Source organism: Pseudomonas bananamidigenes (assembly GCF_001679645.1).
Lineage (GTDB): Bacteria > Pseudomonadota > Gammaproteobacteria > Pseudomonadales > Pseudomonadaceae > Aquipseudomonas > Aquipseudomonas bananamidigenes.
Genome location: NZ_LRUN01000023.1, coordinates 1 through 57,671, shown reverse-complemented (window position 1 = coordinate 57,671; position 57,671 = coordinate 1). Strand labels below are relative to the sequence as shown.

At 61.6% G+C, this 57,671-nt stretch carries 44 protein-coding genes, 3 pseudogenes and 1 riboswitch (1 of these 48 running past the window's edge); of the genes and pseudogenes, 13 read left to right on the top strand and 34 right to left on the bottom strand.

Translation table 11 applies throughout. From position 1 onward, the window contains the following. The 9 genes from BBF94_RS09305 to BBF94_RS09265 all read right to left on the bottom strand — a co-directional run. Window positions 1-186, bottom strand: partial view of a PqiC family protein gene (locus BBF94_RS09305; protein ID WP_065258753.1) — the beginning only. The gene continues 525 nt to the left of window position 1, outside the view; the window shows 186 of its 711 coding nt (coding positions 1-186); the start codon lies at window positions 184-186; its stop codon lies beyond the left edge, outside the window. A gap of 230 nt (window positions 187-416) precedes the next feature. Next, a complete protein-coding gene (gene parC / locus BBF94_RS09300; RefSeq protein ID WP_065258752.1) occupies window positions 417-2,681 on the bottom strand; it encodes a DNA topoisomerase IV subunit A in 2,265 nt (754 codons plus the stop codon). A 7-nt stretch (window positions 2,682-2,688) separates the two neighbouring features. After that, window positions 2,689-3,213, bottom strand: a complete 525-nt coding sequence (locus tag BBF94_RS09295; RefSeq protein ID WP_065258751.1) for a retropepsin-like aspartic protease family protein — start codon at window positions 3,211-3,213, stop codon at window positions 2,689-2,691. Then, on the bottom strand, window positions 3,210-4,199 hold the full coding sequence (locus BBF94_RS09290; RefSeq protein WP_065258750.1) for an esterase-like activity of phytase family protein: 990 nt from the start codon (window positions 4,197-4,199) through the stop codon (window positions 3,210-3,212). The genes BBF94_RS09295 and BBF94_RS09290 overlap by 4 nt, the downstream gene beginning before the upstream one ends. After that, a complete protein-coding gene (parE, locus tag BBF94_RS09285; protein ID WP_065258749.1) occupies window positions 4,199-6,106 on the bottom strand; it encodes a DNA topoisomerase IV subunit B in 1,908 nt (635 codons plus the stop codon). The genes BBF94_RS09290 and parE overlap by 1 nt, the downstream gene beginning before the upstream one ends. A 42-nt stretch (window positions 6,107-6,148) precedes the next feature. Further along, on the bottom strand, window positions 6,149-6,757 hold the full coding sequence (locus tag BBF94_RS09280) for a YqiA/YcfP family alpha/beta fold hydrolase (protein ID WP_065258748.1): 609 nt from the start codon (window positions 6,755-6,757) through the stop codon (window positions 6,149-6,151). Window positions 6,758-6,853: 96 nt separating this feature from the next. Continuing rightward, window positions 6,854-7,669 (bottom strand): 3',5'-cyclic-AMP phosphodiesterase, encoded by an 816-nt coding sequence (gene cpdA, locus BBF94_RS09275; protein WP_065258747.1) that lies wholly within the window; start codon window positions 7,667-7,669, stop codon window positions 6,854-6,856. Between the two features lie 126 nt (window positions 7,670-7,795). Then, a complete protein-coding gene (locus BBF94_RS09270) occupies window positions 7,796-8,248 on the bottom strand; it encodes a DUF1249 domain-containing protein (protein WP_065258746.1) in 453 nt (150 codons plus the stop codon). Further along, entirely contained in the window at window positions 8,239-8,856 is a 618-nt protein-coding gene (locus BBF94_RS09265; protein ID WP_065258745.1) for an NUDIX domain-containing protein, read from the bottom strand. The genes BBF94_RS09270 and BBF94_RS09265 overlap by 10 nt, the downstream gene beginning before the upstream one ends. Window positions 8,857-9,085: 229 nt before the next feature. On the opposite strand from BBF94_RS09265, the gene BBF94_RS09260 reads away from it, so the two are divergent. After that, complete coding sequence (locus BBF94_RS09260) at window positions 9,086-9,832, top strand: RsiV family protein (protein ID WP_065258744.1); 747 nt, start codon at window positions 9,086-9,088, stop codon at window positions 9,830-9,832. Here the strand turns inward: BBF94_RS09260 and cytX are convergent. After that, complete coding sequence (gene cytX / locus BBF94_RS09255; protein WP_065258743.1) at window positions 9,801-11,093, bottom strand: putative hydroxymethylpyrimidine transporter CytX; 1,293 nt, start codon at window positions 11,091-11,093, stop codon at window positions 9,801-9,803. The two genes, BBF94_RS09260 and cytX, sit on opposite strands and share 32 nt — an antisense overlap. A 140-nt stretch (window positions 11,094-11,233) precedes the next feature. Beyond that, on the bottom strand, window positions 11,234-13,123 hold the full coding sequence (thiC, locus tag BBF94_RS09250; RefSeq protein ID WP_065258742.1) for a phosphomethylpyrimidine synthase ThiC: 1,890 nt from the start codon (window positions 13,121-13,123) through the stop codon (window positions 11,234-11,236). 146 nt (window positions 13,124-13,269) lie between these two features. Continuing rightward, window positions 13,270-13,375: riboswitch (TPP riboswitch) on the bottom strand. Between the two features lie 219 nt (window positions 13,376-13,594). On the opposite strand from thiC, the gene BBF94_RS09245 reads away from it, so the two are divergent. Continuing rightward, window positions 13,595-15,028, top strand: a complete 1,434-nt coding sequence (locus BBF94_RS09245) for a TolC family outer membrane protein (RefSeq protein ID WP_065258741.1) — start codon at window positions 13,595-13,597, stop codon at window positions 15,026-15,028. Window positions 15,029-15,059: 31 nt separating this feature from the next. Here BBF94_RS09245 and waaA read toward each other — a convergent pair whose 3' ends face one another. Beyond that, on the bottom strand, window positions 15,060-16,340 hold the full coding sequence (gene waaA / locus BBF94_RS09240) for a lipid IV(A) 3-deoxy-D-manno-octulosonic acid transferase (protein ID WP_065258740.1): 1,281 nt from the start codon (window positions 16,338-16,340) through the stop codon (window positions 15,060-15,062). An 11-nt stretch (window positions 16,341-16,351) separates the two neighbouring features. Beyond that, on the bottom strand, window positions 16,352-17,254 hold the full coding sequence (locus BBF94_RS09235) for a LysR family transcriptional regulator (protein WP_065258739.1): 903 nt from the start codon (window positions 17,252-17,254) through the stop codon (window positions 16,352-16,354). A 102-nt stretch (window positions 17,255-17,356) separates the two neighbouring features. On the opposite strand from BBF94_RS09235, the gene BBF94_RS09230 reads away from it, so the two are divergent. The 4 genes from BBF94_RS09230 to BBF94_RS09215 all read left to right on the top strand — a co-directional run bounded on the left by BBF94_RS09230 (window position 17,357) and on the right by BBF94_RS09215 (window position 20,868). After that, window positions 17,357-17,689: a DMT family transporter gene (locus BBF94_RS09230; protein ID WP_065258738.1), complete on the top strand. Its 333-nt coding sequence runs from the start codon at window positions 17,357-17,359 to the stop codon at window positions 17,687-17,689. Between the two features lie 200 nt (window positions 17,690-17,889). Continuing rightward, a complete protein-coding gene (locus tag BBF94_RS09225) occupies window positions 17,890-19,065 on the top strand; it encodes an NAD(P)/FAD-dependent oxidoreductase (protein WP_065258737.1) in 1,176 nt (391 codons plus the stop codon). Continuing rightward, window positions 19,062-19,874, top strand: coding sequence for an aldo/keto reductase (locus tag BBF94_RS09220; protein ID WP_065258736.1), 813 nt, complete (start codon window positions 19,062-19,064; stop codon window positions 19,872-19,874). The genes BBF94_RS09225 and BBF94_RS09220 overlap by 4 nt, the downstream gene beginning before the upstream one ends. A gap of 31 nt (window positions 19,875-19,905) precedes the next feature. After that, window positions 19,906-20,868, top strand: coding sequence for a metal ABC transporter ATPase (locus BBF94_RS09215; protein ID WP_065258735.1), 963 nt, complete (start codon window positions 19,906-19,908; stop codon window positions 20,866-20,868). 60 nt (window positions 20,869-20,928) lie between these two features. On the opposite strand, the gene hldE is transcribed toward BBF94_RS09215, so the two are convergent. From hldE to msbA, 3 genes are all read right to left on the bottom strand, one after another. Beyond that, entirely contained in the window at window positions 20,929-22,350 is a 1,422-nt protein-coding gene (gene hldE / locus BBF94_RS09210) for a bifunctional D-glycero-beta-D-manno-heptose-7-phosphate kinase/D-glycero-beta-D-manno-heptose 1-phosphate adenylyltransferase HldE (RefSeq protein ID WP_065258734.1), read from the bottom strand. 208 nt (window positions 22,351-22,558) lie between these two features. Further along, a complete protein-coding gene (locus BBF94_RS09205) occupies window positions 22,559-23,263 on the bottom strand; it encodes a sulfotransferase family 2 domain-containing protein (protein ID WP_065258733.1) in 705 nt (234 codons plus the stop codon). A 164-nt stretch (window positions 23,264-23,427) separates the two neighbouring features. Beyond that, window positions 23,428-25,230 carry a lipid A export permease/ATP-binding protein MsbA gene (gene msbA / locus BBF94_RS09200; protein ID WP_065258732.1) on the bottom strand — a complete coding sequence of 601 codons (1,803 nt, stop codon included), beginning with the start codon at window positions 25,228-25,230 and terminating at the stop codon, window positions 23,428-23,430. Between the two features lie 155 nt (window positions 25,231-25,385). On the opposite strand from msbA, the pseudogene BBF94_RS09195 reads away from it, so the two are divergent. Further along, window positions 25,386-27,250, top strand: a pseudogene (locus BBF94_RS09195) (O-antigen ligase family protein). A gap of 2 nt (window positions 27,251-27,252) precedes the next feature. Continuing rightward, a complete protein-coding gene (locus BBF94_RS09190) occupies window positions 27,253-28,473 on the top strand; it encodes an acyltransferase family protein (protein ID WP_065258731.1) in 1,221 nt (406 codons plus the stop codon). A gap of 4 nt (window positions 28,474-28,477) precedes the next feature. On the opposite strand, the gene BBF94_RS09185 is transcribed toward BBF94_RS09190, so the two are convergent. The 17 genes and pseudogenes from BBF94_RS09185 to BBF94_RS28235 all read right to left on the bottom strand — a co-directional run bounded on the left by BBF94_RS09185 (window position 28,478) and on the right by BBF94_RS28235 (window position 47,182). Continuing rightward, window positions 28,478-29,101, bottom strand: a complete 624-nt coding sequence (locus tag BBF94_RS09185; RefSeq protein WP_065258730.1) for a CatB-related O-acetyltransferase — start codon at window positions 29,099-29,101, stop codon at window positions 28,478-28,480. A 3-nt stretch (window positions 29,102-29,104) separates the two neighbouring features. Then, window positions 29,105-30,007: a glycosyltransferase gene (locus BBF94_RS09180; protein WP_065258835.1), complete on the bottom strand. Its 903-nt coding sequence runs from the start codon at window positions 30,005-30,007 to the stop codon at window positions 29,105-29,107. Window positions 30,008-30,021: 14 nt separating this feature from the next. Then, window positions 30,022-31,175: pseudogene (locus BBF94_RS09175) on the bottom strand (glycosyltransferase family 4 protein). Continuing rightward, window positions 31,172-32,617: a PIG-L deacetylase family protein gene (locus tag BBF94_RS09170; RefSeq protein WP_065258834.1), complete on the bottom strand. Its 1,446-nt coding sequence runs from the start codon at window positions 32,615-32,617 to the stop codon at window positions 31,172-31,174. The pseudogene BBF94_RS09175 and the gene BBF94_RS09170 overlap by 4 nt, the downstream one beginning before the upstream one ends. An 8-nt stretch (window positions 32,618-32,625) precedes the next feature. After that, complete coding sequence (locus tag BBF94_RS09165) at window positions 32,626-33,522, bottom strand: antimicrobial resistance protein Mig-14 (RefSeq protein WP_065258729.1); 897 nt, start codon at window positions 33,520-33,522, stop codon at window positions 32,626-32,628. Beyond that, window positions 33,522-34,652 (bottom strand): glycosyltransferase, encoded by a 1,131-nt coding sequence (locus tag BBF94_RS09160; RefSeq protein WP_065258728.1) that lies wholly within the window; start codon window positions 34,650-34,652, stop codon window positions 33,522-33,524. Before BBF94_RS09160 ends, BBF94_RS09165 begins: the two co-directional genes overlap by 1 nt. After that, a complete protein-coding gene (locus BBF94_RS09155) occupies window positions 34,636-36,393 on the bottom strand; it encodes a carbamoyltransferase family protein (RefSeq protein WP_065258727.1) in 1,758 nt (585 codons plus the stop codon). Before BBF94_RS09155 ends, BBF94_RS09160 begins: the two co-directional genes overlap by 17 nt. Before the next feature lie 225 nt (window positions 36,394-36,618). Continuing rightward, window positions 36,619-36,792, bottom strand: a pseudogene (locus BBF94_RS28145) (DUF3800 domain-containing protein); the annotation flags it as partial. Window positions 36,793-37,109: 317 nt separating this feature from the next. Beyond that, complete coding sequence (locus BBF94_RS09150; protein ID WP_065258726.1) at window positions 37,110-38,561, bottom strand: lipopolysaccharide kinase InaA family protein; 1,452 nt, start codon at window positions 38,559-38,561, stop codon at window positions 37,110-37,112. Continuing rightward, entirely contained in the window at window positions 38,561-39,313 is a 753-nt protein-coding gene (locus tag BBF94_RS09145; protein ID WP_065258725.1) for a lipopolysaccharide kinase InaA family protein, read from the bottom strand. Before BBF94_RS09145 ends, BBF94_RS09150 begins: the two co-directional genes overlap by 1 nt. After that, window positions 39,310-40,044: a lipopolysaccharide kinase InaA family protein gene (locus BBF94_RS09140; protein ID WP_065258724.1), complete on the bottom strand. Its 735-nt coding sequence runs from the start codon at window positions 40,042-40,044 to the stop codon at window positions 39,310-39,312. Before BBF94_RS09140 ends, BBF94_RS09145 begins: the two co-directional genes overlap by 4 nt. After that, the gene (gene rfaP, locus BBF94_RS09135; protein WP_065258723.1) at window positions 40,044-40,850 is read right to left on the bottom strand and encodes a lipopolysaccharide core heptose(I) kinase RfaP; all 807 of its coding nucleotides are present in this window, start codon (window positions 40,848-40,850) and stop codon (window positions 40,044-40,046) included. The genes BBF94_RS09140 and rfaP overlap by 1 nt, the downstream gene beginning before the upstream one ends. After that, window positions 40,851-41,972 (bottom strand): glycosyltransferase family 4 protein, encoded by a 1,122-nt coding sequence (locus BBF94_RS09130; RefSeq protein WP_065258722.1) that lies wholly within the window; start codon window positions 41,970-41,972, stop codon window positions 40,851-40,853. Continuing rightward, the gene (gene waaC, locus BBF94_RS09125) at window positions 41,972-43,033 is read right to left on the bottom strand and encodes a lipopolysaccharide heptosyltransferase I (protein WP_065258721.1); all 1,062 of its coding nucleotides are present in this window, start codon (window positions 43,031-43,033) and stop codon (window positions 41,972-41,974) included. The genes BBF94_RS09130 and waaC overlap by 1 nt, the downstream gene beginning before the upstream one ends. A gap of 1 nt (window position 43,034) precedes the next feature. Continuing rightward, on the bottom strand, window positions 43,035-44,069 hold the full coding sequence (gene waaF, locus BBF94_RS09120; protein ID WP_065258720.1) for a lipopolysaccharide heptosyltransferase II: 1,035 nt from the start codon (window positions 44,067-44,069) through the stop codon (window positions 43,035-43,037). Between the two features lie 51 nt (window positions 44,070-44,120). Next, window positions 44,121-47,060: a bifunctional [glutamate--ammonia ligase]-adenylyl-L-tyrosine phosphorylase/[glutamate--ammonia-ligase] adenylyltransferase gene (gene glnE / locus BBF94_RS09115; RefSeq protein ID WP_065258719.1), complete on the bottom strand. Its 2,940-nt coding sequence runs from the start codon at window positions 47,058-47,060 to the stop codon at window positions 44,121-44,123. Continuing rightward, the gene (locus tag BBF94_RS28235) at window positions 47,057-47,182 is read right to left on the bottom strand and encodes a hypothetical protein (RefSeq protein WP_256574488.1); all 126 of its coding nucleotides are present in this window, start codon (window positions 47,180-47,182) and stop codon (window positions 47,057-47,059) included. Before BBF94_RS28235 ends, glnE begins: the two co-directional genes overlap by 4 nt. 262 nt (window positions 47,183-47,444) lie before the next feature. On the opposite strand from BBF94_RS28235, the gene aceE reads away from it, so the two are divergent. From aceE to msrA, 5 genes are all read left to right on the top strand, one after another. Continuing rightward, window positions 47,445-50,090: a pyruvate dehydrogenase (acetyl-transferring), homodimeric type gene (aceE, locus tag BBF94_RS09110; RefSeq protein ID WP_065258718.1), complete on the top strand. Its 2,646-nt coding sequence runs from the start codon at window positions 47,445-47,447 to the stop codon at window positions 50,088-50,090. Between the two features lie 11 nt (window positions 50,091-50,101). Then, on the top strand, window positions 50,102-52,051 hold the full coding sequence (gene aceF, locus BBF94_RS09105) for a dihydrolipoyllysine-residue acetyltransferase (RefSeq protein WP_065258717.1): 1,950 nt from the start codon (window positions 50,102-50,104) through the stop codon (window positions 52,049-52,051). 275 nt (window positions 52,052-52,326) lie between these two features. After that, window positions 52,327-53,724 (top strand): alkaline phosphatase D family protein, encoded by a 1,398-nt coding sequence (locus BBF94_RS09100; protein WP_065258716.1) that lies wholly within the window; start codon window positions 52,327-52,329, stop codon window positions 53,722-53,724. Between the two features lie 238 nt (window positions 53,725-53,962). Further along, window positions 53,963-56,659, top strand: a complete 2,697-nt coding sequence (locus tag BBF94_RS09095; protein WP_065258715.1) for a sensor domain-containing phosphodiesterase — start codon at window positions 53,963-53,965, stop codon at window positions 56,657-56,659. Window positions 56,660-56,763: 104 nt separating this feature from the next. Beyond that, window positions 56,764-57,429: a peptide-methionine (S)-S-oxide reductase MsrA gene (gene msrA / locus BBF94_RS09090; RefSeq protein ID WP_065258714.1), complete on the top strand. Its 666-nt coding sequence runs from the start codon at window positions 56,764-56,766 to the stop codon at window positions 57,427-57,429. Between the two features lie 133 nt (window positions 57,430-57,562). Here the strand turns inward: msrA and rlmJ are convergent. After that, window positions 57,563-57,671, bottom strand: a 109-nt coding sequence (rlmJ, locus tag BBF94_RS27545; protein WP_141676566.1) for a 23S rRNA (adenine(2030)-N(6))-methyltransferase RlmJ, incomplete at its 5' end; no start/stop codon positions are given.

The following is a 57,671-nucleotide window of genomic DNA, read 5'->3' as shown; positions in this document are numbered from 1 at the left end:
GGTTTCACGTTGCAGGTAGTCGGCAACGATTACAGGGCCCAGCAAAACCGCCATGCCCGCGCTTTGCGCAGGCTGAGCCGGACTTCCGCTGTCCAGCTGATACAGCGACACCGGCTGGTGTACGCTGCAACCCGCCAGGCCAAGCACGCCGGCGAGCAGGAAAATAAGGGGGCGCAGAGAAGTCATCATCCCGTCCAGGTGGTCGCCGCAAGGCTGACCACAGTGAAAATACTCAATAAATATGAAGATCGCTCGGCCACGCCGGCGTTTGGAAAGGCCATATCATCCGTGAATATGCGCTCCGACTCCAGCGCCAAAGCGCCGATCTACGGGTTAAATCGTAGATCGGGCGCTCTAGAGAGGCGTTCTCACTTGTTTTTCCTGCATTGAGGTCAGTGCGAACGCCCGTTGGTCGCTTAATTGAGATTTTCGACGAGCAGCGCGTCCACCCGCTGGAAGCCTCGCGGCAACTTGTTGCCACGACGACCACGCTCACCCTTGTAGTGTTCGAGGTCATCGGCCTTCAGCGACAAGGTACGTTTTCCGGCCTGCAGCACCAGTGTGGCGCCTTCAGGAAGAACGGCGATGTCCGTGACGTATTCTTCGCGACTGGCCACACGCTCACCGGAGATGCCGATGATCTTGTTGCCTTTGCCCTTTCCTAATTGTGGCAGATCGCTGATTTTGAAGATCAACAGGCGACCCTCGGTCGTCACCGAAGCCAGCCAGTTCTGATCACGGTCGGGCACCGGACGCGGGGCGATGACCCTGGCGTTGTTCGGCAGGCTCAACAACGCCTTGCCCGCCTTGTTCTTGGCTTGCAGATCTTCACCCTTGACCACGAAACCGTAACCGGCGTCGGATGCGATCACGTACAACGCATCGTCTTCAGGCATCAGTACGCATTCGAAGGTGGCGCCAGGCGGCGGTGTCAGACGGCCGGTCAGCGGCTCGCCCTGGCCCCGCGCAGAAGGCAGGGTGTGCGCGGCCACCGAATAACTGCGTCCCGTAGAGTCGATGACCACGGCGGACTGGTTGGAGCGCCCCGCCGCCGACGTCTTGAAGCCGTCGCCAGCCTTGTACGACAGACCGGTGGCGTCGATCTCGTGGCCCTTGGCCGAACGAATCCAGCCCTTTTCCGACAGCACGACGGTGACTTTCTCGTTAGGCAGCAGATCGTGTTCGGTCAGCGCCTTGGCTTCTGCGCGCTCGACGATTGGCGAGCGACGGTCGTCGCCGTAGGTTTCAGCGTCCTTGAGCAGTTCGCTGCGAACCAGTTTTTTCAGTTTGGCTTCGCTGCTCAGCAGCGCTTGCAGTTTGGCCTGCTCCTTGAGCAGTTCGTCCTGTTCGTCGCGCAGCTTCATCTCTTCCAGTCGCGCCAACTGACGCAGACGGGTGTCGAGGATGTAGTCGGCCTGGATTTCGCTCAGAGCAAAGCGCTCGATCAGTTTGGCTTTCGGCTGATCCTCGGTGCGGATGATGTGGATCACTTCATCAAGGTTGAGGTAAGCGATCAGCAAACCGTCCAACAGGTGCAGGCGACGCTCGACCTTGTCGAGACGGAATTGCAGGCGGCGACGCACGGTCAGCACGCGGAATTCCAGCCATTCCACCAGCAAGGCACGGAGGTTTTTCAGCTGCGGCTTGCCGTCCAGACCGATGATGTTGACGTTGACCCGGTAGGTCGACTCCAGCTCGGTGCTGGCGAACAGGTGCTGCATCAGCGCTTCGTGATCGACACGGCTGTTGACCGGAATGATCACGATGCGGCATGGGTTCTCGTGGTCGGATTCGTCACGCAGGTCGGCGATCTGCGGCGCCTTCGACGGCTTGGCCTGCATCAGCGCGGCGATCTGCTCCAGCACCTTGGCCCCGGAGACCTGATGCGGCAGTGCGGTGATGATGATGTCGCCGTCCTCGACGTGGTAGACGGCGCGCATGCGCACCGAGCCCTTGCCGGTTTCGTACATTTTCAGCAGGTCGGCGCGCGGGGTGATGATTTCCGCTTCGGTCGGATAATCCGGGCCCTGGATGTGTTCGCAGAGCTGTTCGACCGTGGCTTTCGGCTCATCGAGCAGGCGCACGCAGGCCGTGGCGACTTCGCGCAGGTTGTGCGGCGGCACGTCGGTGGCCATGCCCACGGCAATACCGGTGGTGCCGTTGAGCAGGATGTTCGGCAACCGGGCCGGCAACACCAGCGGCTCCTGAAGGGTGCCGTCGAAGTTCGGGCCCCAGTCCGCAGTGCCCTGGCCCAGCTCGCTGAGCAGCACTTCGGAATAACGCGACAACCGTGCCTCGGTGTAACGCATGGCGGCGAAGGATTTCGGATCGTCCGGCGCACCCCAGTTACCCTGGCCGTCCACCAAGGTGTAGCGATAGCTGAACGGCTGGGCCATCAGCACCATCGCTTCGTAACACGCCGAGTCGCCGTGGGGGTGGAATTTGCCGAGCACGTCGCCGACGGTGCGCGCCGACTTCTTGTGCTTGGAATCGGCGTCCAGCCCCAGCTCGCTCATGGCGTAGACGATACGCCGCTGTACCGGTTTCAGACCGTCGCCGATATGCGGCAGGGCACGGTCCATGATCACGTACATGGAGTAGTTGAGGTAGGCATTTTCGGTGAAGTCAGCCAGCGACCGGCGTTCCACACCGTCCAGGCTGAGATCAAGGGAGTCGCTCATGCGGGCCTCATCGGTTCGTTGTCTGGCGCAGCAGCATGGTGCCACCGCGCTGGGTAAATTCAAGTTTGTTCAGGGCGCTCATGCCGAGCAGCACCTGATCGCCATGCAGACCGGGCGCCACCAGTGCGCGGACATCCCGCAGCATGATGTCGCCCAGTTGCAGGCGGTCGATACGGGTGCGATAGCCCTGGCTCAGGCCGTTGGCCGTGCTCAGGGTCACACCGAAACCTTCTTCCAGTCGCAGGTCTTTAGCCACCTCGGCCGGAATTGCCACGTCGGTCGCGCCGGTGTCGAGCATGAACTCCACCGGCCGGCCGTTGATCAGTCCGCTGGCGACGAAATGTCCCTGGGCGTTACCCGCCAGTTTCACTTCGATCACGCCGCCCACCTGCTGCGAACTGACCACCACATTGGGATTGCGCTGGCGGTCTTCCCACTGGCCAAAAAAACGTGTGGCCAGAAACAGGGCCGCGCACCAGGCCAGAATCATCAACACCCGACCGGCGCGCTTGCCCGGTGGCTGCTGACTCAAGGTCTGGCACTCCAGCCACCCTCGGGAGCGGCGAAACGCCAGACGATCGGGCGGACCTCGCCATCGGCACGGGGGCCGAAATTATTGTCGACGCCGACCCATGCGCCATCGGCATCGATGACCAATGCCTCTTCCAGTCCGAAATTCTGTGCGTAACGGCGATTGCTCTGCAGCAGCTCGGCCGCGTACGACCAGCAAAGCTCGACCTTGGCCGTCTGCGGATCGCGGCGGCAGATCTGGTAAGCGTTGCGTTCAAGGGTGAACAGTTTGCCGTTGAACAAGGACAGGTCGGAAAAGTCCCGATTGACCGGTCTGGCCTTGGGAAACTGCGGCGGCTGCATTTCCATGCCACCCTCGCTGAGCAACACGCAGCGGCCATCGCAGTCCCACACCGTCTGCTGACGTTTGATCATCAGCAGGCCACGGTTTTGCCGTTCGGCGGCCAGCCACATCTGATCCCCCGCCGGGTTGATCGCCAGACCTTCGAAGATCGCATTGAACTGCAGCAGCATGCCGCTGGCCCGCGCCTCGCGGACCATCATCGGCGAGATTTTCATCCACGATGACGGCCCCTGCGGCGGCACTTGCAATACGGCGGCGTGGCCTTCGCTGACTACGTAGCGATTGCCGGCACTGTCGCAGGTGATCCCTTCGAAATCCAGGTCACCGCCGCGAACGAACGACGCCGCCCAGGTCCGCGATTTGATGCCCCACGGCAAACCGCTGTCAGGCACCGGCGGCGGATCGATGCGCACGGCCGTGGCCTGCCAGACCGGGTTGCGGGTGTCGAGGCGATAGATCTGATCGTCGTCCCGGTCCGAAACCGTCCACAGTTCGTTGCCGCACGAGGCCAGCCCCGAGAGGTTGCCGCCACGCATGCCTTCGACCGGATGCTCGGAGAGCACGCGCAGTTCCTGCACGGGCTCCGCCGATACGGTCATCGAGCCCAGCAGCAACGCACCCGCCAGGACCCGGCCGAAGCGCATCAGACCAGGACCTCGGCCAGGTTGCCCTTGGATTCGAGCCAGGATTTGCGGTCACCGGCGCGTTTCTTCGCCAGCAGCATGTCCATGATCTCCGAGGTCTGAGTGAAGTCTTCGCCGAGGGTCAACTGCACCAGACGCCGAGTGTTGGGGTCCATGGTGGTCTCACGCAGTTGCGGCGGATTCATTTCACCCAGGCCCTTGAATCGGGTGACCTGTGGTTTGCCACGTTTCTTCTCGGCCACCAGACGGTCGAGAATCCCGTCACGCTCGGCTTCGTCGAGGGCGTAGTAGATTTCCTTGCCCAGGTCGATGCGATACAGCGGCGGCATCGCCACGTAGACGTGACCGGCCTCCACCAGCGGACGGAAATGCTGGACGAACAAGGCACACAGCAAGGTGGCGATGTGCAGGCCGTCGGAGTCGGCGTCGGCGAGGATGCAGATCTTGCCGTAGCGCAACTGGCTCATGTCCTCGGCGCCCGGATCGACACCGATGGCCACCGCGATGTTGTGCACTTCCTGGCTGGCCAGCACTTCACTGCCGTCGACTTCCCAGGTGTTGAGGATCTTGCCGCGCAACGGCAGGATCGCCTGGAATTCCTTGTCCCGCGCCTGCTTGGCCGAACCGCCGGCGGAATCACCTTCCACCAGGAACAGCTCGGAACGCATCGGATCCTGCCCGGCACAGTCCGCCAGTTTGCCCGGCAGCGCCGGCCCTTGGGTGATGCGTTTGCGCTCGACTTTCTTGCTCGCTTTCAGACGCCGGCCAGCGTTGCTGATCGCCAGCTCCGCCAGCGCCAGACCGGTTTCCGGGTTGGCGTTGAGCCACAGGCTGAACGCATCCTTGACCACACCGGAGACAAACGCCGCCGCCTCGCGTGACGACAGACGCTCCTTGGTCTGACCGGAGAATTGCGGCTCCTGCATTTTCATCGACAGAACGAAGGCGATGCGTTCCCAGACGTCCTCCGGCGCCAGTTTGACGCCACGCGGCAGCAGACTGCGGAATTCGCAGAACTCGCGCATCGCGTCGAGCAGACCCTGACGCAGACCGTTGACGTGGGTGCCGCCCTGCTCCGTCGGAATCAGGTTGACGTAGCTTTCGGTGACCGAGGTGCCACCTTCAGGCAGCCACAGCAGGGCCCACTCGACCGCTTCCTTGGCGCCGGCCAGGTTGCCGCAGAATGGCGCGTCCGGCAGGCGTTCGAATTCGCTGACCGCGTCGACCAGATAGGAACGCAGGCCATCTTCGTAATGCCACTCGACCTTTTCGCCGGTGCCTTTGTCTTCGAAGCTGATCAACAGACCCGGGCACAGCACAGCCTTGGCCTTGAGCACGTGCTTGAGGCGGCTGATGGAGAATTTTGGTGAGTCGAAGTATTTCGGGTCCGGCGCGAAGTACACGCTGGTGCCGGTGTTGCGCTTGCCGACGGTGCCGATCACTTGCAGGTCGGTGGCCTTGAAGCCGTCGGCGAAGGTCATTTCATATTCGTTGCCGTCACGCTTGACCCGCACCCGAACCTGGGTGGACAAGGCGTTGACCACGGAGATGCCCACCCCGTGCAGACCGCCGGAGAACTGGTAGTTCTTGTTGGAAAACTTGCCGCCCGCATGGAGCTTGGTGAGGATCAGCTCAACGCCCGACACACCCTCTTCCGGGTGGATGTCGACCGGCATGCCGCGGCCGTCGTCGCAGACTTCCAGCGAGTGATCGGCGTGGAGGATGACCTGGATCGATTTGGCGTGGCCGGCCAGGGCTTCGTCGACGCTGTTGTCGATGACTTCCTGGGCAAGGTGGTTCGGCCGACTGGTGTCGGTGTACATGCCGGGGCGCTTGCGCACCGGGTCGAGGCCCGAGAGGACTTCGATGGCGTCGGCGTTATAGGAGCTAGCGCTGGGAGTGGCCATAAGGTCTCGTCGTCAGTGATTCAATGAAAATGGGGCAAGGCTTCACAGTGTGTTGAAGTCGATTGCCTGATAGGTATCGGCGCCAATCCCGGCAAAGCTGAGCAATGCCGGCAATTGTGTAACAAATCCCTGAAAACTGTGGTCGCCACCGGCCTGAATGCGCAAGGCACAGGCGCGGTAATACTGCTGGGCAAGGCGATAATCCAGCGTTTCATCCCCGGTCTGCAACCATACCTGATAACGCTGCGGATCCTGCGGCGCCGGCACTTCCAGTTCGGCCAGGGCCGTCACATGGTCGTGGGTCAACTCCCAGGTTTCGTCGGTGTACAGGTTTTTCTGGGTGCCCAGGTATCCGTCGAACATCCGGTGCGGACTGACGGCCGGGTTGACCAGCAGGGCTTTCAGGCCATGGCGCTCGGCCAGGTGAGTCGCATAGTAGCCGCCGAGCGAGCTTCCCACCAGCAACGGCCGGCCCAGTTCGGCGATTGCCTGCTCCAGCTGACCGATGGCTTCCCGCGGGTGATGATGCAATGCCGGGACACGCAGTCGATCGCTCAGACCCAGCCGTTCCATCACCTCGACCAGCTGACAGGCCTTCCTGGAAGCCGGTGCGCTGTTGAAACCGTGGATATAGAGGATCGAACCGGACATTTGAGCTCCCTGGATGTCGGCTAAAGAAAGCGGAGTTTACAGGGAGTCGAGGGTCGTTGGGCCAGCACCCGAGGAAATCAGCGCTGCGCCCCGGAGTCAGTAACCGTTGGAGCCGTAATCGACCGTGAACCGGAAATCGGTGACACGTTCCACACCCGTTTCGATCCGCCCGTCCGGCAGCAGTCGCAACCAGCGATAGCCCGGCGCCTGTTCGCCGACCTTGAAGTCCTCACTGCCCGGCTCGAACTGAATGCAGGTCGATGGCGAGGCGATCAGCCGCACGCCGTTGCGCTCGCGATCGATCTCCTGATGCACATGTCCCCAGAGCACGGCACGAGCTTGCGGGAAACGGTCGAGCACGTCGAAAAAGGCTTCCGGATTGCGCAAGCCGATCGGCTCCATCCAGGCGCAATCGATCGACACCGGATGATGGTGGAAACACACCAGATGATGCCGCTCCGGCGCTTCGCTCAAGGCGCGGGCCAGCAATTGCAGCTGGTCATCCTGCAAGTACCCCGGCACCGAGCCCGGCACCGCCGAATCGAGCAGGGTCACGCGCCAGTTGCCGATGTCCACCACCGGTTCCAGCAGCGCACTCTGCACCGCGGCCATTTGCATGATCTGCGGTTCATCGTGATTGCCGGGGATCCAGCGGGCCGGTGCCTGGATCTGCGCAGTCAACTGGCGAAAATGCTGATAGGACTCCAGCGTACCGTCCTGGGACAGATCGCCCGTGGCGATCATCAGATCGATTCGCGGCTGTTGCTCAAGCACCAGCTCGATGACCTTTTGCAGGCTCTCGCGAGTCTTCATGCCCAGCAGTGCACCGTCCGCCTCGGCGAACAGATGACTGTCGGACAGTTGCACCAGCAACGCCGCATCGGCGGTGGTCAGAGTCGATACGCTCGGCAAGGCGTTCTCCCAAGGCGGAATCGCCGGATCGGACAGGTTCGCAATTATGCTGGGGGATGCCCCCGGGAAGAAACCGCCGAACCGGACGCAGTTCACAACTTGCCGCAGTTATCGAAGCGATCGACGCTAGCGAACGGCGGCGTACTCGTGACCGCAGGCCAGGCAATGGCTCAGCCATTCGCCGAGGAACAGATTGAGCTGGGATTTTTCATCCGGCTGGTGCATGGCCGCGTTCGGGTAAGGATAGATGCCGCGAAAGCGTCGTGCATGTTCGGCACTGATCACTTCGGCCATCCGCGCGTCGTGGTAGACCTGCACTTCCAGCTGCGGCACCGGCAGCCACGGCAGGCTGTGCTCCTGCCGCACTTGCAGGGTCGTGGTGTACGGGCAGGTCTGCAACACTTCGATGGCCAGCACGCCCAGCATCTGGTCGCCCTGGGTCACGGCGATGCGCCGCGCTTCAGGATGGCGGCGCATGTCCGGCAACAGTCGCATCAGGCGCGCGTAGTTGGCCTCGCAGGCGGCCTGCAGGCCCGCGAGGTCGACACGATAGCGATCGCGCAGTTTGTTTACGACCATAGCCCCCTCACTTCGGCGCGATTGAGCGCCAGCCACTGCAAGGCGATGATGCTCGCCGCATTGGCAATCCGACCGTCGCGCACGGCCTGCAGGGCATCTTCGAAGGCCCAGACCGTGACACGGATATCTTCCGCTTCTTCCGCCAGCCCATGCAGGCCGCCCACGCCTTCGGTGCTGCAGCGCCCCAGAAACAGATGCACGAACTCGTTGCTGCCCCCCGGCGACGGGAAATACTGCATCATCGGCCACAACGCCTTGATGTCGAGCCCAGCTTCCTCCTGCGCTTCACGGCGAGCAACTTCTTCCGGCACTTCTTCCTTGTCGATCAGACCGGCGACCAGCTCCACCAGCCACGGGTTGGCGGTCTTGCCCATGGCGCCGACGCGAAACTGTTCGATCAGCACCACCTCGTCGCGTTGCGCGTCGTAAGGCAACAGGCATACGGCGTCATGGCGCACGAACACTTCACGATTGATCTCGCGGCTCATGCCGCCGGCGAACAGTTCGTGGCGCAAATGCACACGGTCGAGCTTGTAGAAGCCCTTGTAACATTGCTCGCGCCGCACGATGTCGATGGCGGCTGGAGTGGCTTTGGCAAGATCGGTCATGGGCATCCTCGTTTACTGCAGATCCAATACGAGGTTCCTTTTTTGTGACGGGCCACCTCGACTTCGCGCCATCCTAACGCGCCCGCGACATTTGATGCAGCCCCTTTACCGTCAGCGGGATGGACGGTGGAGGCGAAACCCACTCTAATTAGCTTAGTGGCGAACTGACCGCTTCGTTGAGAGTCGAAGCGGTAACTTTTTGCCTTCCCCTGCTTCAGAAAGGACGCCCATGTCGCTTTTCAAAATCGCCTCCGTGGCGGCCATCGCCCTGACCCTGGGCGCCTGCGCCAGCCTGTTCCAGCCCAACTACCGCACGCCGCTGGAAACCACCCGCGACGCCTCGGAAACCCTGAAACCCGGTTGTTCCAACCCTGACTGCCCGCTGGTGAATATCGATACCCTGCACTTCCCGGCCGAACCTGCGCTGGACGGCATCATCGAAAAACGCCTGCTGCAATTTACCCGCACCGAGCCGAACGCACCGGTGGCGCCGACTCTGGCGGCTTACCGCGAGCAATTCCTGCGCACTGCGGGGCCGCGCAACAGCAGCTATTTGCAGGCGAAAGTACGCGAGCAGCATGACGGTCTGGTGATTATCGAAGTCTCGAGCTACCTCGACACCGGTGGCGCGCACGGCACGCCGGGGCGCGGTTTCATCAACTATTCGCGCCAGCAGCACAAGGTGCTGAGCCTCTCGGACATGTTGGTGCCAGGCCAGGAAGACGCCTTCTGGAAGGCTGCGCAAGTGGCGCATAACAGCTGGCTGATCAGCACCAAACTCGATCAGGAACCGGAGTACGTGAAGAACTGGCCGTTCGTCAAAACCCCGCATGTGGCACTGACCTACGGCGGCGTGATCCTCAAGTACGACGTGACCACCATCGCGCCTTATGCGCTGGGCCACGTCGAACTGAAGATCCCTTATCCGCGCCTGAACGGCATCATCAAGCCCGAGCTGTTTCCCGGCCGTAACTGAAAGCCCGGCCCAGCACCAGTTGCAGCAGCCCTGCCAGGACCAGCGCCGGCAGGGTTGCGCCGACATCCGGATACAGATTGGCCAGCAGGTGATAGGTGCTGATGCCACCCAGCCAGGCCAACAGCGCCGGCCAGCGCAATGCGGCCGAGGCCACCTGAGCGCTGCGCTTGCGCAGGATGAAGTGATCCACCAGCACCACGCCGAACAGCGGCGCGAACACCGAGCCGATCAGCAGCAGGAAATTCTGGTATTGCGCCAACGGCGCGAGCAACGCGATCAAGGTGCAGATCACGCCTATGACCAGCGCCAGATGCTCGACCTTCAAACGCAACAGAATCCCGCTGGAAACCGCCGCCGAATGAATGTCGGCAAAGGCGTTTTCCGACTCGTCCAGCAGAATCAGCAACAGTGGAATTCCAAGGCCGGCACCGGCCAGTGCCAACAACAGCGCGTTGACTTCGCCGCTCGGCGCGAACGCCAGCGTATAGACGACGCCCAGGCTCATCAGCCAGAAATTGCCAATGAAGAAACCGACGGCCGTACCGCCGAATACGTTCTTCGCCCGCTTGCCGAAACGCGAGTAGTCGGCAATCAGGGGCAACCACGACAACGGCATCGCAATGGCGATGTCGAAGCCCACGGCGAACGGCATCGAACCATCCCCGGCCCGTGCCCACAAGGCAGCCAGATCGGCCTTGGCGAACAGGTTCCAGGTCAGCCAGATGCACGCGGCCAGAATCAGCCAGATACCCCATTTGCGCAGGATCTTGCGCACGAATGTCAGCGGACCACTGACGGCGAGCAACGTCGCCAGCACACCGAAGCACAACGTCCACAGCATCGGGCTGGCCCACAGCGAACCTTCGCTGAACGCTCGGGTGCCGAGGAGGCTGGCGGCGTCACGCATGACGATGATTTCGAACGAACCCCAGCCGATCAGTTGCAGCAGATTGAGCAGCGCCGGCAGGCTCGCCCCCTTGCTGCCCAGGCTGAGCTTCAGCGCCGCCATGGATGACAGGCCGGTGTCACTGCCGATCACGCCGACGGCGGCCAGCAACAGCACGCCGACCAGCGTGCCCAGAAAGATCGCCTGCAACGATCCCGACAGGCCCAGCCCCGGCGCCAGCAGCGCACCGGTCTGCAACACCATCAGGCCGATGCCGAGGGAAAACCACAGGGAAAACAGGTCGCGACCGCCGAAGACACGCCTGTCGGCGGGCACGGCGAGGTCGGGGGAATAAGTACCGGGTTGAATGCTCAAGGATGTTATCTCAGAGGGACATTTGTTGTTGTGTCGACCGTATTCGCGAGCAAGCTCGCTCCCACTTTGGAATGCATTCAAATGTGGGAGCGAGCTTGCTCGCGAAGGGGCCATTACAGGCCCCACTCTTTCAGGTCCGATCAAACCTTCCTGTACAGCTGACTGCCTTCCTTCTTGAACCGCTCGGCCTGTTCCGCCAGGCCCTGGGCGACGTCCACGTCAACCGTGTCGATCCGCTGGTTGGCCGCGTATTCGCGAACTTCCTGGGTGATCTTCATCGAGCAGAATTTCGGCCCGCACATCGAACAGAAATGCGCGACCTTCGCCGAGTCCTTCGGCAGGGTTTCATCGTGATACGAACGGGCGGTGTCGGGGTCCAGGCCGAGGTTGAACTGGTCTTCCCAACGGAACTCGAACCGCGCCTTGCTCAGGGCGTTGTCGCGGATCTGCGCGCCCGGGTGACCCTTGGCAAGGTCGGCGGCGTGCGCCGCGATCTTGTAGGTGATGATCCCGGTCTTCACGTCATCCTTGTTCGGCAGACCCAGGTGCTCCTTCGGCGTCACGTAGCAGAGCATCGCGCAACCGAACCAGCCGATCATCGCCGCACCGATACCCGAAGTGATGTGGTCATAACCCGGTGCAATGTCGGTGGTCAGCGGGCCGAGGGTGTAGAACGGCGCCTCGTCGCAGCACTCCAGCTGCTTGTCCATGTTCTCCTTGATCAGTTGCATCGGCACGTGACCCGGGCCTTCGATCATGCATTGCACGTCGTGCTTCCAGGCGATCTTGGTCAGCTCGCCCAGGGTCTCCAGTTCGCCGAACTGCGCTTCGTCATTGGCGTCGGCAATCGAGCCCGGACGCAGGCCGTCGCCCAGCGAGAAGCTGACGTCGTAGGCCTTCATGATTTCGCAGATTTCCTCGAAGTGGGTGTAGAGGAAGTTTTCCTTGTGATGCGCCAGGCACCACTTGGCCATGATCGAACCGCCACGGGACACGATGCCGGTCACACGCTTGGCGGTCAGCGGCACGTAGCGCAACAACACGCCGGCGTGGATGGTGAAGTAGTCGACGCCCTGCTCGGCCTGCTCGATCAACGTGTCGCGAAACAGCTCCCAGGTCAGGTCCTCGGCCACGCCGTTGACCTTTTCCAGCGCCTGATAGATCGGCACGGTGCCGATCGGAACCGGCGAGTTGCGGATGATCCATTCACGGGTTTCGTGAATGTGTTTGCCGGTGGACAGGTCCATGACGGTGTCCGAACCCCAGCGGATGCCCCAGGTCAGTTTCGCCACCTCTTCTTCGATGGACGAACCCAATGCACTGTTGCCGATATTGCCGTTGATCTTCACCAGGAAGTTGCGACCGATGATCATCGGTTCCAGTTCGACGTGGTTGATGTTCGCGGGAATGATCGCGCGGCCACGGGCGATTTCCTCGCGCACGAACTCAGGGGTGATTTCTTTCGGAATGCTCGCGCCGAAACTGTGGCCGGCGTGCTGCTGGTTCAGCAGGCCGGCAGCGCGGGCTTCTTGCAGCTTCATGTTTTCGCGGATGGCGACGTATTCCATCTCGGCAGTGATGATGCCTTTGCGCGCGTAGTGCATCTGGCTGACGTTGGCCCCGGCCCTGGCCCGGCGCGGGTTGTTGACGTGGGCGAAACGCAGTTTGGTCAGCTCCGGATCGGCCAGGCGCTCCTGACCGAACTTCGAGCTCAGGCCCGGCAGGCGCTCGGTATCGCCACGGTCATCGATCCACGCCGAACGCACGTCGCCCAGACCTTTGCGGACATCGATCACCACATTCGGATCGGTATACGGGCCCGAGGTGTCGTAGACGGTGACCGGCGCGTTGATTTCGCCGCCGAAGTCGGTCGGAGTCACATCGAGGGTGATTTCGCGCATCGGCACGCGGATGTCCGGGCGGGAGCCCTGAACGTAGACCTTCTGCGAACGGGTGAACGGTTGAACCGACTGCTCGTCGACCTTGGCCGAGTCACTCAGGTTGATCGCGTTTTTAGATTTTGTAGTCATCACGGGCTCTCCAGACAGCATCCAGGCAGTGGATTGTCGGAGCAGAACCTGAAAGGCACGGACGCACCGGGACTGGTGCTGTGCATCGTCGTCGAGCGTTCGATTGTCGAACAATTTCCCGGACGAAGCACAAGAGGACTCGCCGGGTGACGAGAAATCTTGTTCCCTACGCAGGCGCTAACCTGATCAGGTTCAACGGGATCCGAAATTATTCGATCTCAGCCTCATAGCAAGGCACCCCGACAAGAACCCGGCCAGTCTAGACACAACCGGCAAAGAACGCCAACACCGCGGCAAACACCATGATGAATGGCGCAATTGCGGGCGCCGACAGGATTGTGAGCGCCTCAATGCACAACTACACTCGCTTTGCCCTGCTGCGCCCTGGCGCCAAGCCTTGACGATGCAGTGCCCGCGCCCTACCTTTGGCGCCCGGATTATTTCCATAATATTCATGCTAGGGATCGCCTCATGCTGCGCAAACTCTCACTGGCTGTTGCCGTGTCTTGTGCGTCCAACGCAATGGTCTGGGCAGCGGAAGCGCCGTTGTCGACCCGGACCGATCTGGTCAGCGTCTATCAGGAAGCGGTCGACAACAACGCCGATCTGGCCGCCGCCCGCGCCCAGTACGGTGCCCAGAAAGAAGTCGTGCCACAGGCCCGCGCCGGGCTGCTGCCGAACCTCTCCGGCGGTGCCGAAACCGCCGCCGTGCGCACCTCGATCGACCAGCCATCGGCCATTGCCAACCGCAGCGCACATTCCTATCAGGCGACGCTGGCGCAGCCATTGTTCCGCGCCGATCGCTGGTTCCAGTACCAGGCCGCCAAGGACGTCAACGAGCAGGCCGCGCTGCAACTGTCGGCCACCGAACAGAACCTGATCCTGCAATCGGCCGAAAGCTACTTCAACGTCCTGCGCAGCCAGGACAACCTGGCCTCGACCAAGGCTGAAGAAGCCGCGTTCAAGCGCCAGCTCGACCAGTCCAACGAGCGCTTCGACGTGGGCCTGTCGGACAAGACCGACGTGCTGCAGTCGCAGGCCAGTTACGACACCGCACGGGCCAACCGGATCGTCGCGCAGCGTCAGGTCGAAGATGCGTTCGAAGCGCTGATTACCCTGACCAACCGTCAGTACAACTCGATCCAGGGCATCGTCCACACCCTGCCGATCCTGCCGCCGGCGCCGAACGACGCCAAGGCCTGGGTCGACACCGCCGCCAAGCAGAACCTCAATCTGCTGGCCAGCAACTATGCGGTGAGCTCCGCCGAGCAAACACTGAAACAACGCAAGGCCGGTCACCTGCCGACCCTCGACGCCGTGGCCAAATACGAAAAAGGCGACAACGACGCCCTCGGTTTCTCCAACCCGAACGCCTTCGGCACGCCTTATCACGGCAACGTCGAGCAAAGCACCGTGGGCCTGCAACTGAACATCCCGATCTACAGCGGTGGGCTGACCAGCTCTCAGGTGCGCCAGTCCTATGCACAACTGGATCAGAGCGAGCAGCAGCGCGAAAGCCTGCGCCGGCAGATCGTTGAAAACACCCGCAACCTGCACCGTGCGGTGAATACCGACGTCGAACAGGTGCAGGCGCGTCGCCAGTCGATCATCTCCAACCAGAGCGCGGTGGAAGCCACGGAAATCGGTTATCAGGTGGGGACGCGCAACATCGTCGACGTGCTCGACGCCCAGCGCCAGCTCTATACCTCGGTGCGCAACTACAACAACACCCGCTACGACTACATTCTCGACAACCTGCGCCTGAAGCAGGCGGCGGGGACGTTGAACCCCGGTGACTTGCAGGATCTGACCCGCTACCTGAAGGCCGACTACAACCCGGACAAGGATTTCCTGCCGCCGGATCTGGCCAAGGCTGCCGAAGAACAGCTCAAGGCCCGGCCTTGAACAAAAAACGCAGCCTTGGGGCTGCGTTTTTTTATGGGCGGTCGATCAATCGTCCCAGGCCATCGAGCAAGCGCTGCAACGCGCCCTGATTGCGGCGCATCACCTTCAGCCCGGCCTCGGCCATGCGCTGAGCATCACGCGGCAACTCGAACAGGCGCTGCACTTGCGTCGCCAGACCTTCGGCGTCATCCACCTCGGCCAACGCGCCGGCATCACGCAGCTGTGCGGCGATGTCGAGAAAGTTGAACAGGTGCGGGCCGCTGATCACCGGTTTCGCCAGAGCCGCCGGCTCCAGCAGGTTGTGGCCGCCATTGGCCACCAGGCTGCCGCCGACAAACGCGCTGTCGGCCAGGGCGTAGAGAAACAACAATTCGCCCATGGTGTCGCCCAACAGCACCGAGGTGGCGGCATCGACGTTTGCACCGGTCGAACGACGCACCGTGGCGAAACCTTCGCGCTGGCACAATTCGAACACCGAGTTGAAACGTTCCGGGTGACGCGGCACCAGAATCAGCAGCGCATCGGGATGGTTGGCCAGCAGGCGACGATGGGCATCGAGCACCACTTCGTCCTCGCCCTCATGGGTGCTGGCAGCGATCCACACGGGACGCTCCTGCGCCTGCCATTGGCCCCGCAGTTCAGCGGCGCGTTGCAGCAATTGCGGGTCGATGGTCAGATCGAACTTGATCGAGCCGGTGACCTCGACCGTCTCCGGGCGTGCGCCCAAATCACGAAAGCGCCGGGCTTCGGCTTCGGTCTGCACGGCGAACAGGCTCATCTCGGCCAGCATCGGTGCGATCAGTTTGCTGAACCGGCCATAGCCTTTGGCCGAACGCTCGGACAGGCGTCCGTTGGCCAGCGCCACCGGGATCCCGCGCTTGGCACACTGATGGATGTGATTGGGCCACAGTTCGGTTTCCATGATTACGGCAAGCCGGGGCTGCACGCGATCAAGAAAACGCGCCGCCGCGCAGGGCAAATCGTACGGCAGGTAGCAATGCCGGATGCGCGGTTCATTGGCGAACATCGCCTGAATGCGTTCCGAGCCGGTCGGTGTCATGCAGGTCACGGTGATCGGCAGGTGTGGATAACGTTGCAGCAGCGCACGGATCATCGGCGCGGCCGCGATGCTTTCGCCCACCGACACGGCGTGAACCCAGATGCCACCGGGTTGCAATGTCGGCATGCCATAGGAGAAGCGTTCGCCAATCCGTCTGGCATACGCCGGCGCCTTGCGCGAACGCAGCCACAGCCGAATCGCCACCAATGGCAGCCCCAGGTAAAACAGCGCGGTGTACAGAGTTCTATTCATGGCGGCGGAGTTTATCGACTTTTGCCGCCGATCGCCCGCAGGTGTATGGCAAATCGCTCCGCCAGCCAGCGCGCCGCCGGCCCCAGCGGTTCGTCACGGCGCCAGACCAGTTCCACCACCAGCGCCGGCGGCGTCCATTCGCTGTCCAGTTCCACCATCAGCCCCTGATACGCCGAATACTGCACCACATGGCGCGGCAGCCAGGCCCAGCCGAGGTCGCGCACCAGCCATTCAGCCATGACGTAGAAACTGTCGGCGCGCCAGACCTGCGGACTGGCCGGTTCGTTGCCGGGGTAGACACTGGTCTGTGTCGACATCAGCAGTTGGCGATGTTGCGCCAGTTGCTGGCAAGTGACGTAAGACTGCACGGCCAGCGGATGGTTGACGCCACAGACCGTGACCATTTCCACACTGCCCAACACCCGGCGCTCCAGCGCTTCGGGGATTTCATCGTGATAGAACAGCAACCCGAGATCGGCCCGGCGCTCCACCAGTTTGCGCGACACCTCGCCCTGGGCGGCGCTGGTCAGTTGTACCTCCAGGCTCGGAAACTGTTCGGCCAGCGCCCCGAAGCTTTCAACCAGCGCCTGATAAGGCATCGCTTCATCCTGGGCGACCCGCAACTGTGCTTCCTGACCGCGCACCATGGCCATGGCCCGGCCATTCAGGCGCTCGCATTGACGCAGCACTTCCCGCGCCTCTTCAAGCAAGGCTTCGCCCGCTTCGGTCAGAGTCGGCTGACGCCCGCTGCTACGTTCGAACAGGCTGACGCCGAGGTCGTCCTCCAGCATCGCAATGGCGCTGCTGATCGCCGATTGCGCCTTGTGTTGCCGGCGCGCCACGGCGGAGAACGACCGCTGTTCGGCCACCGCCACAAACAGGCGCAATTGATCCAGATTCCATTGCATGTCCATCAGGCAACCCATCTCCAGAACAGATAGGTAATGACTTTACCCCATCTGGGGACTCACTAGAATGCCGCCTCAGAAAGCAACACTTCGCACGAGGATTTGAACATGAACGCTTACGTCTATCTGGCTATTGCCATTTGCGCCGAAGTGATCGCCACCGTTTCGATGAAGGCCGTCAAAGGTTTCAGCACGCCATTGCCCCTCGTGCTGGTCATCGTCGGCTACGCCATCGCCTTCTGGATGCTGACGCTGGTAGTGCGCAGCGTGCCGGTGGGCGTGGCGTATGCGGTGTGGGCCGGCATGGGCATCGTGATGGTCAGCGTTGCGGCGCTGTTCCTCTACGGTCAGAAGCTGGATATTCCGGCGATGCTCGGGATGGGCTTGATCGTGCTCGGTGTGGTGGTCATCCAGCTCTTCTCGAAAACCGCTGGCCATTGACCTGTATTACACAGATCCCGGTGGGAGCGAGCCTGCTCGCGAAAGCGTAGTGTCAGATATGTCACCGGCAACTGATACGCCCTCTTCGCGAGCAGGCTCGTTCTCACATCCGGATTGCATCAGCCTTGTTGATCATCGACAAATCCCCTTTTCCCCGAGTCTGTATACTGCGCCCTCGTCTTGAACACTGAGGTCGTTGCATGCCATCTCCCATTTCCACCGACGTGCTGATTGTCGGCGCTGGTATCGCCGGCCTCTGGCTGAACGCGCGCCTGCGACGCCAGGGTTTCTCGACCGTGCTGGTGGAAAGCGCCAGCCTTGGCGGCGGACAGAGCGTGAAATCCCAGGGCATCATCCACGGTGGCGCCAAGTACGCATTGCACGGCGCGCTGACCGGCGCCTCGGAAGCCATCGCCGACATGCCGCGCCGCTGGCGCGAAGCCCTGGCCGGCGATGGTGAACTCGACCTTTCCGGTGTGCGTCTGCTGTCCGAAGCCCATTACCTGTGGTCGCCGGGTACACTTGCCGGCAACCTCACCAGTTTCTTCGCCAGTAAAGCGGTGCGCGGCCGGGTCGATCAGGTCAAGGGTGATCAATTGCCACCGGCGCTGCAGGACAAGCGTTTCAAGGGCAAGGTCTACCGCCTCGCCGAACTGGTGGTCGATGTACCCAGCGTGATTCAGCGCCTGGCCGACCTCGCCGGTGACGGCCTGCTCGCCGGCCAGAACATCGAGCCTTTGCTGGACAGCGGCGTGCTGGTCGGCCTGAAGGTCGACGGTCGCGAAATCCACGCCCAGCGCATCGTCCTCAGCGCCGGAGCCGGTACTGCGGCGCTGCTGGAAACTCTCGGCCTGACCCAACCGGCCATGCAACGCCGGCCGCTGCACATGATCATCGCCAAGGGCCCGGGCCTGAAGCCGCTGTACGCCCATTGCCTGGGTGGCGGCACCAAGCCGCGCATCACCGTGACCACGCACCCGGCCGCCGACGGCCAATGGGTCTGGTACATGGGTGGCGACATTGCCGAGTCCGAAGGCGTGGCCCGTGAGCCCGCCGAACAGATCGCCACCGCACAAAAGGAAATCGCACAGTTGTTGCCCTGGATCGACCTGAGCAACGTGCAATGGGCGACCTTGCGCGTCGACCGCGCCGAACCGCTGCAAACCGGCCTGACTCGTCCGGACAACGCGTTTCTCGCCGAAGAGGGTCGCCTGCTGGTTGGCTGGCCGACCAAACTGGCCCTGGCCCCGGACTTCGCTGACCGGGTGATCGCCTCTCTGGAGCGCGACGGCATCCAGCCGGGCCATCCGGCGCCGTTGCCGGAATTGCCGAAACCGCCAATGGGCGTTCCTGCATGGGAGCAACTGCTGCCATGAGCCTGCCGACCCTGCACGATCTGCATCGCCCGCTGGGCAGTACCGGCCTGCTGGTTTCACCGCTGGGCCTGGGCACCGTCAAACTTGGCCGCGACCAGGGCGTGAAATACCCCAACGGCTTCCAGATCCCCGATGACGACGCCGCACGCATGCTGCTCAAACAGGCGCGGGAACTGGGCATCAACCTGATCGACACCGCCCCGGCCTATGGCCGCAGCGAAGAGCGCCTCGGCCCGCTGCTGCGTGGCGAACGCAAGGACTGGGTGATCGTCAGCAAGGTCGGCGAAGAATTTACCGATGGCCAGTCGACCCACGACTTCAGCGCCGCCCACACCCGGATGTCGGTCGAGCGCAGCCTGAAGCGCCTGGAAACCGACTTCATCGATCTGGTGCTGGTGCACTCGGATGGCAATGACATGGCTATTCTTGACGACAGCGAAGTCTACGCAACCCTCGCGGCACTGAAGGCCGAGGGCAAGATTCGCGGTTTCGGTTTCTCCGGCAAAACCGTCGAAGGTGGCCTCAAGGCACTGGAGCAAGGCGACTGCGCGATGGTCACCTACAATCTGAACGAACAAAACGAGAAGGCAGTCATTGACTATGCTGCTGACCACGGCAAAGCCATTCTGGTGAAGAAAGCCCTGGCCAGCGGTCACGTGTGCCTGAGTCCCGGCGTGGATCCGGTGCGCGCCAGCTTCGAGTTGCTGTTCGCCCAGCCCGGCGTGGCCAGTGCCATTGTCGGGACAATCAATCCGCTGCACCTCGCCCACAACGTTGCGACCGTTGCCCGGGTCCTTCGTGGTCACTGACGCCGCCCCGCGGCCTTAAGCAGGAGCCGACATGCCGCGTACGCTCATCAGAAAGAATCCGAGCAACTTCAAGACGCTGCCGCTGTTCGTCGAAGCGACGCCCGAGGGCCTGACCTACCAGAGCGTAGGCAGGCCGCTGAATTTCGCCCAGACCCTGCAACGGCGCAAACCGGTCAGCGTGGCCGACGCCGAGCGCTTTGCGCTGGAACTGGCCAACCTCGGCGTTTCGGTGCGCCTGACCCTGCACTGGCAGAACCGCGATTACTGGGTGCTGGTGCGCCAGCGCCGGCAGGATCGCGGCGACGTGGTGCTCAAACTGATTTCCGGCTACGTGCCGGCTCACGAACTGAATATCCCGTTGCACACGGCGATCCAGGAGATTGCCGAAGAATGTCTGCTGGAAACCCCGGAAGGCTGGCTCGGCGGGCGCTTCAACGACACCTGGCTGCCGGCGCCCTATGCCTCGGCATTGCACTACCGCGAGGCCCTGCCCTTTCGCCTGACGCCGCTGTCCGGTTCGGCGCGCCCGGTGCGCTGCGCCAACCTGCAACTGGTCGAACGGCCACGGGCGTACGTTCACCTGCCGACCGCTTCCCTGCAATTGATCTACGACCTGCGGCTCGATGTGCCGAAGGAAGCCAAGAACCTGAGCCTGTTCCATGTCGACGAACGACTGGAAGGCGATCAACTGGTCGCCCGGCTCGACCGCAAACGCCCCGACCTGTACCTGATGCCGTTGCAGGACGGCGAACCACTGCCCGAGCTGTATACGCTGAAGAAGGGTCAACTATCCCCGGCAGGCACTCGCGGCCTGTATCTGGCGGAGAGTTTCGCCCGGCAGGACGGCTGGCTGGTGCGCGATGAGCGGATTCGCTGGAAGGACTGGCTGCGCCAGCAAGGTTTGACGCCTCCGACCAAGGACTCTGGCCTGGCGCGGCTACGCGGCAAAGCGAAGCAACTGCTGAAGAAGATCGTGCCGCGCAAGGCGGGCTGAAAGCCAAGCGGCAGGCCTGTGTGGCGAGGGAGCAAGCTCCCTCGCCACAATTGGCTTGAATCAATTACCGCGGATCTTTTCCACAATCGCCGTGGTCGAGCTGTTTTCCACCAGCCCCAGCACTTTCACGGTGCCACCGTAAGCCTTGACGATATCGGCGCCGACAACCTGGTCGATGCCATAGTCACCGCCCTTCACCAGCACATCCGGCTTGACCTCGCGCAGCAGGTTTTCCGGGGTGCCTTCAGGAAAGCTGATCACCCAGTCCACCGCGCCCAGTCCGGCGAGTACCGCCATGCGCCGGTCGACGCTGTTGATCGGTCGGCCCGGGCCTTTCAGGCGACTGACGGACGCGTCGTCGTTGATCGCGACGATCAGGCGATCGCCTTGCGCTCGCGCCTGCTCGAGGTAGGTCACATGGCCCGCGTGCAGAATGTCGAAGCAGCCGTTGGTGAACACGATCTTCTCGTTGTGCGCCCGGGCATCGGCGACTGCCAGCAGCAGTTGTTCCAGACCCAGCACACCGCGCTCGGAACCTTCTTCACGCTGAATCGCACGGCGCAGTTCCGGGGCGCTGATCGCCGCCGTACCCAGCTTGCCGACCACGATGCCCGCCGCCAGGTTGGCCAGTGCCACCGCGTGCGGCAGTTCTTCGCCTGCTGCAATCGCCGCCGCCAGGGTAGAAATCACCGTGTCCCCGGCACCGGTCACGTCGAACACTTCACGGGCCCGGGCCGGCAGGTGCAGCGCCGGATGATCCGGACGCAGCAGTGTCATGCCGTGCTCGCCACGGGTGACCAGCAGAGCGCCGAGTTCAAGGTCGTGCATCAGTTTCGCGCCCTTGCTCACCAGTTCGTGTTCGTCGGCGCAACCACCGACGATGGCTTCGAACTCGCTGAGGTTCGGGGTGATCAGGCTCGCACCCCGGTAGATCGAGAAATCCTTGCCCTTCGGGTCGGCCAGCACCGGAATGCCTTTGCCCCGGGCGGCCTGGATCAGCGCCTGATGGTTTTTCAGAGCGCCTTTGCCGTAGTCGGAAAGCACCAGCACCTTGATGCCTTCCAGCAGGTCGTCGACCTGGGAAGCGAGCGCGAGCGCGTCGGTGGCGAACGGTTCTTCGAAATCGATACGCAGCAATTGCTGGTGCCGGCTCATGACCCGCAGCTTGACGATGGTCGGCTGGTGCGCAATGCGCTGGAACAAGGCGCGCACGCCCGCCCCCTTGAGGCTGTTGCTCAGGCTGTCGGCGGCTTCGTCGTCACCGGTCACACCGACCAGCGACGCCGGCGCACCCAGCGCGGCAATGTTCAGGGCAACGTTGGCGGCACCGCCCGGGCGGTCTTCGATTTGCTCGACTTTGACAACCGGTACCGGCGCCTCAGGGGAAATCCGTGAGGTACCACCATGCCAGTAACGGTCGAGCATGACATCGCCGACCACCAAGACAGGGGCTTGATCGAATCGCGGCATGGACAACTTCATGGAGCAACCCACATACAAAATGAACAGGGGCGCGATATTAACACAGGGTGGGCGAAGGCTTGTGCGGCGGCTGCAACTGGATGAAACGAGAGGCTTTTCTGCTCATTTGTTGAGCAACAGGACCGCCAGTCGATGGCAGGCGTCGGCCAGTTCGACCTCATCGGTATCGATCCGGCACTCGGTCGCCAGCGAGACTTCATAAGGTGCCTCACTCATAGCCAAGCATCTCGTAATCTCGCGCATAGACTCGCCGTACCAGGCGCCGGGTGCGTTGCGTACAGAAGTCACGCGCCGGCTGCGGGCGACGCTGCCTGGAACCATTGAAGTGTTGCAGCTGGCTTGTCAGCCCGAGACGCTCGCACACCAGTTGGAAATCCCGCGCCAGATGCTCCTGATACCCGATGAAGTCCATGGCGAGCCGGCCCAGCGAATCAGTGAGAAAGTCGGTTTGCGCGACGAAGTGCAATTGTCGCCCGATCGTGTCGGCATGCAGCCAGCGCGCAACGAAATCGTCGAAGTCGCGGTAGTGCCTGACCAACTGCTGCGCGGCGTGATCGCGCCCGCTCAGTTCGTTGCCGTGCAGGAAAGCATAGGCCGAATAGGCACGCTCCAGCGGATCACGCACGAAGGCAAATTTGAAGGCGGCGGCGAACTCCGCAGGAAACTGCTCTTCATACCAGTACAACGGCAGATGACCGGGACGCCAGCCATTGAACATCGCCTCGCACACACTGCTGCCGGCGCACTTGGGAACATGAATGAACAGACAGGATCGCCGGTCGAAGGCTTCGGGAAAGCGCAGGTTCGCCGACATGGATTTGTTTACCGCCTGTCGATCGACCACGGACAGGCGCCCCAGCAGAAAAGCTCGCTGCGGTTTGGGCAGCAGCTTCCACAGATAGCGTTGCAGCATGAAAGTACCCGTGCGACGGGGATGGCCCCTTCGATGGAAGTCAGAGTTCTTCCGGGAACCTTAACAAGCGCGGTGTCGGGTTTTATGCAGGTTTGGTCAAGAAGGGTAAGCCATTTGATACAAAGCATCGGGTGCATGGCGCACCCGATGACTTCATGGCCGGATCAGGCGATGTCTTCGGCCGGGGCATCGAGGCCCATGGCATTCAGGCGCGCGTAATAGCCATTCTGTGCCAACAGTTCATCGTGAGTGCCACGCTCGACGATCTGTCCCTGGTCCATGACCAGAATCAGGTCGGCCTTCTCGATGGTCGACAGGCGGTGGGCAATCACCAGTGTGGTGCGGCCCTTCATCACCTGATCCAGGGCGGCCTGGATATGGCGCTCGGATTCGGTATCGAGGGCGGAAGTAGCCTCGTCGAGAATCAATACCGGCGCATTCTTGAGCAAGGCACGGGCGATCGCCAGGCGCTGGCGTTGACCGCCGGACAACAGCACGCCGTTCTCGCCCACCTGGGTATCGAGCCCCTGCGGCAACTGCGCGATGAAGTCCATGGCAAAGGCATCACGCGCGGCTTTTTCGATGTCTTCACGCGGCGCCCCGGCCAGATCGCCATAGGCGATGTTGTTGGCCACGGTGTCGCTGAACAGCGTGACATGCTGGGTGACCTGGGCGATGTGGCGACGCAGGTTCAGCAGTTTGTACTGCTCGATCTCCACACCGTCGATCAGGATTTCGCCCTTGTCGTGGTGATAGAAGCGCGGAATCAGGTTGGCCAGCGTCGACTTGCCGCTGCCGGAGCGACCGACCAGCGCGACCATCTGCCCTGGCTCCACCGAGAAACTGATGTTGTCGAGCACCTGACGCTCGGTGCCTGGGTAGGTAAAGCTGAGGTTGCGTACCTCCAGACGACCGGTGACCGAGTCGCGCTCGACCGTACCGGTATCGATTTCCGGCTCGACGTCGAGCTGCTCGAAAATGCTTTCGGCACCCGCGACACCCTTCTGGATGGTCGAGCTGACTTCGGACAACTGACGGATCGGCTTGGGCAGCAGGCCCGCCAGGGTGATGTAGGCCACCATGTCGCCCGCCGAGGCATCACCGCGCAGGAACAGCACCAGGAACATCAAGACCGCCATGGCGGTGTAGATCACCAGTTGCAGCATCGGCGTGTAGATCGCGCCGGTGCGGGTCATGCGCAGTTGTTTGTCGGTGTTGCTCTGGCTGGCATTGAAGAAGCGTTTTTCTTCGTAGGCTTCGCCACCGAAACTGCGTACCACGCGGTAGCCCTGGATGGTTTCCGATGCAACGTGGGTCACATCGCCCATGGCCAACTGGATTTTCTTGCTCTGCTTGCGGAATTTCTTGCTCGCGGTACGCACCATCACGGCGATGAGCGGCAGGATCGCAACCATCACCAGTGTCAGCTTCCAGTTCATGAACAGCAGGGAGGCGAACAGGAAGACCACGGTCATCCCCTCACGGATTACGACCTTGATCGCATCCGTTGCCGCCCCCGTGACCATGGTGACGTTGAAGGTGATGCGTGAAATCAGGTGACCGGAGTTATGCTTGTCGAAATACCGGTTCGGCAGTACCAGCAGGTTGTTGAACAGTTGCACCCGCAGATCATGCACCAGCCCCAGGGAAACCTTGGCCAGGAAATAGTTGCCCAGATAGGAGCCGAAACCCTGCCATGCCGCGATCAGGATGATCAGCAACGGTACGGCCTGCAGCAGTTGCAGGTCACGCAGGTAAGGGACGGTGGGGAACAGCGCGGCCTCCGGGTTGGAAAGCCCGTCGACGAAATACTTGAGAATGTAACCGAGCATTGGCTGGGTCGATGCGAAAATCAGGAATCCGACGATGCTGATCAGGAACAGACTGATATACGGCCGGACGTAGCCGAGCAGTCGGAAGTAGATTTTCAAGCTCGAAGGGCTTGCGGCGGGACTGGAGTCGGTCATATCACGGGAAAGTCGATAAAAAGGACGCTGACTTTAGCACAGCTTCTTCAGGGTTCTGGCAATCGCACAAAGGCTGTTATTGTTATGCGTCTTTTTTCAGTGTCGAACTGCCATCAACGAAATGGCCGATCAATTTCAGGAACGAATCTCACAGCATGCAACTTCGCGGCTTCAGCAGTACGTCCAGTCGAATCTTCGACTTCATCAGCCTGTGGATACTTCCAGCCGGCTATTTCCTGCTTCTGTGCGCATTGTTCTTTCTGCCTGGGCGCAGCCTGCATCACAAGCTGTTCTATGGCCTGTTCAGCATCCCGGCACTGATCGCCCTTTGCCTGCGACCGCAGGCGTTCAAGGAACTGTTGCGCGAACCGATGATCGTCGCACTGCTTGTGTTCATCGCCTGGGCAATGCTCAGCCTGAACTGGGGCCCGTCGACGGCGAATCGTTCGGCGGCATGTTCAAGCCACCGCTGCACACACTGTTGCTGTTTGTCGGTTGCTATCTGCTCGTGCGTTACCGCAGTGAGATTCTTGCGCCAATACTGTTCGTCGCCGCTCTGGTTGCACTGGTCGCCACCACCTGTTTCCTGATCCCTTTTATCCAGCATTACCAACCCGGAATGCGCCTGGTCGGCGGAGGCGCTTTCGACAATCCACTGCTCAGTTCCCACCTGTTCGGCTTCTTCTGCGCCTATTGGCTCAGCGTCAGCATGTGCTGCAAGCATGGTCGCCTGCTCTGGTTCAGCCTGCCGGCGATGCTGATCATGTTTAGCGCCGTGATCGCCACCGGCTCGAGAACTCCTCTGGTCGCACTGACCCTGGCTGCCCTGTGGCTGAGCTTCATTTGCTGGAACCGTCGCTCACTGTTGATGCTCGGAGCACTGGCGGCCGTCGGTATCACGGTCGTCGGCGTGTTTTCCAGAATGATCACCGAACGGGGCGATTCCTACCGTTTCGAAATCTGGCAGATCGCCTTGCAGAAAATTGCCGATCACCCATGGATCGGCCACGGCTTCAACGCCGATCTGGCGATCGATCCGGGCGTCGGGTACAACTTTCAGGAACCCCACAGCTTTGCCCTGGGCGTCCTTTATTACGTCGGGGTTCTGGGTTTGTTGCCCTGGCTGTTTCTCCAGGCGTGGGGTTTGCTGAGCAGTTGGCGTCAACGGGTTCAGCCGTTGCTGATCATCGCGTCCACCTGGCTGGTCTTCGGCATCGGTGCCGGATTGACCGAAGGCGGAGGCATCATCTCGCGCCCGAAAGAGCACTGGTTTCTGCTGTGGATTCCACTGGCGCTGATCGCGGCACTGAGCATCAATCAGCGCGCCCGGCGCCTGTTGACCGTACCGGTGCAGAAACTGTCGGCCAGCGGTCTGCAACCATTGGCGGTCAATGCCCAGGTGATCGAAGAAGACGGCCTCGGCCCCAAGGTCCTGCGCCTGACCGATGGCAGCTTCCTCAAGCTGTTCCGCCGCCGTCGCTGGTACACCTCCGGTAACTTCAACCCGTATTCCGAACGTTTTGCCATCAACAGCGAACAATTGCGCCGCATGGGCATTCCGACCCCGCAGGTGCTGAACCTGTATCGTCTCGACGACGGCAGCAGCGCGGTGCATTACGCGCCGTTGCCGGGGCACACCTTGCGCCAGGTACTTCAGGGCATCACCGCACCGGCCGTGCGGCAGGCTCTGGTCGAGCGTTTCGGCAAGTTCATGGCGCGCCTGCATGAACAGGGTGTGTATTTCCGTTCGCTGCATCTGGGCAACGTACTGGTGCTGGAAGACGGTGAGTTCGGATTGATCGACCTGGCGGATCTGCGCATCTACCCGTCCCCTTTGAGCCTTTCCCTGCGTCAACGTAACCTGCGCCACATGCAGCGCTACACGGAAGACAAGCGCTGGCTGTTCGAGGACCACTTCGATGCCCTGCTCCAGGGTTATTCGACGACAGCTTCCCAGGCGGCTGTCGATAATCTGCACAGGCAAGTGCAACAGGGAGGTCGCCCTGCCCGGGCCCACTGACCATGATGGATACCAATCCTGTCTTCGCCGCGGTCGCGTATCTGCTCGCCATCGCGACTTCGGTAATGTTCCTGCGCCTGGTTCCCAAGGCCGCCCTGCACCTGCAGCACAATGGTGAAAATCGCTACGGCACCATTGACGGTTTGCGTGGCTACCTGGCCTTTGGCGTTTTCATACACCACGCGATCATTACCTGGTTCTACCTGCACACCGGCGTGATCGACTTTCCGCCGAGCAACTTCTATTCGCAACTGGGTCAGGCCAGCGTCGCGCTGTTTTTCATGATCACCGGTTTCCTGTTCTGGAGCCGCCTGCTCAAACAGGGGCGCGAGCATGACTGGCTGGCATTTGCGGTATCACGGGTGTTTCGGCTTTATCCCCTTTACCTGCCGCTGATGCTGATCGTGTTTGTCACCGTGTTCAATCTGCAGGACTGGGAACTGAAGGACTCTCCCGTGGAACTGGTCGGGCAGGTATTGGGCTGGCTGACTTTCGACCGTCCGGATATCAATCAATACCACCAGAGCGGCATGTTGATCTCCAACGTGACCTGGACGCTGGCCTACGAGGTGTTCTTCTACCTGGCACTGCCACTGCTTGGCCTGGTGTTCATCTACCGCGGCCCATGGCTGCAGGTCGTTCTGTGCCTGATCGGAGTCTATGCCCTGTACCAGGTCATCGGCTGGGAGCATTCACTGAAAAAGCATTTTCTGGCGAGTTTTCTTGGCGGTATCGCAGCGGCCTATTGGGTACGACGCCCGCATCTGGTCGCATGGGGGCGGACACACGCCGCCACGGCGGTTGCCCTGCTGGCCCTGATTCTGGCGATGACCCTGTTCAAGCGCGCCTTCAGCCTGATGCCGCTCCTGCTGCTGGGCATGTTTTTCGTCGTCGTGGCATCGGGCAACCCGCTTTGGGGCGCCCTGCGTATGCGCAGCATCCGCTGGCTGGGAGAGATCAGCTACAGCACCTATCTGCTGCACGGTTATGTACTCTGGATCATGGTGCAGCAACTGCCGCACCTGATGTCCTTCAACCCACAGAACCCGGTCTTCTACCTGCTGTTGATGGCAGTCTGCAGTTGCCTGCTGATCGTCATCGCCAGCCTGACATTCCTGTACATCGAGAAGCCTGGAATCGAAGCCGGAAAGACATTCCTGCACTGGCTACGCCAGAAGCAGCGGCCGAAAAAACTGGCCGAGGAAGCCGCCCGGGAACGTTGAGCGGCTATGAGGTCTGGCGCTGGCGGGCATAAGTGAGGAATCCCTCGATGTCGTCACTGCACAGCGTTTGCGCCAGGCTGTGCAGTTCGGCTTCCGGCCAGTCCCACCACGCACTTTGCAACAGTTGCCGGCGCTGCTCTTCGGGAAAGCGCCAGCGCAGGAATTTCGCGGGATTGCCCCCCATGACCGCATAAGGTTCAACATCCCGCGTGACCAGTGCGCCGGCCGCGATGATCGCGCCACTCCCGATCGTCACGCCTGACAGGATGGTGCAGTTGGAGCACAGCCAGACATCGTTGCCGATCGTCACATCCCCATGAGTGCCGCTGTAATCACGAATGTGCGCGGCCTGCGGCAGCATCGCCGGAAACGGGAAGGTGGTCACCCAGTCCGCCCGATGATGTCCGCCGAGAAAGATCTGCACGCCTTCGGCAATCGAACAGTAGGCGCCGATCTTCAGCGTCGAGCCTTCCTTCCAGTCATGAACGATCGGCAGGCCATAGCTGCCCCGGCCAAAGCTGTAATCAGGATAAGCCTGGGCGAACCGTGCAGCGCCGCGCTCGATCTTCGGCAACTTGCGAATCGCCCGTTTGACGCGTCGCTCACGCCAGCGCTGAAGCCAGCCCATGATTCAGTCCTTTTCCAGCGGCGAAAACAGCAACCGGCCCAGGCCGCGCCAGGTTTTCTTGTTCCAGGCCTTGAACGGGATCTGCGCCAGCAGTTCCCGAGCCAGTTTGCGGTTGCGGTTGGCGGTTTTCAGGAACATCGAATTGAGCGATTTGTAGCGCACCTCGTCGTACAGCGGATGATCGCTGAACAGCGCGTAGGTACGCAGAATGTTTTCGATCATGAAGCGGTGGTTCTTGTAGGAGTTGGTGGCGTGCTTGCGATAGCGCGCCATCACGACGTTCAGACCGTCGATGAAATACCCGGCGCGGGTGATTTTCAGCTCGATGTACAGATCCTCGAGACGAATCGTCGGATCGAATCCGCCCACCTTCTCCAGGGCCTCACGGCGGATCATCAGGGTCGGTGCCGGCGGATACGGTTTGCGCTCCAGGAACATGTCATCGAAGTCCAGACGCCGGAACGGCACGTCCCGGCGCTGACGCTTCTCCGGGTAGAGGTTGCCGTCGGCGTCCATCAATTCGATGTTGCCGGCGCAGATGCCGACTTCCGGTTTGCCGTCCATGTAGGCGACCTGGGTGGCGATACGATCCGGGTACATGATGTCGTCGGAACCGAACGGCACGATCAGACTGCCCCTGGCCCGTGCGATCGCGCCGTTGAGCGTGTTGGTCAGGCCCTGGTTCTGCTGCACGCGGAAATCGAACCCATGTTTTTCCTGCAAGGCCTTGATGCGCTCGACACTGTCATCCTTCGAACCGTCGTCGACCACCAGCAGCTCAATATTCTTGTAGCTCTGGTTGATGACGCTGAGGATGCTTTCCTCGATGTACGGTCCGTGGTTGTAAGACGCGATGATGACGGTGACGAGGGGTTGGGCATCGCTTCGGGCTGCTGACTCACTCACGGCTCTTTCTTCACTCACGGCTGCTCCTTGCGGGCCTGCTCAAGGCCGGAGTCGATGAGGTTCAGGTATTCCTGGCGGAAGACCTCGATATCGTGCTGTTCCTGCAAATAGCGGTAGGCCTGTTCGCCCTTGGCCTTGAGCTCGTCATCCGACAGCCCGAGATAGGTATCCAGCGCCGCGACCAGGCTCGATACATCCTTGGGAGTGATCGCCAGGCCACCGGCACCTTCGATCAGCGGCAACATGGCCGGTACGTTCGACGCGATCACCGGCAAGTGCCCGCTCATGCCTTCCAGCAGGGCCAGGCCCAGACCTTCGGCCAGCGACGGCATGGTCCAGATATCGAAGGCTCGCACGTATTGCAGGGCGTTTTCCTTGAAACCCAGCAAGTGGGCGCGACCGCTCAGGCCGAGCTGCTCGATCTCGGCGGCCAACGGCGCTTGCAGCGTCCGGCACCGATGATTGCCAGTTGGGTGTTCGGGTATTTGTCTTTCAGCTGGGCGAAAGCCTGCAACAAATAAGTGTGGCCCTTCACCGACACCAGCCGCCCCAGCGCACCGATCAGGCGCACATTCGGGTCGATGCCCAGCAGCTCGCGGGCACGCTCGCGGCTGTGCTGCAAGCCTTCGGCCTGTTCGATGTCGATGGCGTTGGTGATCGCACAGGTATTGCGGTCAGTAAAACCGCAATCGCAGTCCAGCAGGTACTGTTTGACCGCCGGCGACACGCCGACGAAACGCCAGTGGCGGTCGATCAGGCGTTGAGTCTGACGACGGCGATAGAAGCGGTCGTACTCGCCGAAACCGTGGGAAATACCGATGCACAACGGCACTTTCAACCAGCGGTTGAGGGTCAGCATCATGTTCACCGGCTTGAAGCGGTTGCAGATCACCACATCGAACTTTTCCCGGCGGCAGAACTTGTACAGCTGCCACATCGCCCGCAGGCGCATGCCTTTGAGGGACTTGTCGGAAAACTCGAAATACACCGAACGATCCGCCCGGCTGACCGCTTCACCCGGCCCGGGTTTGCCGCGCAGGAATGCCGCTGTTACCTCGTAACGATCCGTCGGCAGGGCTTTGACGATCTGTTCGGCGAGGTCGGCGAAGTCATGGGATTTGACGTTGTAGTCGGGTTGCAGCTGCAGAACCTTGGCACGTTGACTCATGACTCTCCCCGTTGCGCACCCGTCGCGCCTGTTTCACTCTGCTTCAGCGCCCAGAACAACTCCTGGCGCCTGACCGCTTTGCGGAAAAATTCGTTCTCGCCGTAGACCGACGGCCTGCGCCCGGCCAACAGCCGTTGAATCAGCCGGCGCAGGCGCCGCTTGAACGGTGCCGGCGGCTGCAGGTCATGCATCATGCCCAGCGCCATGGCCTTGTCCCGTTGCAACTCGATCGGCAGCGGCAGGCACAACGGCTGCATCGCGACTGCCCCATCGAATGTCGGTGGCAAGGCAATGCCCTGCCCGCTGTCGCCCATCGGCCAGCGGTCGTTGTCGTGCAGGTGGTTGGCGTAACCGAGCAGCGTCGGTTGCCAGTCCAGACCGCGCAGGGCTTCCAGAACGGCTTCCTGGGCGCAGATATGGTCGGGATGCGGATCCAGCGTCGGGTGTGGCAACACGATCACGTCCGGGCGCGCACGATTCAGGACCTCACGCAGGTCGGCCAGCAGATTGTTCCAGGTCGGCGCGCCGTCGGCATCGCCGGGCAATGTAAACGGATTCAGCTGGCGGAACAGGCGCGTATCGCTCAGATCGGCTTCCCGCGAGCCCACCGGTCGATTCGGCGCAGCCTGCATCGCCGCCAGTTGCAGACAGAAGTAACCGAGCTGCACGCAGTGGTCCTGCGGCACGCCGGCCCAACGCGGCACGGCGAGGCTGTCCCAGGCCCGCAGACGGCCCTTGAGTCGCGCCGCCTCGACCTTGTTCAGGCCCATTTGTTGATAATGTCCGGCTTCGATCTCGCCGGCGGTCAGGGTCACGATCCAGGCTTCTTTGGCCTGACTGTACAGACCGTAAGCGGCCAGTTCGGCATCGTCGGCGTGAGGCGCGATGACCATCACCCGCTGCTGGCGGTAGTCCGGTTGTTCGAGCGCCCACAGCAGCGGCTCACCGGACACCCGGCAAAAACGCCCGCGCAGACGCAACTGGCCTTGCGACAAGGCTTGCGCCTGACCGCTGAGGTTCAGATAACGCAGACCGTTGACACCACGTTCGAACGTCTGCGCATCCGGATTGGCACCACCGGCCAACTCGACCCGAGGATCGAAGAAGCGTCCCAAAAAGCTGCTTTTGACCTTCACGGCGAGGATCAGCGTGGCATCCTCCACCAGCATCACGCCCTCGTCGAGACGCAATTGCTCGCCGTTCAAATGCACTTTCGGCTGCGCAGTGAACGGCGGAAAGCTGTATTGGTAATCGTCTTTCGGCGAATAGAACAAATGATCGGCAAACCACGCTTCGTGAGCGATCCAGCCAATCACCGCCAGCACCGGCGGCAGCCACCAGGCCACCAGCACGCCAAGGGCGATCAACACGATCAGTGCGATCAACAGGCCGATCCGTTTATTGCGCCGATGACGCTTGAGCAGTTGCTGTTTTCGGCTCATGGGCTGACTCATACGGTGAAGACCGGCACAGGATTGCACCAGCGATCCTTGTATTCACGGTCGGCACGACCGAAGGAAAAACGCAGCGGCTTGTCCAGTGCCCGGGCATGTTCCCAGGCACTTTGCGTGTTGAGGAAACTCAGCACGCTGCCGGGGCTGAATTCACGGGTTTCGGGATCGACGCCGCCATTGATGTATTCGACGCTGATCCACTCCGGCGCTTCGACGCGATACACCAGCTGGATCGCAATCGGTGCATCGTTGAGGAAGATCACCGAACCGATCAACAGTTCGCGCAACAGCTCGATGACTTCGGCCATGCGTGCCGCACCCGTGGCCGGAAAACCCCAGCGGCGCTGGAACAGATCGCAGTAGATCGCGGCCAGTTCGGCACTGGAGAACTCATCGACCGACCGCACCACACCGCCCGCCTCTTCCAGCAGGCGCAGTTCGCGGCGCTGGTTGTAGCGAAACTTCTTCGACAGTTCTTCAGGGGTGCGGGCCATGGCCAGTTGTTCGGTCTGCAACTTGAGGCCGCTGAAGCGACTTTCGTTGAGCGCCGACAGGTAGCGCCCGCGATGACGCAGCGGGGCTTGGGCATCGGCGGCAGCCGGCAGGATCAGCTCGGCGTTGCCGAGGTCGAACAGGCCTTTCTTGCCACTGCGCTTGAGCACGTCCTTGGACAAGGCCAGATCGCGGCCCCAGGTCGGGATCGCCGCCTTGACTTCGCCTTGCTGCTCCCAGGCCAGATAACGCACCGGAATGCCGGCCAGATTGGCCAGCCGTTCGACGACCATGGGATGGGTCGCGACGCTGCCGCCAAATCGCTGCCAGGCCTGTGCATAGGTTGAGGCGTCAACGGGCGACCAGCCACGCTCGCGCCAGCCTTGAAATCGGTTGAGCATCAGCCCCTCGGTGCCAGATCGGTAACTTGCGGCAAATGCCAGAAGGTGTCGCGTACGGCGCGGTCGGAGAAACGTTCGCGCAGGCGGTCGAACATCAGCTCGGCGCACTGGCGACGCTGCTGCTCGTCCATGCCGGCCAGGTGTTTCAGGCCCTGGGCCAGATGCTCGGCATCACCCAGCGGGAACAGAATGCCCACGCCCTCAACCACTTCCTTCGCCCCGCCACACGCCGTGGCCAGCAACGGCACGCCGGCGGCCATGGCCTCCAGCAGCACCATGCCGAACGGCTCATGGTCGGAGCTCAAGGCGAACACATCGAATGCGCGGAAGTAATTGCGCGCGTCCGGCACCTGACCGAGAAACAGCACACGATCACCGACACCCAGCTCGCGAGCCAGGGCCTTGAGCTCGTCCTCAAGACGGCCCTTGCCGAGAATCACCAGTTGGCTGTTGGCCGGCAGACCGGGCAGTGCCGCGGCAAAACCGTGCAGCAGCGTGGCCTGATCCTTGTCCGGGTGCAGGCGACCGACGTTGCCGACAATGAATGCATCGGCAGAAAGCCCCAGGGTCTCGCGGGCTTCACGGGCGGACACCTGACTCATCTGCAACGCCGAAACATCGATGCGGTTATAGAGGGTCTGGATGCGGGTCGTCGGCCATTTCGGCAGGCAGCGGCGGATGTCGTCGCGCACCGCATCGGACACGCCGAGCAGGCTCAGGCGCTTGCGGAAAATATGCGCGAACAGTTTGCGCGAACCACGTTTGTAATCGCCAAACGCGTGGTGCACGCCAATCACCGGCAGCGAAGTGCCGAGCAAGGCGATGTAGATCGGCTTGAAGCGATGGGCGATGCAGAAACTGAAATTGCGTGAAGCGGCGATCTTGCGCAGATCGCCGATGGCGCCCAGCTTCAGGCCACGAATGGCTTTGGAGCTGTATTCCATGAACAACACTTCGTCGGAGGCGCAGGCCGCGGCCACCTCGCTATCGGCCGCCCCGGTCAGAAAGACCGTGGTGACCCGATAACCGGTGCCCGCGAACAGGCTGGCGTACTGCCGCGCGCAGTCCAGGAACGGCCCGTCATAGCCGTGGCAGAACTGCAGCACATGGCGTTCAGCCGAGCGTGTCATAAGCGTTTGCGCCTTCTTTGACCACCAGGATGTCTTCCATGATCAGGTACTGCAGATCCGAGCCGAAGAACATGTTCAGGGCGTCGGTCGGCGAGCAGATCATCGGTTCGCCACGGCGGTTGAGCGAGGTGTTCAGGGACACGCCGTTGCCGGTCAGCACTTCCAGCGCCTTCATCATGTCGTAGTAGCGCGGGTTGTATTCGCGCTTGAGCACCTGGGCCCGGGACGTGCCGTCTTCGTGGACGACTTCCGGCACGCGGGTCTTCCACTCCTCCGCCACTTCGAAGGTGAAGGTCATGAACGGCGCCGGGTGATCGATCTTGATCATCTGTGGCGCCACGGTGTCGAGCATCGACGGGCAGAAAGGCCTCCAGCGCTCGCGGAACTTGATCTGATGGTTGATGCGGTCAGCCACGCCGGTCACGCTCGGGCAACCGATGATCGAACGACCACCCAGCGCACGCGGACCGAACTCCATGCGGCCCTGGAACCAGGCCACCGGGTTGCCGTCGACCATGATTTTGGCGATCTGCTCCGGCATGTTGTCGAGCTTGCGCCAGGTCGGCTTGTTCTCGTGACGGGCGCAGGCGGCGATCACGTCTTCGTTGCTGTACGACGGGCCGAGGTAGACGTGTTCCATCTTCTCGACCGGTACGCCACGGGCGTTGGACACATAGGCCGCTGCGCCGACCGCGGTGCCGGCATCGCCGGAGGCAGGCTGTACGAACAGCTCCTTGACGTCGTCACGGGCGATGATCTTCTGGTTGAGCTTGACGTTCAACGCACAGCCGCCGGCATAGGCCAGCTTGCCGGTTTCCTTGAGCACGTCGCCCAAGTAGTAGTCGATCATCTGCAGCGCGATTTTTTCGAACAGCGCCTGAATGCTGGCGGCGTAGTGGATGTACGGCTCGTCAGCGATGTCGCCTTCGCGCTTCGGACCCAGCCATTCGATCAGCTTCGGCGAGAAGTAGTAACCCTTGCCCTTCTCTTTGTAGCGACGCAGGCCGATCACGTTGGCGTAGTCGGTGTTGATCACCAGCTCGCCGTTCTCGAAGGAAGCCAGTCGGGAGAAATCGTACTTGCTGGCATCGCCGTACGGCGCCATGCCCATGACCTTGAACTCGCCGTCCAGCATGTCGAAACCGAGGAACTCGGTAATCGCGCCGTACAGGCCGCCGAGGGAGTCCGGATCGAAGAATTCCTTGATCTTGTGGATCTTGCCGTTTTCCCCGTAACCGAAGAAGGTCGTGGCGTACTCGCCCTTGCCATCGATGCCGAGGATCGCGGTTTTCTCTTTGAAACCCGAGCAATGGTAGGCGCTGGAAGCGTGAGCCAGGTGGTGTTCAACCGGTTCGATCTTGATTTTCTTCGGATCGAAGCCCAGTTGCTCCAGGCACCAGACGATTTTCTTGCGATAGCGCTTGTAGCGACGGTTGCCCATCAGGATCGCGTCGAGCGCGCGGTCCGGGGCGTACCAGTAACGCTTGGCGTACTGCCAGCGGGCCTTGCCGAAAATGCTGATCGGGGCGAACGGAATCGCCACCACGTCAACGTCGGACGGCTTGATGCCGGCTTGTTCCAGGCAGAACTTCGCCGATTCGTAAGGCATGCGGTTCTTTGCATGTTTATCGCGTACGAAGCGCTCTTCCTCAGCCGCCGCCACCAGCTTGCCGTCGATGTACAGGGCCGCGGAAGGATCATGGCTAAGGGCGCCGGACAGGCCAAGAATCGTCAATGCCACAGGGGTCTAGCCTCTTTAGTCTGCATTCAGGCGCGATGCGCCTTGAAAAATGATGTGCCCTCGCACCGGGCGAGAGACAGCTAAAGGGCGGGATTATAGCTTAAAAGCGCCGACAAACCTCTAGCGGAACTGGCCGGCCGGTGCGTTGACACTCGAGTAGCATCGACATAGACTCCAGCACAAATGGACTGGGAGATCCCGGTCGGCGCTAATGCCTCGGTGAGATCATCGGGGCTTTTCGCTTTCTGGGGATGGGAAAATCTTCAAACCCCAATTCTCGAAACCCTCTCCAACCTTGCTCCGCCCTCCGCTGCAATAGAACTTGCGCTTGAGCACGTCAAAAGCACGGTTTCCCTGACCCGCTCTCAAAACGCTCATGCCAATGGGCCTCGCAACAAGTCGCTGTATTCACTGATTGGCGGCAAGGTAATTTACCCACGACCCGGTCGCCAAAAATCACTGATGTATCCGTCCACAGCCATGCAATAAGCCGTGTCGAAGACACCGGGCAGGGCGAGGAAAAAAGCGTCGCTGGTGAAAGCCGTTTTGATGGTCAAGGTTTGCCCTCCGGGAACGTCGGGGCAAACTAGCATCGGAGCTTTATGGGAGGCAGTTCATGGGTTCTGACCAAGCCGTAGGACAAATCACAAGGATTTGTCGCCACATGCCCTACCCAATTTCTATTGCAGAAATGTCTTACTCGATTGAGACAGCAATCACGCAGCGCCCGATGCATCCTTTGGCAAACGCTGATCAATCACCTGATACAGCGCACTGCTCTGCGGCCAGTTACGCATGAACCTTGCGCGATCCCGGGCATAGGCCGGAGCGAAGCTGCTCGCCGAGCCGTGCTGGCACATCGAGTCCAGATCGATCAGCGCCCAGCGATCCTGGTGCCAGAACAGGTTATGTCCCTTGAAATCGCCATGACTGATGCGCTCTGCAATCAAGCGTGCAAACAGTTGATCGAGCGCCTGCAACTCGGCTTCCGGCGCTTCGCCGCTTTCAACATACGGCGCAAATCGCTCGATGATGTCCGGCCCGGCCAGGTACTCGGTGACCAGATACGCCTTGCTGCGCAGCCAGAAAAACCGGGTTTCCAGCACCGCCAGCGGTTTGGGGGTAGCGATGCCGAGAAACGCCAGGCGATTGCCTTCGCGCCAGGAATGCCACGCACGGCTCGGGCGCCAGAAGCGTTTGAGCCAATGGGCAAAATTCTTGATGTTGTAGCGTTTGACCACCAGCGCACGCCCGGCCACTTCGACCCTGCCGACGCTCGCTGCGCCGCCGGTCTTGTACAGATGACCCTGATCGAGCAAGGCATCGGCCCGTTCCAGCACCGGCAGCATCGCGGGCTCTTCCTCGCGACGGATCGAGCGCAGACCGAACGCCCCGCGTCGCACGCTGAACAACGAACATTCACGACCGACCTTGATCAGAAAATCCTTCAAACGCCAGGCCCGCACCTTGTCGATCTGCTTCTGCAGCGCTTCCAACGGTAGTGCGTGCTCGCTGTTGCTCAGCAGGTAATACACCAGCAGCTCTTCGGTGAACGGCTCCAGGGATTTGGGCAACTGGGCGAAAAAAACGCCCAGATTCTCCAGCACTTTCTGCCGGGACAATGGCTGACCGGCGGTTTCCGCACGGATACCGGCGCCATCGATCAGATACAACTGACCGCCGTGGCGCAGCAGGTTGTCCAGGTGCAGGTCTTCCTGCCACAGGCCTTTGCCGTGCAGCTGGCCAATGGCATCGAGCGCTTCGGCCAGCACTGCCGATTGTTCATCCGCCAGCACTGGCAACGATTCAACCTTGCCCCATGCATCGCCCAGGCTTTCAGCGCCTTCGAGGAACTCGAACAGCAGCCAGCCGCCCTCGCCGTCCTTCAGGCCATCGGCCAGCAGCAACGGCGTGATCATGCCTTGGGCGGCGAGCAGCTTCACACCGTCCAGTTCACGCTGAAAATGCCGTGCCGCCTTGCTGCCGACCAGCAACTTGGCCAGCACCGGGCGACCGCGCCACACGCCGGCGCCGACATAACGCTGCCCCGGCAATACCCGCAACAGGCTGAGCAATTGCAGATCAGCGGGACCCGCGGCATCCGCCAGGGAAACCGTCAACGGCAGGCTCGGCGTGCGTCCGGCGTTTTTCAGGTCGGACAGTTGCATCAGCGGGTCTCCTTGCGACTGCGCCGCGCGGTCAGCCGCGAGACCCAGCTATCGACCAGCGAGCTGTCGACCGACTGATCGAGATATGCGGCCAACAACTCGCGCAACTGAGCCTCGCTCCACTCCGGCGCACGACGCAACAGCGGCTCCAGGTCCTTGACCCGATCGCGCAGACCGAACAGCAAGGGCCGGGTCTTTTCCAGATCGATCAGTTGCGCCCGATAACCGGCGCCTTCGGCACGCAGGAAAATATGCTTCGGATAAAAGCAGCCATGCACCTGGCGCACGCCGTGCAGATGCCGCGCCAGTTGACCGCAGGCCTTGAGAATCGCCGACTGCTGCGCGACCTCGAGGCTCGACCAGCGCTGCAACAGCGAATCCAGATCATCCCAACCGTCGAGGGCCCGGGTCAGCAGAATCGCGCGCACCTCGCCATTGACCTTGCGCTGACCGAAAAACGCCGCCTGCAATGCGGGAATGCCGAGGGCGCCATAGCGACTGATGTTGCGAAACTCCCGGGCAAAGGTCGGCTCGCCGAACGGTGCGTGCAACGTGCGGGTCAAGTAATTGCTCTGGCGCTTGAGGTAATAGCCGCGACCTTCGAGCTCAAGGCGGAACACGCTGCTCCAGCCGCCGCCGTCGGTGTTCGGCTCATCCACTGCGTCGAGCTGCTTGGCCCACAGCGCATCGAACGTGCCGAGACCGTGACGCTCCAGCAGCGGGCGGTCCTCAGCGGCGAGAAAATCAGTCATTCGCGTCCCTCGAAAAATCTCACCACGTGACGAATCCGTTTTTTGTCGGCGGCATTGAGCCGGTCACGCTGACGGTATTGCAGGTAGAAGCGCAGGCGCTGGGTATTCGACAGGTGATATTTGGCCACCTTGTCGAGACAGGCCAGATCCTTGGTGATCCGGTACTTGAGCCAGAAACCGCGCCAGAAATCGCCGTTCGGGCAGTCGATGAGAAACAGCTGTGCCTGATCGTCGATCAGCAGGTTGCGCCACTTCAGATCGTTATGGGTGAAGCGATGATCGTGCATCGTACGGGTGTAGACCGCCAGTTGCCGGCTGATGCCATCGACCCAGCCGTGATTCTTCAGCTTGGGGTCATTGCGCTCGGCCAGCGCCGAGAGGTCCTCGGTACGCGGCAGCTCACGGGTGATCATCGCCCCGCGGTCGTAGGCCATGCCTTTGCGCTCCAGGCCCCAGGCCACCACTTCGGCGGTGGGAATGCCCCATTTGGCGAAGCGCTTGAGGTTCTGCCACTCCATTTTCACCCGCGGCTTGCCGAGGTAACGGCGCAACCCCTTGCCGGCGCCGGAGTAGCGCTTGACGTAGTAATTGACGCCGTTGCGTTGCACGCGGATGACTTCGGACAGCGGATCGCGGGTCAGGCGCTCGCCCTTGAGCGCGAATACCGCTTCAAGACTGCCAAAATCCGCTGCGAGGTCGCTGTAACCGGGCTCAAGATTCCAACCCGCCATCAGAGCGCATCCCCGTATCGCTGCTTGCGTTCATAGAGCTTGCCGGCCTTGCCTTCGAGCCAGCTGAGCAACGGCGCCTCTTCAGCCAGGATCCGACGCAGCGGTTGCTGGAAGTAGCCTTTGAGAAAGCGCAGCTTGTCGCGACGGGTCAGACCGATGTCCAGCGCGGAAAAATACAGCGCCGCCAGATCCTTGTTGCGCCAGCGCCGGGTAATCGCCGGGCGGGTCTGGGCGCGGTGCAGATCGATGACCGAGAGCTTGAAATCTTCCGCAGTCACCGGTTTATCGGTGTGCAGCAGGAAGTGGCAGATGTAGCAGTCGCGGTGATTGACCCCCGCGCGGTGCATCATGCCGGTCATGCGTGCGACTTCGGCGATCAGCGCACGCTTGAGCTTCGGTTGTGGCGGCTGCCTGACCCAGTCGATGCTGAAGTCTTCGAGACTGATGGTCGGAGCCAATTCTTCGGTAACGATGAACGAATGCTGCTCTGCCGGGTTGCTGCCCTTCTCGCCGTATGCAACGGCGGTCATGGTCGGCACGCCGACTTCCTGCAATCGCTGGATGGCTTTCCATTCCTGGCCCGCACCGAGTACCGGCAGTTTGGCGGTCAGCAGATTCTTGAAGATTTCGCCCCAGCCGATGCCGCGGTGGATCTTGACGAAAAACCCGTTGCCGCCGACTTCCGTGCGCAGCGTCCGCCGAGCTTCCAGCTCGCGGTAGACCTCGCCCTTGAGCGCCTCGACTTCGGCGAACGGGTCGCGTCCGGTCCAGAGGCTCTTGAACGGTTCAGCCAGCATCAACTTCATTTATGCGTGCTCCGCCAGAATCACATCGGCCGCGTGCTGCGGCATGCTGTAGAGGTCGGCCGTCTCGGCAAAGGCCAGACCGTTACGGCTCCAGGCCGCCCGTGCAGCGTCGTCGTTCAACATGTCGGTCAGGTATTGCGTCAGCTGCGCCTGATCGAACGGCTCGTCCAGCACGCGCCCGGCATCGGCCTCGGCAATGTAATGGGCGTAACCGCAGACCGCGCTGACCAGCACCGGCAATCCGGCGACCAGCGCTTCGAGCAGCACCGTACCGGTGTTTTCGTTGTAGGCCGGGTGGATCAACAGATCGGCACCGAGCAAAAAGCGCGGGATATCGCTGCGTCCCTTGAGGAACGTCACGTTGTCGCCCAGACCCAATGTTGCACTCTGCATCTGGAACAATTTGGGGTCATCCTGGCCGATTACAAACAGGCGGGTGCGTTTCTTCAGTTCGGCGGGCAATGCCGCCAGGGCTTTCAGGCTGCGATCGACGCCCTTGGTCTTGAACCCGGAGCCGATCTGCACCAGCAGCAGTTCGTCGTCCCTGAGGTTGAATTCTGCGCGGAAACCGGCGCGAATCTCGTCGGCATCCTTCGGGCGACGGCGATCCTGAGCAATGCCCGGCGGCAGCAGGTGGAAACGCTCCAGCGGCGTGTCGTAATGCTTGATGAACAGCGGCTGCTGCACTTCGGAAATCATCAGCACTTCGGTCTTCGCGCCTTTGGCGAACACCGCGCGCTCGTACTCGGCGAAATGGCGGTAACGGCCCCAACGGCGGTACAGCGAATGGCGCAGGTTCTGCGCCTTGTCTTCGAAGCAGCCGTCGGCCGCATAGTAGACGTCCAGCCCCGGCATCTTGTTGAAGCCGATCAGCCGATCCACCGGGCGTTTGGCCAGATCCGCTTCCATCCACGCGCTGAGCTTTTCGTTGCGGCGGTGATTGAAGAACGCCTTGACCGGCGCCACCAGCACTTCGAAGCCGGGCGGCACGTCACCTTCCCAGATCAGGGTGTAGACGCGAATCTGATGACCACGCTTCTGACATTCGAGGGCGATGCGCATGAAATCGCGCTGCAAACCGCCGAACGGGAAATATTTGTAAAGGACAAATGCCAATTGCATCAACGCAGCTCCTCAGCCATCAACAACGTGCTCAGTCGGCTGGCGACACGCTCGGGATTCAGACGCGTGAAGCACAAAGGCCACTCGCGTTTCAGGTCAAACTGACGGGCATCCTGCGCGGTCGGTTGATACGTACATTTCTTTTGCAGGCACGGCGCGCACGGGAAATCGCTGGCGAGGTGAATCTGCAGCTTGCCGTAGGCGCCGGTCAGACCCGGATTGGTCGGGCCGAACAGGGAAATCGTCGGCACATCCAGTGCCGCGGCGAGATGACCGAGACCGGTGTCCACCGCGACGCAGGCCTGGGCGCCGGCCAGCACCTTGCCGACCCCGGCCAGGTTCAGCTTCGGCAAGACTTCGGCATGTTTGAAACCGGCGGCGATGCGCTCGGCCCGGGCCTTCTCCTGTGGATTGCCCCAAGGCAGTCTGATCCCGACGCCGAGGTAACCGACCCGCTCGGTCAGCTCACGCCAGTAGCTTTCCGGCCAGTGCTTGGTGTCCCAGGTGGTGCCATGCAGGAACACCACATAGGCAGTCTTGCGCGGCAGTTCTACCAGACGCTCGACATTGAGGCCGTAATCCCCCAGGCCTTTGGGCAGGTCGTAACCCAGGGCGATAGCGAACAACTGGCGCACACGTTCAACGGCATGCTGCCCACGGGCCACCGCCAGCTTGCGGTCATAGAATCGAGCAGCAATCGGCTCCCGGGCCGAGCCCTTGTCGAGGCCGGCCACCGGGGCCTTGACGTAACGGGTCAGCCAGGCGCTTTTCAGCAGGCCCTGAGCATCGATCACCAGGTCATATTTGCTGGCACGCACGGTTTGCTTGAAGCGCTTCCACTCGCCGCTCTTGAAGGTTTGCCAGAGGTTCTTGCGCCAGCGGCGGATCGCCACCGGTATCACCTTGCCCACGGCCGGGTGCCAGGTCGGGATTTCGGTGAAGCCCTCTTCCACCACCCAGTCGAACTGGATGCCGGGAATCGCCCGGGCCGCGTCGGTCAACGCCGGCAACGCATGAATCACGTCGCCCAGCGATGAGGTCTTGATCAGCAATACCCGCAACTTATTGAACCTCGACCACGGAGCCCTGCAACCGCTGCAAGGCATCGTTGACCGCGTCCGGCATCAGCTGGCGCAGGCAGTTGTAATGGCCGAAACGGCAGGTCCGATCGAAACACGGGCTGCAATCGAGGCCCAGACGGACGATTTCCACATGTTCGGCCAGTGGCGGAGTGAAGCCCGGCGAGGTCGAACCGTAGACCGCCACCAACGGGCGATTCAGCGCAGCGGCCACGTGCATCAGGCCGGAATCGTTGGAGACCACGGAGTCCGCGCAGGACATCAGGTCGATGGCTTCGGCCAGTGAAGTGCCGCCACTGAGGTTCACGGACTCTTCGCGCAACCCCGGAATCAGTCGCGCACGGATGTCTTCGCCGACCGCATGATCGTTCTTCGAGCCGAACAGCCAGACCTGCCAGCCTTCGCGAATGCGCGCTTCGGCAACCTTGGCGTAATGCTCGGACGGCCAGCGTTTGGCTTCACCGAATTCGGCGCCGGGGCACAGCACCAGCACCGGACGATCGAGGGTCAGACCGAACTTGGCCAGAGCGGCCTCGCGGGTCACCGGATCGATCTGCAGGCTCGGGCGCGGATAGGGTTTCGGCAGCTCGGCGTTCGGCTCGTAGGCCAGCGCCATGAAACGCTCGATCATCAGCGGATAACGTTCTTTATCCAGCGTGCGCACGTCGTTCAGCAGGCCATAGCGGAATTCGCCACGCCAGCCGGTGCGTTTCGGGATGCCGGCGAAGAACGGCACCAGCGCCGACTTCAGTGAATTAGGCAGCAGGATCGCCTGGTCGTACTGGCCGGCCAGGGATTTGCCGATCCGCCGACGGGTCGCCAGCTCCAGCGCGCCGTGGCCGAGCGGGAAGCTCAAGGCCTTGCGCACTTGCGGCATGCGCTCGAGGATCGGCCGGCTCCACTCGGGGGCCAGCACGTCGATTTCGCACTGCGGGTGGCGCTGCTTGAGACACTGAAACAGTGTCTGCGCCATCACCATGTCACCGACCCAACTGGGCCCAACGATCAGAATATTCATGTGGTTTCCATAAACGAACCGGGGAGGCCTTACGCCTCCCCGTCTCGAGAATCAGCTTAGCCCCAGCTCTCGCCAGATCCGCATCACCTGCCGCCGTTCGTCCGCGAACTGGTCGCCCGGTATCACCCCGGCCTCCTTCTGCAAGGCCTGCCGGTGGGCGGCAGAACGGTAGGCCTTGTAGGCCTCGCGCAACAGGCCGGCGTCTTCGACGGGTATCAACCCTTCGTGCTCCAGCTCTTCCAGAATGCGGATATTGTCCGTCCAGCGCAGCAGCGGTGGGTGACTTTGCGACCACGCCAGGGCCGCGTATTGCACCATAAATTCAATATCGACGATACCTCCGGCGTCCTGCTTGAGGTCGAACGGCGCCGAGGCCTCGAAGGCATTAGCCCCGGTGCCGGCGGCCGTGCTCTTGCTGCCGAGGTTGTCACGCATCTTGGCGCGCATCTCGCTCACTTCCTGTTGCAACTTCGCCGGATCCCGCGTCTTGCCCAGCACCTGGGCCCGCACTTTCTCGAACGCCTGGCCGACATCCTGACTGCCCACCAGTACCCGCGCCCGCACCAATGCCTGATGCTCCCACGTCCAGGCTTCATTTTCCTGATAGCGGGCAAACGCGCCGAGGGAACTGACCAACAGCCCGGACGCTCCGGACGGCCGCAGACGCATGTCCACTTCATAAAGCTGGCCGGAGTTGGTCTGCGCTGTCAGCAAGTGAATGATCCGCTGGCCGAGCCGGGTAAAGAACTGTGCACCATCGATCGGTTTTGCCCCGTCGGTTTCCGCCTGGGGGTCGCCGTCGTGGATGAACACCAGATCCAGGTCCGAACCATGCCCCAACTCGATCCCGCCGACTTTCCCATAACCGACAATGATGAAGCCGGGATCGCACAACGTGCCGTCGGTGCGCAGCGGCGTGCCGTACTTGGCCACGGTCTGGCGCCAGGCCAGGGCCAGCACTTGCTCCAGAATCGCCTCGGCCAGCCAGGTCAGGTAATCGCTGACCTTCATCAACGGCAGGCTGCCGGCGATTTCCGAGGCGGCGACGCGCAAGCGGTGCGCCAGTTTGAAATGACGCAGGGCTTCCATCTGTTGCTCGAGGTCGTCTTCCGGGATCCGGGTCAGACGCTCGCGCAGCTCGGCCGCCAGTTCCGGTGCCAGCGGCGGCTTGAACAGGCGACCTTCGTTGAGCAGCTCGTCGAGCAGCAGCGGGAAACGGGTGATCTGCTCGGCGATCCACGGGCTGGCGGCGAACAGGGTCAGCAAGCGACGCAGCGCACCAGGGTTTTCCGTCAGCAACACCAGGTAAGCCGAACGCCGGGCCACCGCTTCGACCAACGGCAACACCCGTTCAAGCACCAGATCCGGATTGTCGTGCTCAACAGCCTGAGCGAGCAGGCGCGGAATGAAGGCGTCGAGGCGTTCACGACCCAGACGCTGCATCGCCCGCAGTTGCGGACTGCTGCGCAGACCGGCCAACGCCTTCAAGGCCTTGGTGGCGTCGGCAAAACCGCCCTCTTCCAACTGGCGACAGGCGGCTTCTTCGTCCTGCGCCTCCTCCCACAGCGGCAGCCATTCCCCGCCGACCACCACCTCGCAATCGGCGCCCTCTTCTTCATCGGGGTCGGCGATCACTTGCGCAAAGTGCCAGGCCACCCGGCCACGCCAGAACATCAGCTTTTCATGGAAGGCATCCCAGTCGGCGAAACCGAGCATGAAGGCGATGCGCGCCTGATCCTGTGCCGTGTCCGGCAGCATTTGGGTCTGGCGGTCGGCAATCGCCTGGATCGCGTGTTCGGTGTAGCGCAGGAATTCGTAACCTTCACGCAACTCGCTGACCACCGCCGGCGGCAGATAACCCTGCCCTTCCAGCGTGCCCAGCACCTTTAATAGAGGGCGCTGCTGCAGGCTCAGGTCGCGACCGCCGTGGATCAACTGAAAGGCCTGGGCGATGAACTCGACTTCGCGGATGCCGCCGGAGCCCAGTTTGATGTTGTCGGCCATGCCCTTGCGCCGCACTTCCTGCTGGATCAGTTGCTTCATGGTGCGCAGCGCTTCGATCGCCGAGAAGTCCAGATAACGCCGGTAAACGAACGGTCGCAGCATGTCCAGCAACTGCGCGCCCGCCACCTGATCGCCGGCGACCACCCGCGCCTTGATCATCGCGTAGCGTTCCCAGTCACGGCCCTGATCCTGGTAATACTGCTCCAGCGCATTGAAGCTCAGCACCAGCGCACCGGAGGAACCGTACGGACGCAGGCGCATGTCGACGCGAAACACGAAGCCGTCGACGGTGATCGGGTCGAGGGCCTTGATCAGGCGCTGACCGAGGCGGATGAAGAACTCCTGGTTATCCAGCGGACGCTTCACACCGACGGTTTCGCCGCCCTCGGGGTAGGCGAAGATCAGGTCGATGTCCGACGACAGGTTGAGCTCCACCGCACCGAGCTTGCCCATGCCGAGAATGACCATCTGCTGCGGCAGGCCGCTGCGCCGACCGGTCGGCACGCCGAACTGCTGACAATGGCGGCTGTACAGCCATTGATAAGCCTGGTCGATACTGGCGTCGGCCATATCGGAAAGATCGCGGCAGGTCTGCACCAGATCGGCCTGACGAGTCAGGTCGCGCCAGATGATCCGCACCTGATGCCGGGCGCGCTGACGCCGCAGGATGCGGCCCAGTTCGTCTTCCGTTTGTGCAGCGTTCACCGCAGCGGCGATCTGCGCGCACAACTCGCCGGGAGCAAACGGCCGGTCGAGCTCGCCGGACTGCACCAGCGACAGCAACATCAAAGGGTCACGAACACTCTGTTCAATCACGAAATCGCTGGCGGCGGTGACGCGGTCGAATTGCGCCCGGCGTTCCGGAGTCCAGGTGGAGAAGCCGGGATCGTCTTCAAGTCCGGCGATGGCCGTACGGAACGACTGCTCCGATCGACTGACCAATGACAGGAGAATGGCGGGCAGTTCGGCAAGCGCGGGCAGGGTCATGGTCTATCCTTGATCGGCGTATAAATGGCCGCTTGTAGTGATGAATGAAAAACCGCTACGCGAAGGACTGTCGAACAAAAGTGAGAAATAGCTGAAATTTCTTTTTCTTTGGCAGCCAACATCAAACTTTCACCTTTTTCGGATGGCAAAAGACCAACCTTAACGATTATTCTCACAACGCAGCCGGAGGCCACAAGCCTTTCATCTGTAGTTTTACTACTCGTCTATACATTCGAAAGGCTGAAATGCCAGATGATTTGTAGTAAAACTACACGCCGCCGGAACAACCTGTCGGCAATCCAAGAATTTTAAATCGTCTGCCCACAAGGCCAGTCGCAAACTCAGGCAACCGATTCTGGAAGCCTTTCCGCCCTGGAGCAAGCCATGCAAGACCTCGATCCCGTCGAAACCCAGGAATGGCTGGACGCCCTGGAATCGGTTCTCGACAAAGAAGGCGAAGACCGTGCTCACTATCTGATGACCCGTATGGGCGAACTCGCGACCCGCAGCGGCTCGCAACTGCCTTACGCCATCACCACGCCTTACCGCAACACGATCCCCGTTACCCACGAAGCACGCATGCCTGGCGACCTGTTCATGGAACGCCGCATTCGCTCGCTGGTACGCTGGAACGCGATGGCCATGGTAATGCGTACGAACCTGAAAGATTCTGACCTGGGCGGTCACATCTCCAGCTTCGCTTCCAGCGCGACCCTGTACGACATCGGTTTCAACTACTTCTTCCAGGCCCCGACCGACGAACACGGCGGCGACCTGATCTACTTCCAGGGTCACACCTCGCCAGGCGTCTACGCCCGTGCGTTCATGGAAGGCCGCATCACCGAAGAGCAGATGAACAACTTCCGCCAGGAAGTCGACGGTCAGGGCCTGTCGTCCTACCCTCACCCTTGGCTGATGCCTGACTTCTGGCAGTTCCCGACCGTGTCCATGGGTCTGGGTCCGATCCAGGCGATCTACCAGGCGCGCTTCATGAAGTACCTGGAACACCGTGGTTTCATCCAGCCGGGCAAACAGAAAGTCTGGTGCTTCCTGGGCGACGGCGAGTGCGACGAGCCGGAATCCCTGGGCGCAATCTCCCTGGCCGGCCGCGAGAAGCTGGACAACCTGATCTTCGTCATCAACTGCAACCTGCAGCGCCTCGACGGCCCGGTTCGCGGCAACGGCAAGATCATCCAGGAACTCGAAGGCGTGTTCCGCGGCGCCCAGTGGAACGTCAACAAGGTCATCTGGGGCCGTTTCTGGGACCCTCTGCTGGCCAAGGACACCGACGGCATCCTGCAACGTCGCATGGACGAAGTCATCGACGGCGAGTACCAGAACTACAAGGCCAAAGACGGCGCGTTCGTTCGCGAGCACTTCTTCAACACGCCTGAACTCAAGGCGATGGTTGCCGACCTGTCCGACGACGAGATCTGGAAACTCAACCGTGGCGGCCACGACCCGTACAAGGTCTACGCGGCGTACCACCAGGCGGTCAATCACAAGGACCAGCCTACCGTCATCCTGGCCAAGACCATCAAGGGTTATGGCACCGGTGCCGGCGAAGCGAAAAACACCGCGCACAACACCAAGAAAGTCGACGTCGAAAGCCTGAAACACTTCCGTGACCGTTTCGACATCCCGGTCAAGGATGCCGATCTGGAACACCTGCCGTTCTTCAAGCCGGAAGAAGGCAGCGCCGAAGCCCGCTACCTGGCCGAGCGTCGTGCCGCACTGGGCGGTTTCGTTCCGCAGCGTCGTGCGCAGAGCTTCAGCGTGCCGACTCCGGACCTGGACACCCTCAAGGCAATCCTCGACGGTTCCGGCGACCGCGAAATCTCCACCACCATGGCCTTCGTGCGGATCCTCGCGCAATTGGTCAAGGACAAGGAAATCGGCCCGCGCATCGTTCCGATCATCCCGGACGAAGCCCGTACCTTCGGTATGGAAGGCATGTTCCGTCAGCTGGGCATCTACTCGTCCGTCGGCCAGCTCTACGAGCCAGTCGATAAGGATCAGGTGATGTTCTACAAGGAAGACCAGAAAGGTCAGATCCTTGAAGAAGGCATCAACGAAGCGGGCGCCATGAGCTCCTTCATCGCCGCCGGTACTTCGTACTCCAGCCACAACCAGCCGATGCTGCCGTTCTACATCTTCTACTCGATGTTCGGCTTCCAGCGTATCGGCGACCTGGCCTGGGCGGCCGGCGACAGCCGTACCCGTGGCTTCCTGATCGGCGGCACCGCCGGCCGTACCACCCTGAACGGCGAAGGCCTGCAGCACGAAGACGGTCACAGCCACCTGCTGGCTGCCACCATCCCGAACTGCCGCACCTACGATCCGACCTACGGCTACGAGCTGGCGGTGATCATTCAGGACGGCATGAAGAAGATGACCGAAGAGCAACAGGACATCTTCTATTACATCACCGTGATGAACGAGTCGTACCAGCAGCCAGCCATGCCGGCCGGTGCCGAAGAAGGCATCAAGAAAGGCATGTACCTGCTCGAAGAAGACACCCGCGACGCGGCGCACCACGTTCAGCTGATGGGCTCCGGCACCATCCTGCGTGAAGTCCGTGAAGCGGCGAAGATCCTGCGTGAAGAGTTCAACATCGGCGCCGATGTGTGGAGCGTCACCAGCTTCAACGAACTGCGTCGCGACGGCCTGGCCGTAGAGCGCAGCAACCGCCTGAAACCAGGCCAGAAGCCGAAGCGCAGCTACGTCGAAGAGTGCCTGAGCGGCCGTAAAGGTCCGGTCATCGCCTCGACCGACTACATGAAACTGTTCGCCGAGCAGATCCGTCAGTGGGTACCGTCCAAGGAATTCAAGGTCCTGGGCACCGACGGTTTCGGCCGCAGCGACAGCCGCAAGAAACTGCGTCATTTCTTCGAAGTCGACCGTCATTTCGTGGTGTTGGCAGCCCTGGAAGCACTGGCTGACCGTGGCGATATCGAACCTAAAGTCGTGGCCGAGGCCATTACCAGGTTCGGCATCGACCCGGAAAAACGCAACCCACTGGACTGCTGAGGAGAAACTCTGTGAGCGAACTCATTCGCGTACCTGACATCGGCAGCGGTGAAGGTGAAGTAATCGAACTGTTTGTGAAGGTCGGCGACCGTATCGAAGCCGATCAGAGCATCCTGACCCTGGAATCGGACAAGGCCAGCATGGAAGTGCCGGCCCCGAAAGCCGGTGTCATCAAAAGCCTGAAAGTGAAGCTGGGCGATCGCCTGAAAGAAGGCGACGAACTGCTGGAGCTGGAAGTCGAGGGCGCCGCGCAAGCGGCCCCTGCTCCGGCTGCTGCTCCTGCCGCCAAGGCCGAAGCTGCACCGGCTGCCGCTCCTGCTGCTGCCGCGCCAGCCGCTGCCCCTGCTGCCGCTTCGGTCCAGCAAGTGCACGTGCCGGACATCGGCTCGTCGGGCAAGGCCCAGATCATCGAGATCCAGGTCAAGGTCGGCGACAAGGTCGAGGCTGATCAGTCGCTGATCACCCTGGAATCCGACAAGGCGAGCATGGAAATCCCGTCGCCTGCCGCTGGCGTGGTCAAGGCCATCAGCGTCAAGTTGAACGACGAAGTCGGCACCGGCGACCTGATCCTGGATCTGGAAGTGGCGGGGGCTGCGGCTCCTGCGGCTGCCGCTCCGGCCCAGGCTGCTGCTCCAGCCGCTGCCGCAGCGCCGGCCCCGGCTGCCGCGCCTGCTGCTCCGGTTGCCGACAGCGTTCAGGACATCCACGTTCCGGACATCGGTTCGGCCGGCAAGGCCAAGATCATCGAAGTGATGGTCAAGGCCGGCGACAGCGTCGAAGCCGACCAGTCGCTGATCACCCTGGAATCTGACAAGGCGAGCATGGAAATCCCTTCGCCTGCCGCTGGCGTGGTGGAAAGCGTTTCCATCAAGCTGGACGACGAAGTCGGTACCGGCGACCTGATCCTCAAGCTGAAAGTCAAAGGCGCCGCCCCGGCTCCAGCTGCCGCTGCTCCGAGCGCTCCTGCGCCAGCCGCTGCTGCTCCGGCGGTCGCTGCACCTGCTGCTGCCGCTCCGGTTGCTGCTCCAGCCAAGCCGGGCGCGAAAGTTCATGCCGGTCCTGCCGTGCGTCAACTGGCTCGCGAGTTCGGCGTCGAGCTGAGCGCTGTCGGCGCCAGCGGTCCGCACGGTCGCATCCTGAAGGAAGACGTGCAGGCTTACGTCAAAGCCATGATGCAGAAGGCCAAGGAAGCTCCGGCCGCTGCTGCAGGCGCAACCGGTGGCGCGGGCATCCCGCCGATTCCGGTCGTCGACTTCAGCCGCTTCGGCGAAATCGAAGAAGTGCCGATGACCCGCCTGATGCAGGTCGGCGCCGCCAACCTGCACCGCAGCTGGCTGAACGTGCCGCACGTGACGCAATTCGACTCGGCGGATATCACCGAGCTGGAAGCGTTCCGCAACGCACAGAAAGCGGTTGCAGAAAAGGCCGGCGTCAAGCTGACCATCCTGCCGCTGCTGCTCAAGTCCTGCGCGCACCTGCTCAAGGAACTGCCGGACTTCAACAGTTCGCTGGCGCCAAGCGGCAAGGCGATCATCCGCAAGAAATACGTGAACATCGGCTTCGCCGTCGACACCCCGGACGGCCTGCTGGTACCGGTCATCAAGAACGTCGACCAGAAGAGCCTGCTGCAACTGGCCGCCGAGGCCGCTTCCCTGGCTGAAAAAGCCCGGACCAAGAAGCTCTCGTCGGACGAGATGCAAGGCGCCTGCTTCACCATTTCCAGCCTCGGACACATTGGCGGCACCGGCTTCACGCCGATCGTCAATGCGCCGGAAGTGGCGATCCTCGGTGTTTCCAAGGCAACCATCCAGCCAGTCTGGGACGGCAAAGCCTTCCAGCCGAAACTGATGCTGCCACTGTCGCTGTCCTACGATCACCGTGTGATCAACGGCGCCGCCGCTGCACGCTTCACCAAGCGTCTGGGCGACCTGCTGGCGGACATCCGCACCATCCTGCTGTAAAGCGCTCGCCCTCCGGCAACGGAGGGCCGACCGCGTTCCACGTTTTCGAGCGCCACACGCTCGTACCTCAACCCCGTCACCTGACGGGGCTTTTTTTGCCTGCAATAACCATCGACCACACTTTTCCCACAACTTGTGCTGATTTCAGCCACAAGCCAAATCCACTTCCATTAGATATTTTTCATAACCATCCAACTAACCTTGGATCACCAAAATCAGCTACCCACTATTCAATCACCCACTTGCAATCAATATTTATTCGAATGGAATCGAACATGCTGAAGCCGACTGTCGGCCCTATTATCGGGCACACCACAACTAACCAGGCACGCATATTCTTGCGGGGTGAGTTCCAGGAAAATGCCGCCGTATTTGCCGGCATCCGTTATCGGGTCACCGATTCAAAACAATGGGAGAAGAGTCGATTCATCCAGCTTGATGCGAAACGGGACATGTCCGGCGTATTGATTCTGGACAACTTGAGCGCCGACACCGATTACGAATACCAGACTGGATGGTTCAGCCCGATGAACCCGGCCCACACTCTCGAAAGCGTGGCGGAGTTGCCGCTGCAATGGCCCCGGGAGACGTACCGCCTGCGTACCCGCAGCAAGCGGCCACTGACGCCTCGCGCTTACATCCTCGGCTCCTGCCGCTATCTTCGCCTGACCGCGGGCATCCCTGTGCTGCCCCAGCTCGGTGACCGGATCTTCGCTTCGATCAGCCAATTGATCGAAGGCGCACAACCACCGGTGAGCGCGATCATGATGAGCGGTGACCAGATTTACGCCGACGACTTGAACGTGATTGCACCCGATCGTGAATATAAAGAGTTCATTGCAAAATATCGCGCGGCCTTTTCCCAACCCAACATCCGGCGACTGATGTCCGGCACTTCGACTTATATGATTCTCGACGATCATGAAATAGAAGATAACTGGCCGACGCGCGCCGGCGAATCCGATGAGGCATTGTTTCGCAATGCAATGGTCGCTTATGAAACTTATCAAGCCAGTCATGGCCCGGCCTGTTCGCTGGCAACTAACGGGCAAGTGGATCACGCTTCGCTGAAGCACTACTGGTATCCATTCAGCGATGGCGATATCGAATGGTTCGTCACCGACAGTAGAACCCGTCGCAACTTGTCGGACGATAACCGCCAGATGATCGATGACGAGCAGGAACAAGCCTTGTGCAAGTGGTTGATCGAGAGCAACGCACGGGTCAGGTTCGTGGTCACCAGCGTCATGCTCTACCCTGACCGCAAGATCAACAGCGCAGACGCCTGGGGAGGCTTTCCCGAGCAACGCTTGCGTCTGCTGGAATTCATCCGCCGGCACCGGATCCGCAATGTCATGTTCATCAGCGGCGACGTGCATGGCTCACTGACGGCCCGCCTGACCCACAGCCAGGATCCCGACTTCGAAGTGCACACCATCGTTTCTTCACCGCTGCACAACAGCAAACTGTTGCCCTATGCCACGACCTCGACATTCATTCTCGATCAACCGCTGGCGCGCACCGACACGGGAGAGTATCGACACGAGCTGACCAGTCAGGTCATCAGTCAGGATAATTTTGCCCACATGGTGGTCGAGCCAGGGCACATCCAGGTCAACTACCATGACCGGGATGGCAAACACCTGCAAACGGTCAACATTCCCCTTCGCTGAATGAAACGGCATCACTGTCAAAACCGATCGAAGGCTCTGGAACAGCACTTTCCGGGCAGCTCTCGATTACTTTCCGCCACTCGCTGGAGAAATGCCCGCCGCAGCCGACATATTCTTATAGCACTTGGCCTTCATCTCTCTTGTCAGTCGGTGCCGCAATGATGCAACCTTGCCGCAGACAACAGTAAAGAGGGCGAGAGCCCGGCGCGTTCAGCAAATTTCCAAGCGAGTTCCCTTCATGAAGAGCCAACCCGATGCCGCCAGCCGTATGGCGGCCGAGGTAGTGACGCAGTTGCCTGTGCCCTCGCGGCTCGGCATGCTGCGTTTCGAGCGCCTGAATGAAGCCAGTTGGGCGATGCTGTTTCTCGATCCCAACTGCGAACGCCAGTTCGGCCAGCCCGCCGTCGAACTCTGCGCCCTGGTCGGCTCGCCCTACGCCAGCCTGATGGAGCCCGAAGCACGCTATCAGCTGCACGACGCGATCCAGCAGCAACTCGGCCAAAGCCCGCATTATCTGGTGCGCTACACCCTGCACACCGCCGCCGGCGCCTTGAGCATTCTCGAACTCGGCGAGGCCTACAAACAGCACAACCGTCACTTGCTGCGCGGTTACCTGCTGGCGGTCGACGACGTATTTGACGAGGCGCCGGCACTGCCGTCCGTCGACCTGGAAACCCAGAATTCACGCCTGCAGATCGCCCTTGAGCTCAATCAGCGCGCCCAGCAGGAACAGCTGCAGCATCTGGAGCGGGTCCGCGCCCAGCAGGACCTGATCCTGTTGCTGGCCCGTCAGCGCTACAGCAGCCAGAACTCCCTGCAGGAAGCCGCCGAACTGATCACCCGCTGCGCCTGCGATATCTACGAAATCGACTGCGCCAGCCTGTGGAACCTCGAAGGCCAGAAGCTGGTGCCGATCTCGGCGTATCACCGCGCCACCCAGGAATACATCCTGCCGGACGCCATCGACGTCAGCGGTTTTCCCGATTACATGGAAGCGCTGCACGGCAGTCGCGCCATCGACGCGCACAACGCGATGCGCGATCCGCGCACCCGGGAGATGGCCGAAGCCCTGCGTCCCCGTGACGTCAATGCCATGCTCGACGCCAGCATCCGCGTCGACGGCCAGGTGGTCGGCGTGCTGTGCCTGGAGCAGACCGGCGTCACCCGCGCCTGGCAGTCCGACGAAATCGCCTTTGCCGGTGAACTGGCCGACCAGTTCGCCCAGGTCATCAACAATCACAACCGGCGCACCGCCACCAGTGCACTGCACCTGTTCCAGCGGGCGGTGGAGCAAAGCGCCAACGCCTTTTTGCTGGTCAATTGCGACGGCGTGGTCGAGTACGTCAACCCGAGCTTCACCGCCATCACTCAGTACACCACCGAGGAAGTCCACGGCCAGCGCCTGTCGGAACTGCCGGCGCTGGAAAACCTCAGCGAACTGCTGTTCGACGCGCCCTCTTCGCTGGCCAAGAGCAACAGCTGGCAGGGCGAATTCAAGAGCCGCCGCAAGAACCTCGAACCCTACTGGGGCCAGTTGTCGATCTCCAAGGTCTATGGCGACAACCGTGAGCTGACGCATTACATCGGCATCTACGAAGACATCACCCAGACCAAACTGGCGCAGCAGCGCATCGAGCGTCTGGCCTACACCGACAACCTCACCAACCTCGGTAACCGGCCTGCATTTATCCGCAATCTGGACGAACGCTTCGCCCGAGACAGCGATACCCCGATCAGCCTGCTGCTGGTGGACATCGACAACTTCAAACGCATCAACGACAGCCTCGGCCACCAGACCGGCGACAAACTGTTGATCAGCCTGGCCCGGCGCCTGCGCAACAGCCTGAGCCCGAGCGGCAGCCTGGCGCGGTTCGCCAGTAACGAATTCGCCGTGTTGCTGGACAACACGGACCTGGAAGCCGGCCAACAGATCGCCAGCCAACTGCTGATGACACTCGACAAACCGATGTTCGTCGACAACCAGTTGATCAGCGTCACCGGCTCCGTGGGCCTGGCCTGCGCGCCGTTGCATGGCCGCGACCCGCAGACCCTGATGCGCAACGCCGGCCTCGCCCTGCACAAGGCCAAGGCCAACGGCAAACATCAGGTGCAGGTGTTCACCGAAGCGCTGAATGCCGAGGCCAGTTACAAACTGTTCGTCGAAAACAACCTGCGCCGCGCCCTGACCCAGAACGAGCTGGACGTGTTCTACCAGCCCAAACTGTGCCTGCGCAGCGGTCGGCTGCTGGGCATGGAAGCGCTGCTGCGCTGGAACCACCCGGAACGCGGCATGATCCGCCCGGACCAGTTCATCAGCGTCGCCGAGGAAACCGGCCTGATCATTCCGATCGGCAAGTGGATCGCCCGACAGGCCTGTCGCATGAGCAAGGCGCTGACCGCCGCCGGCATGGGCAATCTGCAAGTGGCGATCAACCTGTCGCCCAAGCAGTTCTCCGACCCGGATCTGGTGGCCTCCATCGCCAACATCCTCAAGGAAGAAGCGCTGCCGGCCAATCTGCTGGAACTGGAGCTGACCGAAGGTCTGCTGCTGGAAGCCACCGAAGACACCCATTTGCAGCTCGACCAGCTCAAGCGTCTGGGCCTGACCCTGGCCATGGACGATTTCGGCACCGGTTACTCGTCGCTCAGTTACCTGAAGAAATTCCCGATCGACATCATCAAGATCGATCGCAGCTTCATCCACGAAATCCCGGACAACCAGGACGACATGGAAATCACCTCCGCCGTGATCGCCATGGCCCACAACCTGAAACTCAAGGTCGTGGCCGAAGGCATCGAGACCGCCGAACAACTGGCGTTCCTGCGCCGCCACCGCTGCGACGTCGGCCAAGGCTACCTGTTCGACCGGCCGATTCCGGGCAGCGAGCTGATCCAGGCGCTCAAGCGCTACCCGCGCGGCCCGCTCTGCCTGTAACCCACTGGCACTATCCGCACACTTTGCCTGGTGATTAACTTGGCATCATTGGGCACACTGGTGGTCTGCTTATTTACATCCCATCCTGACTGAGAGGAACGATCATGGTTCTGCGCTCGGAAATTCTGGTGAACAAAAACGTGCTACCGACAAAAGATCAAGCTCTGCCCGGCCGCGAAACCCCGATGACCTTGCCGGAAACCCACTTTGTTTTTACCGATACGCCGCTGCTCGGCCCGTTCTTTGACGACGTCGATTTCGCGATCTTCGGCCTGGGCTGCTTCTGGGGGGCGGAACGTCGCTTCTGGCAGCGCGAAGGCGTGGTCAGCACCGTGGTCGGCTACGCCGGCGGCTACACGCCGAACCCGACCTACGAAGAAGTCTGCTCGGGCCTGACCGGCCACGCTGAAGTGGTGCTGGTGGTGTTTGACAAGGCCAGGGTCAGCTACGAAGAGTTGCTGGCGATGTTCTGGGAATTGCACAACCCGACGCAGGGCATGCGTCAGGGCAATGACATCGGCACCCAGTACCGCTCGGTGATCTACGCCACCACGCCAGAGCAACTGGATGCGGCGCGCAAGAGCAAGGCCGTGTATCAGGCTGAGCTGTCGAAAGCCGGTCTGGGTGAAATCAGCACCGAGATCGAACAGGCACCGACCGTTTACTTCGCCGAGGCCTATCACCAGCAGTATCTGGCAAAAAATCCGGAAGGCTACTGCGGGATTGGCGGCACCGGTGTGTGCATGCCACCGAGCCTGGCAGGCAACTGACCACCTCAACCGATCGTTCCCACGCTCTGCGTGGGAATGCCTCAATGGACGCTCTGCGTCCGCTGTTGGGACGCGGAGCGTCCCGGGCTGCATTCCCACGCGGAGCGTGGGAACGATCGGCGATCAATAGAGATCAGCTCTCGGCGATCAGCCAATCCATCTGCCACCCACCCTGGGTCTGCCCAAGTTTTTTGGACAGCCACGGCAGCAGCTCACGCAATTCTTCCTCCAGCCCCCACGGT

Excerpts from the sequence above, each read along its gene's own strand:
- BBF94_RS09145 (WP_065258725.1), bottom strand. The coding sequence starts at position 39,313 with ATGACTGATTTTCTCGCCGCTGAGGACCGCCCGCTGCTGGAGCGTCAC.
- BBF94_RS09235 (WP_065258739.1), bottom strand. The coding sequence starts at position 17,254 with ATGGACATGCAATGGAATCTGGATCAATTGCGCCTGTTTGTGGCGGTG.
- BBF94_RS09170 (WP_065258834.1), bottom strand. The coding sequence starts at position 32,617 with ATGAGCCGAAAACAGCAACTGCTCAAGCGTCATCGGCGCAATAAACGG.
- BBF94_RS09230 (WP_065258738.1), top strand. The coding sequence starts at position 17,357 with ATGAACGCTTACGTCTATCTGGCTATTGCCATTTGCGCCGAAGTGATC.
- BBF94_RS09220 (WP_065258736.1), top strand. The coding sequence starts at position 19,062 with ATGAGCCTGCCGACCCTGCACGATCTGCATCGCCCGCTGGGCAGTACC.
- BBF94_RS28235 (WP_256574488.1), bottom strand. The coding sequence starts at position 47,182 with ATGTTGGCTGCCAAAGAAAAAGAAATTTCAGCTATTTCTCACTTTTGT.
- BBF94_RS09165 (WP_065258729.1), bottom strand. The coding sequence starts at position 33,522 with ATGCTCAACCGATTTCAAGGCTGGCGCGAGCGTGGCTGGTCGCCCGTT.
- BBF94_RS09190 (WP_065258731.1), top strand. The coding sequence starts at position 27,253 with ATGATGGATACCAATCCTGTCTTCGCCGCGGTCGCGTATCTGCTCGCC.
- BBF94_RS09100 (WP_065258716.1), top strand. The coding sequence starts at position 52,327 with ATGCTGAAGCCGACTGTCGGCCCTATTATCGGGCACACCACAACTAAC.
- thiC (WP_065258742.1), bottom strand. The coding sequence starts at position 13,123 with ATGACTACAAAATCTAAAAACGCGATCAACCTGAGTGACTCGGCCAAG.
- waaF (WP_065258720.1), bottom strand. The coding sequence starts at position 44,069 with ATGAATATTCTGATCGTTGGGCCCAGTTGGGTCGGTGACATGGTGATG.
- glnE (WP_065258719.1), bottom strand. The coding sequence starts at position 47,060 with ATGACCCTGCCCGCGCTTGCCGAACTGCCCGCCATTCTCCTGTCATTG.
- BBF94_RS09265 (WP_065258745.1), bottom strand. The coding sequence starts at position 8,856 with ATGACCGATCTTGCCAAAGCCACTCCAGCCGCCATCGACATCGTGCGG.
- BBF94_RS09225 (WP_065258737.1), top strand. The coding sequence starts at position 17,890 with ATGCCATCTCCCATTTCCACCGACGTGCTGATTGTCGGCGCTGGTATC.
- BBF94_RS09140 (WP_065258724.1), bottom strand. The coding sequence starts at position 40,044 with ATGGCGGGTTGGAATCTTGAGCCCGGTTACAGCGACCTCGCAGCGGAT.
- BBF94_RS09150 (WP_065258726.1), bottom strand. The coding sequence starts at position 38,561 with ATGCAACTGTCCGACCTGAAAAACGCCGGACGCACGCCGAGCCTGCCG.
- BBF94_RS09245 (WP_065258741.1), top strand. The coding sequence starts at position 13,595 with ATGCTGCGCAAACTCTCACTGGCTGTTGCCGTGTCTTGTGCGTCCAAC.
- BBF94_RS09205 (WP_065258733.1), bottom strand. The coding sequence starts at position 23,263 with ATGCTGCAACGCTATCTGTGGAAGCTGCTGCCCAAACCGCAGCGAGCT.
- BBF94_RS09215 (WP_065258735.1), top strand. The coding sequence starts at position 19,906 with ATGCCGCGTACGCTCATCAGAAAGAATCCGAGCAACTTCAAGACGCTG.
- parE (WP_065258749.1), bottom strand. The coding sequence starts at position 6,106 with ATGGCCACTCCCAGCGCTAGCTCCTATAACGCCGACGCCATCGAAGTC.
- BBF94_RS09130 (WP_065258722.1), bottom strand. The coding sequence starts at position 41,972 with ATGCAATTGGCATTTGTCCTTTACAAATATTTCCCGTTCGGCGGTTTG.
- BBF94_RS09095 (WP_065258715.1), top strand. The coding sequence starts at position 53,963 with ATGAAGAGCCAACCCGATGCCGCCAGCCGTATGGCGGCCGAGGTAGTG.
- hldE (WP_065258734.1), bottom strand. The coding sequence starts at position 22,350 with ATGAAGTTGTCCATGCCGCGATTCGATCAAGCCCCTGTCTTGGTGGTC.
- BBF94_RS09185 (WP_065258730.1), bottom strand. The coding sequence starts at position 29,101 with ATGGGCTGGCTTCAGCGCTGGCGTGAGCGACGCGTCAAACGGGCGATT.
- BBF94_RS09260 (WP_065258744.1), top strand. The coding sequence starts at position 9,086 with ATGTCGCTTTTCAAAATCGCCTCCGTGGCGGCCATCGCCCTGACCCTG.
- BBF94_RS09290 (WP_065258750.1), bottom strand. The coding sequence starts at position 4,199 with ATGCGCTTCGGCCGGGTCCTGGCGGGTGCGTTGCTGCTGGGCTCGATG.
- waaA (WP_065258740.1), bottom strand. The coding sequence starts at position 16,340 with ATGAATAGAACTCTGTACACCGCGCTGTTTTACCTGGGGCTGCCATTG.
- aceE (WP_065258718.1), top strand. The coding sequence starts at position 47,445 with ATGCAAGACCTCGATCCCGTCGAAACCCAGGAATGGCTGGACGCCCTG.
- msbA (WP_065258732.1), bottom strand. The coding sequence starts at position 25,230 with ATGACCGACTCCAGTCCCGCCGCAAGCCCTTCGAGCTTGAAAATCTAC.
- rfaP (WP_065258723.1), bottom strand. The coding sequence starts at position 40,850 with ATGAAGTTGATGCTGGCTGAACCGTTCAAGAGCCTCTGGACCGGACGC.
- BBF94_RS09270 (WP_065258746.1), bottom strand. The coding sequence starts at position 8,248 with ATGGTCGTAAACAAACTGCGCGATCGCTATCGTGTCGACCTCGCGGGC.
- parC (WP_065258752.1), bottom strand. The coding sequence starts at position 2,681 with ATGAGCGACTCCCTTGATCTCAGCCTGGACGGTGTGGAACGCCGGTCG.
- msrA (WP_065258714.1), top strand. The coding sequence starts at position 56,764 with ATGGTTCTGCGCTCGGAAATTCTGGTGAACAAAAACGTGCTACCGACA.
- BBF94_RS09160 (WP_065258728.1), bottom strand. The coding sequence starts at position 34,652 with ATGACACGCTCGGCTGAACGCCATGTGCTGCAGTTCTGCCACGGCTAT.
- BBF94_RS09280 (WP_065258748.1), bottom strand. The coding sequence starts at position 6,757 with ATGTCCGGTTCGATCCTCTATATCCACGGTTTCAACAGCGCACCGGCT.